The sequence below is a fragment of the Acidovorax sp. Root217 genome (assembly GCF_001428645.1).
GTDB lineage: Bacteria > Pseudomonadota > Gammaproteobacteria > Burkholderiales > Burkholderiaceae_C > Acidovorax.
Window position 1 is genome coordinate 462,196 of the sequence record NZ_LMIH01000006.1, and the last position, 57,671, is coordinate 519,866.

General features: G+C 68.5%; 44 protein-coding genes (2 of these 44 only partly in view). 22 read left to right on the top strand and 22 right to left on the bottom strand.

What is annotated here, in order from left to right; translation table 11 throughout:
* The 15 genes from ASE31_RS06150 to glnE form a co-directional block, all read right to left on the bottom strand.
* Positions 1 to 36, bottom strand: the 5' portion of a protein-coding gene (locus ASE31_RS06150) for a nuclear transport factor 2 family protein (protein ID WP_057200632.1). 420 nt of this gene lie to the left of the window's left edge; the window shows 36 of its 456 coding nt (coding positions 1-36); its start codon is at positions 34 to 36; the stop codon falls past the left edge of the window.
* A 5-nt stretch (positions 37 to 41) separates the two neighbouring features.
* Entirely contained in the window at positions 42 to 824 is a 783-nt protein-coding gene (locus ASE31_RS06155) for an SDR family oxidoreductase (protein WP_057200633.1), read from the bottom strand.
* Positions 821 to 1,366 (bottom strand): DUF3833 domain-containing protein, encoded by a 546-nt coding sequence (locus tag ASE31_RS06160; protein WP_057200634.1) that lies wholly within the window; start codon positions 1,364 to 1,366, stop codon positions 821 to 823. Before ASE31_RS06160 ends, ASE31_RS06155 begins: the two co-directional genes overlap by 4 nt.
* Positions 1,366 to 2,661 carry an MFS transporter gene (locus ASE31_RS06165; protein ID WP_057200635.1) on the bottom strand — a complete coding sequence of 432 codons (1,296 nt, stop codon included), beginning with the start codon at positions 2,659 to 2,661 and terminating at the stop codon, positions 1,366 to 1,368. The genes ASE31_RS06160 and ASE31_RS06165 overlap by 1 nt, the downstream gene beginning before the upstream one ends.
* A complete protein-coding gene (locus ASE31_RS06170) occupies positions 2,658 to 3,203 on the bottom strand; it encodes a chalcone isomerase family protein (protein ID WP_057200827.1) in 546 nt (181 codons plus the stop codon). Before ASE31_RS06170 ends, ASE31_RS06165 begins: the two co-directional genes overlap by 4 nt.
* A 9-nt stretch (positions 3,204 to 3,212) precedes the next feature.
* Positions 3,213 to 4,433 (bottom strand): cyclopropane-fatty-acyl-phospholipid synthase family protein, encoded by a 1,221-nt coding sequence (locus ASE31_RS06175; protein ID WP_057200636.1) that lies wholly within the window; start codon positions 4,431 to 4,433, stop codon positions 3,213 to 3,215.
* Positions 4,434 to 4,478: 45 nt separating this feature from the next.
* Entirely contained in the window at positions 4,479 to 5,258 is a 780-nt protein-coding gene (locus ASE31_RS06180; protein ID WP_057200637.1) for a DUF1365 domain-containing protein, read from the bottom strand.
* A complete protein-coding gene (locus tag ASE31_RS06185; protein WP_057200638.1) occupies positions 5,258 to 6,568 on the bottom strand; it encodes an NAD(P)/FAD-dependent oxidoreductase in 1,311 nt (436 codons plus the stop codon). The genes ASE31_RS06180 and ASE31_RS06185 overlap by 1 nt, the downstream gene beginning before the upstream one ends.
* A 244-nt stretch (positions 6,569 to 6,812) precedes the next feature.
* Positions 6,813 to 7,397 carry a glutathione peroxidase gene (locus tag ASE31_RS06190; RefSeq protein WP_082604041.1) on the bottom strand — a complete coding sequence of 195 codons (585 nt, stop codon included), beginning with the start codon at positions 7,395 to 7,397 and terminating at the stop codon, positions 6,813 to 6,815.
* A gap of 349 nt (positions 7,398 to 7,746) precedes the next feature.
* The gene (locus ASE31_RS06195; RefSeq protein WP_057200639.1) at positions 7,747 to 8,955 is read right to left on the bottom strand and encodes an HD-GYP domain-containing protein; all 1,209 of its coding nucleotides are present in this window, start codon (positions 8,953 to 8,955) and stop codon (positions 7,747 to 7,749) included.
* Positions 8,956 to 9,061: 106 nt separating this feature from the next.
* The gene (locus tag ASE31_RS06200) at positions 9,062 to 12,172 is read right to left on the bottom strand and encodes an efflux RND transporter permease subunit (protein ID WP_057200640.1); all 3,111 of its coding nucleotides are present in this window, start codon (positions 12,170 to 12,172) and stop codon (positions 9,062 to 9,064) included.
* A 15-nt stretch (positions 12,173 to 12,187) separates the two neighbouring features.
* Positions 12,188 to 13,378 (bottom strand): efflux RND transporter periplasmic adaptor subunit, encoded by a 1,191-nt coding sequence (locus tag ASE31_RS06205; RefSeq protein ID WP_057200641.1) that lies wholly within the window; start codon positions 13,376 to 13,378, stop codon positions 12,188 to 12,190.
* A gap of 49 nt (positions 13,379 to 13,427) precedes the next feature.
* On the bottom strand, positions 13,428 to 14,852 hold the full coding sequence (locus ASE31_RS06210) for an efflux transporter outer membrane subunit (protein ID WP_057200642.1): 1,425 nt from the start codon (positions 14,850 to 14,852) through the stop codon (positions 13,428 to 13,430).
* Positions 14,849 to 15,583, bottom strand: a complete 735-nt coding sequence (locus ASE31_RS06215; RefSeq protein WP_057200643.1) for a TetR/AcrR family transcriptional regulator — start codon at positions 15,581 to 15,583, stop codon at positions 14,849 to 14,851. Before ASE31_RS06215 ends, ASE31_RS06210 begins: the two co-directional genes overlap by 4 nt.
* An 88-nt stretch (positions 15,584 to 15,671) precedes the next feature.
* Complete coding sequence (gene glnE / locus ASE31_RS06220; protein ID WP_057200829.1) at positions 15,672 to 18,416, bottom strand: bifunctional [glutamate--ammonia ligase]-adenylyl-L-tyrosine phosphorylase/[glutamate--ammonia-ligase] adenylyltransferase; 2,745 nt, start codon at positions 18,414 to 18,416, stop codon at positions 15,672 to 15,674.
* Between the two features lie 140 nt (positions 18,417 to 18,556).
* On the opposite strand from glnE, the gene ASE31_RS06225 reads away from it, so the two are divergent.
* The 4 genes from ASE31_RS06225 to ASE31_RS06240 are packed head-to-tail and all read left to right on the top strand — an operon-like array spanning position 18,557 to position 26,176.
* A complete protein-coding gene (locus tag ASE31_RS06225; protein ID WP_057200644.1) occupies positions 18,557 to 22,699 on the top strand; it encodes a YhdP family protein in 4,143 nt (1,380 codons plus the stop codon).
* Positions 22,696 to 23,511 (top strand): carbon-nitrogen hydrolase family protein, encoded by an 816-nt coding sequence (locus tag ASE31_RS06230; protein WP_057200645.1) that lies wholly within the window; start codon positions 22,696 to 22,698, stop codon positions 23,509 to 23,511. The genes ASE31_RS06225 and ASE31_RS06230 overlap by 4 nt, the downstream gene beginning before the upstream one ends.
* Positions 23,508 to 25,547, top strand: coding sequence for a nitrogen regulation protein NR(II) (locus ASE31_RS06235; protein ID WP_057200646.1), 2,040 nt, complete (start codon positions 23,508 to 23,510; stop codon positions 25,545 to 25,547). The genes ASE31_RS06230 and ASE31_RS06235 overlap by 4 nt, the downstream gene beginning before the upstream one ends.
* On the top strand, positions 25,547 to 26,176 hold the full coding sequence (locus ASE31_RS06240) for a response regulator transcription factor (RefSeq protein ID WP_057200647.1): 630 nt from the start codon (positions 25,547 to 25,549) through the stop codon (positions 26,174 to 26,176). Before ASE31_RS06235 ends, ASE31_RS06240 begins: the two co-directional genes overlap by 1 nt.
* Positions 26,177 to 26,185: 9 nt before the next feature.
* On the opposite strand, the gene ASE31_RS32195 is transcribed toward ASE31_RS06240, so the two are convergent.
* On the bottom strand, positions 26,186 to 26,338 hold the full coding sequence (locus tag ASE31_RS32195; protein WP_164470713.1) for a hypothetical protein: 153 nt from the start codon (positions 26,336 to 26,338) through the stop codon (positions 26,186 to 26,188).
* Here ASE31_RS32195 and ASE31_RS06245 point away from each other — a divergent pair.
* Together ASE31_RS06245 and ASE31_RS06250 are read left to right on the top strand one after the other, a co-directional pair.
* Positions 26,271 to 27,497 (top strand): murein transglycosylase A, encoded by a 1,227-nt coding sequence (locus tag ASE31_RS06245; RefSeq protein WP_200961078.1) that lies wholly within the window; start codon positions 26,271 to 26,273, stop codon positions 27,495 to 27,497. The genes ASE31_RS32195 and ASE31_RS06245 overlap by 68 nt on opposite strands.
* A 46-nt stretch (positions 27,498 to 27,543) precedes the next feature.
* Entirely contained in the window at positions 27,544 to 29,553 is a 2,010-nt protein-coding gene (locus tag ASE31_RS06250) for a DUF2868 domain-containing protein (RefSeq protein WP_057200649.1), read from the top strand.
* 21 nt (positions 29,554 to 29,574) lie between these two features.
* On the opposite strand, the gene ASE31_RS06255 is transcribed toward ASE31_RS06250, so the two are convergent.
* The 4 genes from ASE31_RS06255 to ASE31_RS06270 form a co-directional block, all read right to left on the bottom strand.
* On the bottom strand, positions 29,575 to 31,278 hold the full coding sequence (locus ASE31_RS06255; protein ID WP_057200650.1) for an MFS transporter: 1,704 nt from the start codon (positions 31,276 to 31,278) through the stop codon (positions 29,575 to 29,577).
* An 88-nt stretch (positions 31,279 to 31,366) separates the two neighbouring features.
* Positions 31,367 to 32,842: a DUF3999 domain-containing protein gene (locus tag ASE31_RS06260; protein ID WP_057200651.1), complete on the bottom strand. Its 1,476-nt coding sequence runs from the start codon at positions 32,840 to 32,842 to the stop codon at positions 31,367 to 31,369.
* A complete protein-coding gene (locus ASE31_RS06265; RefSeq protein WP_057200652.1) occupies positions 32,839 to 35,748 on the bottom strand; it encodes a DUF2339 domain-containing protein in 2,910 nt (969 codons plus the stop codon). Before ASE31_RS06265 ends, ASE31_RS06260 begins: the two co-directional genes overlap by 4 nt.
* A gap of 356 nt (positions 35,749 to 36,104) precedes the next feature.
* Positions 36,105 to 36,587: an Lrp/AsnC family transcriptional regulator gene (locus ASE31_RS06270; RefSeq protein WP_057200653.1), complete on the bottom strand. Its 483-nt coding sequence runs from the start codon at positions 36,585 to 36,587 to the stop codon at positions 36,105 to 36,107.
* Positions 36,588 to 36,775: 188 nt separating this feature from the next.
* On the opposite strand from ASE31_RS06270, the gene ASE31_RS06275 reads away from it, so the two are divergent.
* The 5 genes from ASE31_RS06275 to ASE31_RS06295 all read left to right on the top strand — a co-directional run bounded on the left by ASE31_RS06275 (position 36,776) and on the right by ASE31_RS06295 (position 46,330).
* Positions 36,776 to 40,351, top strand: a complete 3,576-nt coding sequence (locus ASE31_RS06275) for an indolepyruvate ferredoxin oxidoreductase family protein (protein ID WP_057200654.1) — start codon at positions 36,776 to 36,778, stop codon at positions 40,349 to 40,351.
* A gap of 301 nt (positions 40,352 to 40,652) precedes the next feature.
* Complete coding sequence (gene yajC, locus ASE31_RS06280) at positions 40,653 to 40,988, top strand: preprotein translocase subunit YajC (RefSeq protein WP_057200655.1); 336 nt, start codon at positions 40,653 to 40,655, stop codon at positions 40,986 to 40,988.
* 84 nt (positions 40,989 to 41,072) lie between these two features.
* A complete protein-coding gene (gene secD, locus ASE31_RS06285; protein ID WP_057200656.1) occupies positions 41,073 to 42,959 on the top strand; it encodes a protein translocase subunit SecD in 1,887 nt (628 codons plus the stop codon).
* A gap of 12 nt (positions 42,960 to 42,971) precedes the next feature.
* Complete coding sequence (gene secF, locus ASE31_RS06290) at positions 42,972 to 43,925, top strand: protein translocase subunit SecF (protein WP_057200657.1); 954 nt, start codon at positions 42,972 to 42,974, stop codon at positions 43,923 to 43,925.
* A 17-nt stretch (positions 43,926 to 43,942) separates the two neighbouring features.
* Positions 43,943 to 46,330, top strand: a complete 2,388-nt coding sequence (locus tag ASE31_RS06295) for a DUF1631 domain-containing protein (protein WP_057200658.1) — start codon at positions 43,943 to 43,945, stop codon at positions 46,328 to 46,330.
* Positions 46,331 to 46,357: 27 nt separating this feature from the next.
* On the opposite strand, the gene dprA is transcribed toward ASE31_RS06295, so the two are convergent.
* The gene (gene dprA / locus ASE31_RS06300) at positions 46,358 to 47,527 is read right to left on the bottom strand and encodes a DNA-processing protein DprA (protein WP_057200830.1); all 1,170 of its coding nucleotides are present in this window, start codon (positions 47,525 to 47,527) and stop codon (positions 46,358 to 46,360) included.
* Between the two features lie 95 nt (positions 47,528 to 47,622).
* Complete coding sequence (locus ASE31_RS06305) at positions 47,623 to 48,849, bottom strand: LysM peptidoglycan-binding domain-containing protein (protein ID WP_057200659.1); 1,227 nt, start codon at positions 48,847 to 48,849, stop codon at positions 47,623 to 47,625.
* 200 nt (positions 48,850 to 49,049) lie between these two features.
* Between ASE31_RS06305 and def the strand changes: the two genes are divergently transcribed.
* The 11 genes from def to ASE31_RS06360 form a co-directional block, all read left to right on the top strand.
* Positions 49,050 to 49,556 (top strand): peptide deformylase, encoded by a 507-nt coding sequence (gene def / locus ASE31_RS06310; RefSeq protein ID WP_057200660.1) that lies wholly within the window; start codon positions 49,050 to 49,052, stop codon positions 49,554 to 49,556.
* Positions 49,556 to 50,050, top strand: coding sequence for a hypothetical protein (locus ASE31_RS06315; protein ID WP_057200661.1), 495 nt, complete (start codon positions 49,556 to 49,558; stop codon positions 50,048 to 50,050). Before def ends, ASE31_RS06315 begins: the two co-directional genes overlap by 1 nt.
* Before the next feature lie 24 nt (positions 50,051 to 50,074).
* A complete protein-coding gene (gene fmt / locus ASE31_RS06320) occupies positions 50,075 to 51,064 on the top strand; it encodes a methionyl-tRNA formyltransferase (RefSeq protein WP_057200662.1) in 990 nt (329 codons plus the stop codon).
* A gap of 65 nt (positions 51,065 to 51,129) precedes the next feature.
* A complete protein-coding gene (locus ASE31_RS06325; protein WP_235514324.1) occupies positions 51,130 to 51,894 on the top strand; it encodes an AzlC family ABC transporter permease in 765 nt (254 codons plus the stop codon).
* On the top strand, positions 51,891 to 52,226 hold the full coding sequence (locus ASE31_RS06330; protein ID WP_057200664.1) for an AzlD domain-containing protein: 336 nt from the start codon (positions 51,891 to 51,893) through the stop codon (positions 52,224 to 52,226). Before ASE31_RS06325 ends, ASE31_RS06330 begins: the two co-directional genes overlap by 4 nt.
* An 85-nt stretch (positions 52,227 to 52,311) precedes the next feature.
* Complete coding sequence (locus ASE31_RS06335) at positions 52,312 to 53,508, top strand: phosphoglycerate kinase (protein ID WP_057200665.1); 1,197 nt, start codon at positions 52,312 to 52,314, stop codon at positions 53,506 to 53,508.
* 136 nt (positions 53,509 to 53,644) lie between these two features.
* On the top strand, positions 53,645 to 54,469 hold the full coding sequence (gene pyrF / locus ASE31_RS06340; protein ID WP_057200666.1) for an orotidine-5'-phosphate decarboxylase: 825 nt from the start codon (positions 53,645 to 53,647) through the stop codon (positions 54,467 to 54,469).
* A gap of 64 nt (positions 54,470 to 54,533) precedes the next feature.
* Positions 54,534 to 55,430 carry a LysR family transcriptional regulator gene (locus ASE31_RS06345; protein ID WP_057200667.1) on the top strand — a complete coding sequence of 299 codons (897 nt, stop codon included), beginning with the start codon at positions 54,534 to 54,536 and terminating at the stop codon, positions 55,428 to 55,430.
* A 76-nt stretch (positions 55,431 to 55,506) separates the two neighbouring features.
* Positions 55,507 to 56,538, top strand: coding sequence for a Bug family tripartite tricarboxylate transporter substrate binding protein (locus tag ASE31_RS06350; RefSeq protein ID WP_369818179.1), 1,032 nt, complete (start codon positions 55,507 to 55,509; stop codon positions 56,536 to 56,538).
* Between the two features lie 5 nt (positions 56,539 to 56,543).
* A complete protein-coding gene (locus tag ASE31_RS06355) occupies positions 56,544 to 57,545 on the top strand; it encodes a succinylglutamate desuccinylase/aspartoacylase family protein (RefSeq protein ID WP_057200831.1) in 1,002 nt (333 codons plus the stop codon).
* Positions 57,546 to 57,663: 118 nt separating this feature from the next.
* A protein-coding gene (locus ASE31_RS06360) for a tyrosine-protein phosphatase (protein WP_057200669.1) crosses the window boundary here: on the top strand, positions 57,664 to 57,671 show its beginning. Its footprint extends 745 nt past the window's final position; 8 of the gene's 753 nt are visible here — the first part of the coding sequence; its start codon is at positions 57,664 to 57,666; its stop codon lies off the right edge, out of view.

Below are 57,671 nucleotides of genomic sequence, written 5' to 3' on the forward strand. Positions count from 1 at the left end.
TTCTTCGGTGGATGGGGTGGTGTCTGGCGGCGGCATGGGGCTCACAGTCCGGTGAACTTGCGAATGGCCGGAAAGTACCACCCATACGGCAGCACGCGCAGCATCTTCATCACGCGCGTGAAGCGCTTGGGGAAGTGGATGTCGAACGCGCCTTGCCCCCAGCCCTTGAGGATGGCCGTGGCCGCCTCTTCGGGCGTGATCAGCGCGGGCATGCGAAAGTCATTGCCCTCGGTGAGCGGCGTGGCCACGAAGCCGGGGTTGACCACGCTCACGCCCATGCCCAGGCCGTGCAGGTCCAGGTACAGTGCCTCGGCCAGGTTGATCAGCGCCGCCTTGGTCGGGCCGTAGGCCAGGCTCTTGGGCAGCCCGCGAAAGCCGGCCACGCTGCTGACCAGGCTCACATGCCCGGGGCGGCCCGACTGTGCGGCGGCCAGCATGTCTGGCAGCACGGCGGCCAGCAGGTGCAGCACGCCTGTGTAGTTCACCTGTTCGTGGCGCAGCATCACGGGCAGGTCGAACTCCGTGGCTCGCATGTGGTGGTAGGTGCCTGCGCAGTAGCACACCAGGTCCAGCGGTCCACCCGCCAGCACCTGGGCTGCGGCCGCCTTCACGGCCTCCGGTACGGCGGTGTCCAGCGGCAGGGCGACGCTGCCAGGGTGCTGCACGGCGAACGCGTTGAGCGCCGCTTCGCTGCGGGCCGAGACGATGACCTCGGCCCCGCGCGCATGCAGGGCCGATGCCGTGGCCCGGCCGATGCCGCTGGAGGCGCCCACCAGCCAGGCCCGGCGGCCCTGCCAGTCGCGCAGGCGGGGATTCAGGCTCATGGCGCCCGCCGGGTGAACGACAGCGTGATCTCGCCCAGCCGCACGCCGAACTTGCTCATGGTGGCGCGGTTGAGCATCACGCGCTCGTCCATGAGGTACATCCAGTCGTCCAGGTCCACGTGGTAGACCGTGCCATCCACGGGCAACGCCAGCGTGTAGTTCCAGCGGAAGGCGTTGCCGCGCACCTGCCCCACGGCCTGGCCGATCACGTCGCCGGCCGTGCCTGTGTAGCGGCCATCGGCCTCACGGGTGAGGCGCCAGATGCGCCGCTCCGTGCTGCCGTCCGAATAGGTGAAGGCCTCGTCCAGCACGCCCTGGTTGCCCGTCCACTGGCAGTTCATGACCACGGTGAAGCGTTTGACGATCTTTCCGCTGCGGTCCTGGAACATGCCGTGCGCGTCGATCACGCCATTGAAATACTGCGCCAGGTCGAGCACGGGCTTTTCGGCCGCGTAGTCGGCCAGGTTCTGGCCCGCGCAGCCCGACAGCGCCACGGGGGCGGCCACGGCGGCCGCCGAAAGGAGTAACAAGCGTCGCTGCATCATGGTTTGCCTTGGAGGGATGGAATGGCTGCGGCAAGGGGTGATTGCCGCAGGATCAGGAAGTACAGCGCTGCCGCGGCCACCAGCTTCAAGGCGCAGGGCAGCACGGCATAGGCCAGGCCCAGCGTCTGCAGACCCTCTGCGCTGCGCGTGCCGGGCGTGTAGCCCAGTGCGTCGAGCAGGGGCAGGGCCAGGCCTGCGGCGAGTGCCAGGTTGAGCTTGGTGGCAAAGTTCCACCAGCCGAAGTAGGCGCCCTCGTGCCGGCCGCTGTCGCCTTCGGCCGCCACCACCCCGGCCAGCAGGGCACCGGGCAAGGCGAGGTCGGTGCCCAGGGCCACGCCCGAAAGCGCGCACACGGCAAGGAAGGGCATGCTGTCGCCCATTCCGAGCCCAGCCGTCCAGCCAAACACGGCCACGGCCAGCAGCATGCCCCCCAGCCAGGTGCGGGCCAGCCCCCAGCGCGCCACGGCGCGCAGCCACAGCGGGATCGAGAGCGCTGCGCAGAGGAAGTACGCGGCCAGGAACATCGGCTCCTGGCCCGGCGGGGCCTGCAGCCGGTCCTGGATGAAGAACAGCACCAGTGTGGCCGGTACGGCGCTGGCAATGCCGTTGAGCACGAACACCGCCAGCAGGCGGCGAAAGGCGGGCCGCGTCCAGGGCCGCCAAAGGTCTGCACGGACTGTGGCGTGTGGCGCAACTGGCGCGGGCCGGGGTGCGCGCAGCCACGCCAGCCAGCCCAGCACCAGGGCGGCCGCAAACACGCCCAGCATCACCGGCAGGCCCAGCAGCGCGGGCAGTACCGAGGCGAGCACCACGCCCACCAGGGCCGCGCCCTCGCGCCAGGCGACGATGCGGCTGCGCTGCAGCTCGTCACCGCCCAGGCGCGCACCCCAGGACTGGTGCGCAATGCCGAGCTGGCTGTAGGCCAGGTAGGTGACCAGCAGGCAGACCAGCGCCCAGGCCGCGAGCGCGCCCTGGCCCTGCACCTTGGGGAAGAACAGCGCGGTGAGCCCGACGGCCAGCACCACGGCCGAGACCGCCCCCGTGGAGAGAACCGCCAGCGGCGAGCGCTCGAACAGCCGGTCGGCCCAGCGGCCGAGCAGCGGGTCCGAGACGGCATCGAACAGGCGCGCGGCCAGCAGCACACCGCCCAGCGTAGCCAGCGGCATGCCGAACTCACGCGCGTAGTGGTTGGGCAGCAGCACGTACAGCGGCAGCGCCACGAAGGCCAGCGGCAAGCCGAGCAGGCCATAGGCCAGCCCCTGGCGCCAGGGCAGCAGCGCGCCGGCGGTCACGGCGTCCCCGCAGCAGAGGGTGCAGCGATCAGCGCCTGGCGCAGCGCCGGCTCGGAGGTGCGCGGCGACAGCCAGATGCCGAAGAACAGGCGCGAGAACTCGGGGTCCTTGACCTCGCCCACGACCTGCCCGCCCATCTGGAACACGGCGCCCGCCCCGGGCTGGTAGATGCCGGTGAGCTGGTCGCCCGCCTTCACGTCGGGCAGGGCGGCCTGCAGGGCCTGTTGCCAGCGTGTGGCCTGGGCGGGGGTGAAGCGGCCCACGCGGCGCATTTCCTGGATGGAGCGCCCGGCAATCGCTTCGGCTGTGAAATCCCGCTGGTACGCCAGCTGGAGCACCAGGGGTTGGGCGGTGTAGTCGCTGGCGTCAAAGCCGGGGCTCACCCACAGCTGGGCGCTGTAGATTTCAAAGCCCAGGAAGCGCAGCGTGCCCTGGCCGGCCTGGCGCAGGCCGGCCAGCGGCGCTGCAGCCGGCGCCTGCGCCAGGGCCAGGCCCGGGCAGAGCAATGCCAGGACCAGGGTGAGCACGGCGGCTTGCGTCATGGCCATGGCTCAGTCTCGCACCAGGGTGTACTGCACGAGGTTGATGTTGGCCATGGCAAAGGCCGCTTCGCAATAGGCCAGGTAGAACTCCCAGATGTGCAGGAAGCGCTGGTCGAAGCCGAGCTGCAGGATCTGCGCACGCTGGGCCAGAAAGCGCTCGCGCCAGCGCCTGAGGGTCTCGGCATAGTCCTGGCCGAAGGCGAACTCATCCACCACGCGCAGGCCGGCGGCCTCGGCCTCGCGGCGGAACTCGCGCGGGCAGGGCAGGCAGCCGCCCGGAAAGATGTACTGCTGGATGAAATCGGTGGAGCTGATGTAGCGCTCGAACAGGCCGTCGTCGATCACGATGCTCTGGATGCAGGCCTTGCCGCCGGGCTTGAGCAGGCGCCGCACGGCCTGAAAATAGGTCGGCCAGTATTCGCGGCCCACAGCCTCGATCATCTCGATGGAGCAGACCGCGTCGTAGGGCCCGTCGGTGATGTCGCGGTAGTCCTGCAGGCGCAGATCGGCCTTTGCGGCCACGCCGCTCGCGTCCATGCGCTGGCGCGCAAACTCCAGCTGCTCGGTGGACAGCGTCACGCCGGTCAGCGAGGCGTCGAACTCGGTGGTGGCCATCTCGGCCAGCGCGCCCCAGCCGCAGCCGATCTCCAGCACCCGGTCGCCCGCTTGCACGCCCGCCATGCGCAGGGCGCGGCGCACCTTGGCATGCTGGGCGGCGCGCATGTCGCCACCGGCATCGCCCTCGAACCAGGCCGACGAGTAGTTCATCGTGTCGTCCAGCCACAGCGTGTAGAAGGCATTGCCCAGGTCGTAGTGGGCGTGGATGTTCTTCTGGCTGTTGGCGCGCGTGTTGCGGTTGAGCAGGTGCTTGATGCGGTACAGCAGCCGCCCGGCCCAGCTGCCATAGATCACACCCTCCACCTGCTGGCGGTTGGCGATGAACACGCGCAGCAGGTCCGTGAGGTTCGGCGTGGTCCAGTCGCCAGCGATGTAGCTCTCGGCAACGCCGATGTCGCCGGACTTGAGGGCTGCCTTGCAGACGTTCCAGTTCCTGAGCGTGATGGCCGCTGCCGGCCCGTCGCCATGGTGGTTGCCGAAATGCTGCAGCGTGCCGTCGGGCAGTTGCACCGTGAGGCTGCCGTGTTGCAGGCGCTGCATCAGGCGCAGGGCCGTGCGGGCGGCGGCAGGGGTGCCCCTTGGCAGGGCGGGTGCGAGGGTGGTGCTGTTCATGGCGGGCCGGATGGAAGAGGGGTTTCGGGACGGTGCGTGCCGGGCTCAGCGGGTCACGGCGGAGGCGGGGGCCGCGGGCTTGCGGTGAAAGCGCACCCGCTTGGCCCACAGACGGAGGGCCTGCCAGTGGATGCGGGCGATCACCGCCAGCGTCATCGCCGGGTAGCCCCACAGCGCCTGGCGCAGGGTCTCGCGGGTGATGGGCGAGAGCGTACCGCTCACGCTGGTCTGCAGCAGCGGGCCGCTGGCGTCGTCGTGGTCGATGCGCACCACGGTGCGCTCCTGCCCGCCCTGCACCGTGCGCAGGAAGCGGAAACGGTAGCCGCCGCTGATGTCGCAGAACGGCGAGACGTGGAACACCTTGCGCGCATGCTGCTCGGCGCCGTAGCGCGGCTGGTCCAGCAGATAGCAGTGGCGCTCGCCAAAGGTGTTGTTGACCTCGACCACGATGGCGCGCAGGCTGCCGTCCGGGCGGTGGCAGTACCAGAAGCTCACGGGCTTGAAGGTGTAGCCCAGCACGCGCGGGTAGCAGTGCAGCCAGACCTCACCCGTGGCGTCCGCGATGCCTTCGGAGCGCAGCAATTCGTCGATCCAGGCGAGTGCACCGCCCTGGGCGTCGCTGCGGCCGTCGCCATGGTCGGCATCGTGAAAGCTGATGGCGCCCCTGCGGTTCACGGCCAGCAGCCCGGCTGCCTGTGCGCGCAGTGAGCGCATGGGCAGCATCAGGAAGAAGGTGGGGTAGGCAAATGCATGCCGCTGGGGGCGCAGGCGCGTATGGCGCACCTGGCCAAAGCCCAGCAGCGGCTCGGCGGTGCGGGTGTCCATCAGGCGGCCTCCGCCAGCGGTGCCGGCTTGCGGGCCAGCAAGTGCTCGGCCACGGCCAGGCCCGACTTCAGCCCGTCTTCATGGAAGCCATAGCCCGTCCAGGCGCCGCAGAACCAGGTGCGTTCACGGCCCTGGAGCTGCGCGACGCCCTTTTGCGCACGGATGGCCGCCAAGTCGAAGACCGGGTGGGCATAGTCGTAGCTGCCGATCACCTGGTCGGGGGCGATCTCGCCCACCGGGTTGAGCGAGACAACGACCGGCTGCGCGAAGGGCACGGGCTGCAGCTGGTTGATGAGGTAGTGCAGGCACACGCGCGCCGACTCACGGCTGCGCTCGGGTGCGCGTTCGTAGTTCCACGCGGCCCAGGCGGCACGGCGTTCGGGCAGCACCGAGGTGTCGGTGTGCAGCACGGCGCGGTTGGCCTGGTAGCGGATGGCACCTAGCACCGCGCGCTCCTGCAGCGTGGGCTGGGCCAGCAGCGCCAGCGCCTGGTCCGAGTGGGTGGCCAGCACCACCTGGTCAAAGCGCTCGGTGTTGCCGGTAGTCACCACGCGCACGCCCGCAGCGTCGCGCTCGATGCGGCGCACGGGGGTGTCCAGGCGCTTGTCTTCGATGCCCGCCACGATCTTGTCCACATAGTGGCGCGCGCCACCGGCCACCGTCCACCACTGGGGCCGGTCGCTCACCTGGATCAGGCCGTGGTTGTGGCAGAAGCGGATCATCGTGGCCACCGGGAACTGCAGCATCTTGTCTGTGGGGCAGCTCCAGATGCAGCCCAGCATGGGCAGAAAGTACCAGTCGCGGAACGCATCGCCGAAGCGGTGCTCCTTGAGGAAGTCGGCCAGGGGCTGCATCAACGCGGCGTCGGCCTGGGCTTCGGCCAAGCGCGTGCACAGACGGTTGAAGCGCAGCAGGTCGCGCAGCATGCCCAGGAAACGCGGGTTCATGAGGTTGCCGCGCTGGGCGAATACGGTGGACAGGTTCGTGCCGCTCCACTCCAGCGTACGCCCGCCGCCCAGGGCCTGCGGCACTTGCACCGAGAACGACATGTCGGATTTGGCGGTTTCCACCCCCAGGTCGGCCAGCAGGCGGATCAGGTTCGGGTAGGTGCGCTCGTTGAAGACCAGGAAACCCGTGTCGACGCCGCAGTGCATGGCGTCGCCCTCGGGGCCCGGCAGGGTCACGTCCACCGTGTGGGTGTGGCCGCCGAAATAGCTGCCCGCTTCGTAGAGGGTGATGTCGGCCTGGCCGCGCAGCCGGTGGGCCACGGCCAACCCGGAAATGCCGGAGCCGACGATGGCGATCTTCATGGCCGGCGCCCTCTGGCCGGCAGGCTGAATAAAAAAGTTGCGAAGCGTCCCGAAACGAATAAGAGAGGGAGGGAGGAGAAGCGCTCCAGGAGAACAGTCGGAACCCGTGGGACCGAAAGGCTTCGCAACGTTAAAACGGGGGGACGCTCAACACGTCCTTGCTGTGGATAGAGTAAGGGCGTTCTGCAGAAGTTCCAGAGCTTCTCCTGCATTTTTTTGAAGAAATGTAAAGAAAACATTACGTTCACCGAGTTGGTGCAGTGGCCAGCTGTTGTTCGATGGCGCGGACCAGTCCCTTGCTGTCCGGCGCGGTGAGGCTGGTGTAGCTGTCCACCAGCTTGCCGTCGCGGCCCAGCAGGTACTTGTGGAAGTTCCAGCGCGGCGGGCCGGACATCTGGGCCAACTGGCGAAACAGCGGCGAGGCGTCGGCACCGGTCACCACGCTCTTGGCGAACATCGGAAACTTCACGCCGAAGGTGTTTTCACAGAAATCCGCAATCTGCTGGTTGTTGCCGCTTTCCTGCGAGAAGTCGTTGCTGGGAAAGCCCAGCACCACCAGGCCCTTGTCCTTGTAGCGGGCATAGAGGTCTTCGAGGCCCTTGTACTGCCCCGTGAAACCACAGAAGCTGGCCGTGTTGACCACCAAGACAACCTTGCCGCTGTACTGGCACAGCGACTGCGGCTTTTCGTCCTGCAACCGGGGGAAGGTGTGCTGCAGCGTGGCTGGGCAGGATTCGGGCGGGGCCGCGAAGGCGGAGGGAGCGAAGCCGAAAAACAGCAGGGCACCCGTGGCATGGGCCAGGGCCAGAAAGCGCGGGAATTGGGTCATGGGGACACCTGCCTAGTTGGATAGGGCCAATTTAACCAATGAATCATATTTTGTCCACATAAGTTTTTATTTGTACTGATTGGTATTTGCGTGGAATTGCCGGTCGATGCCTCGGCCCGACCGGCGCGGGGGACCCAACCCACAGCGCTGCGATTGCCGCCTGCCTGCACAGTAGTACGCGCCCCGGGACCTTTCGGATGCGCGCGCCTCCCCAGCGGCCAGGCAGGCAGCCGCGCAAAGGGGTGGAAGGTGACCGCCATGGTGGACCTGGGCAGAGGTGCCGTCCAGCAATGGATGGTGTGGCGCAGTGGCCGTGCAGGCCCTGCGGGTGCCGGCCTGCGCCGCAGGCTCAGACGAGGGGGAGCAGCCGGTTGAGCGACAGCTGGACGCGCACGTCCTTGTGCGCGACCACGCCAACGATCTTCCACTGGGGCTGGGAGGTGTCACGGGGGATCAGCTCACCGGTGGGCATGCCCAGCCGGTTGGTGACCACGGCCACGCGCGGCGTGGTGCCGCTGGCGCCACGGCGCAGCACCACGGCGACTTCCTGGCTGGCGAGCTTCACGAAGGCCCCCGGCGGGTAGATGCCCAGGGCCTTGACCAGGGCGGCGCCGGCCTCGTCGACCTTTTGTTCCTCGTCGTAGTAGCTGGCCTGCATGGCGGCGGTCACCGGCATGGGCGAGCGCGCAGCGCGCGGCGCCAGCCGGGCACCGAAGACGTCGGCCCGCTGGATCAGCCGGGCCATCTGCAGGCCGGGGCTCTTTTGGCCGAACGCACCCGGGGTGCGGTGGTGGTGGTGGCGCACGGCCTCCAGCCACAACTCGCTGTGCACGCCCAGGTCGCGCAGCAGTGCTTCGGAGCGGGCCGCGTGGTCCTCCACGGCGGTGATCTGGGCCGAGGTCAGGGGCTGGGTCTGCTGGGCCAATTGGTCCTGCAGCTCGGTCATGGCGATGTTCATGGAGAGGGCTGCCTGCCCCACCACCTGCACCTGGGCCGGGGGCCAGCGCAGCATTTCCTTGGCCACCACCATGCAGACGCAGGCCACCAGCATGGCGTGGGTGCCGCTGTACATGCGCGTCTCCTGCGCCGACAGGTAGATCAGCGCCAGCAGCGTGGCATCGGGCGACTGTTCGCAGTTGCGCGCCAGTTCGGCATGCAGGGGCTGGAAGCGGTCCGGAAAATCGGCGGCATGCGGGCTGCGCAGCAGCCGGGTCGCGCGGTCCTGCAGGGCGGGCCAGTCCACCACATAGGGCGGGGCATCGCGCTCGCGCGGGGCGGCCTGGGCACCGGCAGTCATCTTGATGGACGCCAGTTGCCCGAGGTTGGTGTCCTGCCGCAGCATGCGCTGCAGCTGGGCGACGTAGGCGCGGTAGCTCTCGCCGGACTCTTCCACGTCCACGCACAGCTGCCGGCCCCGGGCCAGCATGGTGCCCAGTTCATCCTGCGACTGCACCACGAAGCCCTTCTGGGCCAGCAGCGCGCCGTCGGAACCCCGCAACGCGAATGGCAGGGGGTGGCCGAGCTGGATGGAATCGACGTTGATGGTGACGAGGTTCATAGCGGTACGCCATTATCCCGCCGTGCCGGCACTGTTAAAGGGCGCAAACCCGGGTGGTTGGCGCCCTTTTTGCACGGATTCGGGGCCCGCGTACGGGCCCCCGTCGTCAGGGAATCGCCGGCGCCTCCTGCGGCCTGGATGCGGGGGCCTTGGGCGGCAGGCCGCGCAGGCGCCGCAACATGCGGCCGAACCACTGGCCCACGTCGTCCACGCCCGTGAACACGGCCGGGATCACCAGCAGGCTCAGGAAGGTCGAGGTGATCAGCCCGCCGATCACTGCCACCGCCATCGGTGAGCGGAAGCTGGCATCCGCCGCGCCGAAGCCCACGGCAATGGGCAGCATGCCCGCGCCCATGGCCAGGGTGGTCATGATGATCGGGCGCGCGCGCTTGTGGCAGGCGTCGATCAGCGCCTCGAAGCGCGTCATGCCATGCTCGCGCCGTGCCAGGATGGCGTACTCCACCAGCAGGATGGAGTTCTTGGTGGCAATGCCCATGAGCATGATGAGCCCGATCAGCGAGGGCATCGAGAAGCTCTTCTGTGCGATCAGCAGGCCCACGAAGGCCCCGCCCAGCGATAGCGGCAGCGCTGCCAGGATGGTCACCGGGTGCAGGAAGTCCTTGAACAGCAGCACCAGCACGATGTAGATGCACAGCACGCCGGTGAGCATGGCCAGCCCGAAGCTGGCGAACAGCTCGCCCATGACCTCGGCGTCGCCGATGGTGATCTGGCGCACGCCGGGCGGCAGGTTCTTGATGGACGGCAGCAGGTCCACGGCCTTGGTCACGTCGCCCAGGGGCAGGCCCGAGAGTTCGATCTCGAAGTTCACGTTGCGCGCGCGGTCGTAGCGGTCCACCACGGCCGGGCCGCCGCTGAACTCCAGCGTGGCCACCTGGCCGAGCATCACCGGGCCTTTGGCGCCGGGCACGGCCAGGCGTTCGAGCAGCGACAGGTCCTTGCGTGCATCGTCCTGCAGCTTGACGACGATGGGCACCTGGCGCGAGGCCAGGTTCAGCTTGGGCAGCGACACGTCGTAGTCGCCCACGGTGGCGATGCGCAGGGTCTCGGCGATGGCGCTGCTGGTCACGCCCAGGTCGGCGGCGCGCGCAAAGTCGGGGCGCACGGCGATCTCCGAGCGGATCAGGCTGGCGGTGGATGACACGCTGCCCAGGCCGGGGATGGTGCGCAGGTCCTTCTCGACGGCCAGGGCCGCCGTCTGCAGCGCCTGCGGGTCGTCGCCCGTGAGCACCAGCACGTACTTCTCACCCGAACCCCCCAGGCCCACCTTGCTGCGCACGCCGGGCAGGCTCTCCAGCGCGGCGCGGATCTGGTTCTCGATGCCCTGCTTGCGCGGCCGGTCCCCCCTGTCGGCCAGCAGGATGGTGAGCGTGGCCTTGCGCGTCTCGGCGTTGGCGCTGCCCATGAAGGGGTCGGAGCCCGCCGAGCCGCCACCGATGGTGGTGTACACGCTCTTGACGTGGTTCACCGCCGCCACGCGCTGGCGCGCATCCTCGGCCACCGTGCGGGTCTGCGCCAGCGTGGCGCCGGGCGGCAGCTCCAGGTAGACCTGGGTCTGCGAGTTGTCGTCCGGCGGGATGAAGCCCGTGGGCAGCAGCGGGATCAGCGCCAGCGAGCCGATGAAGAAGGCACCCGTGGCAATAAAGGTGATCCATCGGTGCTTGATGCACCATGCCGCCCAGCGCAGGTACACGCCCATCCAGCGCGGGTCCTTGTGCTCGCCCACGATGGGCTTCAGGATATAGGCCGCCATCATGGGCGTGAGCACCCGCGCCACCACCAGGCTGGCGAACACCGCCAGCGCCGCCGTCCAGCCGAACTGCTTGAAGAACTTGCCGGCGATGCCGCTCATGAAGGCGGTGGGCAGGAACACGGCGATCAGCGTGAACGTGGTGGCCACCACGGCCAGCCCGATCTCGTCGGCCGCTTCCATGGCCGCCTGGTAGGGCGTCTTGCCCATGCGCAGGTGGCGCACGATGTTCTCCACCTCCACGATGGCATCGTCCACCAGGATGCCGACCACCAGCGACAGCGCCAGCAGCGTGATCACGTTGATCGAGAAGCCCAGCAGGTACATGCCGATGAAGGCCGGGATCACCGACAGCGGCAGCGCCACGGCCGAGACAAAGGTCGCGCGCCAGTCGCGCAGGAACAGCCACACCACCAGCACCGCCAGCAGCGCGCCTTCGTACAAGAGGTGCATGGAGCCGTCGTATTCCTCCTGCACGGGGGTCACGAAGTTGAAGGCCTCGGTGATCTCCAAGTCCGGGTGCTGGGCGCGCATCTCGGCCAAGGCCGCCTGCACCGCGCCGCCCACTTCGACCTCGCTCGCGCCCTTGCTGCGGGCCACCTCGAAGCCCACCACGGGCTTGCCATTGAGCAGGGCCATGGCGCGCGGATCGGCAAAGGTGTCGGAGACGGTGGCCACTTGGTCCAGCCGCACATGGCGGCCGTCGGACAGGGACAGCGTGAGGCCCGCGAGTTCCTGGGCCGACTGCACGGTGGCCAGGGTGCGCACGGGCTGCTCGCTGCCGCCCAGGTCGGTGCGGCCGCCCGCACTCTCGGTCTGCACCAGGCGCAGCTGGCGCGAGACGTCGGCCGCCGTGGCGCCCAGCGCCTGCAACTTGATGGGATCGAGCGCCACGTGCACCTGGCGGTCGACGCCGCCCACGCGGTTCACGGCACCCACTCCGCGCACGGCAAGCAGCTTCTTGGCGATGTCGTTGTCGACGAACCAGGACAGGGCCTCGTCGTCCATGCGGCGCGAGGCGATGGTGAAGGCCAGCACCGGCTGGGCCGCCAGGTCCATCTTGGTCACGATGGGGTCGCGCACGTCGCCGGGCAGGTCGCCGCGCACGCGCGCCACGGCCGAGCGCACGTCATCGAGCGCTTCCTGCGTGGGCTTTTCCAGCCGGAATTCGGCGGTGATGGTGGCGCCGCCGTCCTGCACCTTGGTGTAGATGTGCTTCAGGCCCTGCAGCGTGGCGATCGCGCTTTCGACCTTGCGCGCCACGTCGTTTTCGAGCTGTGCGGGCGAGGCTCCGGGCAGCGACACGGTCACCGAAATGGTGGGCAGGTCGATGTCTGGAAAATTCTGTACCTTCATGCCATTGAACGACAGCAGGCCGCCGAAGGTCAGCAGCACGAACAGCATCAGTGCCGGTATGGGGTTCTTGATCGACCAGGTAGACACATTCATGGTGAATGCTCCTTCTTACTTGGTGGCCGAGGCCGGTGCGGCCGGGGCGCCGGCAGCGGCGGGCGCAGCGTTGGACACGCGCACCAGATCGCCATCGTTCAGGAAACCGGCACCGCGCACGGCAATAGCGGTCGATGCCTCCAGGCCCGACAGCACTTCCACCCGGTCGGCCACGCGCCGACCGGTCTGGATCTTGCGCTGCTGCACGCGCTGGTCGCTGCCCAGCGCGAACACGTACGAAAAGCCGTCGCGCACTACCACCGCTTCCTGCGCAATGGTCAGGGCATCGCTGCTGCCCAGTGCGAACTCGCCGCGCGCAAACATGCCGGGCAGGATGGCCGAGAGCGAGGTCTTGGCATCCGTGGGCGTGTCCATCGCCGTGGCGGGCAGGTCCACGTAGACCAGGGCGTTGCGGGTCTGGGGGTCCACCGTCGGGCCGACCATGCGCACGGTGCCCTGCACGGTGGTGCCGCTGGCCGCCGTCACGCTGACCTTGGAGCCGGGCTGGATGCGCGCGATCTCGGTCGATGTGACTTCGGCGCGCCACTCCAGGCGGCCCTTGCGCACCATGCGGAACAGCTCGGTGCCGGCGCCCACCACAGCGCCCACCGTGGCGTTGCGGGCCGAGATGATGCCGCTGTCGGGCGCCACCACCTGGGTGTATTTGAGCCGCAGCTGCTGCGCGTTGAGCTGGGCCTGGGCCGCTTCCACGCGCGCCTGGGCGGTCTTCTCGGCGGTGGTGTACTGCTGGATCTGCTGCTGGCTCAATGCGCCCGAGGCCTGCAGCGAGCGCGCGCGTTCGGCATTGGCGGCGGCCTCGGCGGCCGTGGCCTGGGCTTCGAGCACGCTGGCGCGGCCCTGGGCCACTTCGGCCTGTGTGGTCTCGGCCGAGAAGGTGGCCAGCACCTGGCCGCGCTTGACCACGTCGCCCACATTCACGCGCACGTCGGTCAGGCGCAGGCCATTGCTTTCGGCACCGATGATGGCCTCCTGCCAAGCCGCGACATTGCCGTTGGCGGCCAGGCGCAGGGGCACGGCGATGCGCTGGGGCTGGGCCGTGGTCACCGTCAATGCCGGACGGGGCTGGTTGGCCTTGGGCTCGTCGGCCGCGCGCGAAGCGCCCGAGAACACCAGGGCGCCGGTGGCAGCCAGGACGCAGGCAGCAACGACGGCCAGCGTGGAAGCGGAGAGTTTGAACTGGTTCATGAAAGCGGTCCGTTCATGCGGAAGGTGTCAGGAAAATAAGGGGCCGGGGTCAGCGGGTGCCGGCCTGGGCGGTTTCTGCCATGTCGGGGGCCGTGCTGTCCCAGCCGCCGCCGGCGGCGCGGTACAGCGCGATCCAGGCGGACTGGCGTTCGTGCTGCAGGGCCAGCAGCGCGTTCTGCGCGGCCAGCGCCGTGCGGCGCGCATCCTCCAGCTCGACCAAGCTGGCCAGGCCGCCGCGCCAGCGCGCGTCGGTGGCGTCGAACGAGATGCGGTAGCCCTCGGCCGCGGCGCGGGCGCTGGCATTGCGCTCGGTCGTGCTCTGCAGCCGCACCAGGGCCTGCTCCACCTCGCTCACGGCCTGGCGGATGCGGGCGCGGTAGAGCGCCACCGACTCCTCGTAGCGCGCCCGGGATGCATCGACCTGCGCGGCGCGGCGACCACCATCGAACAGCGGCAGGCTCAAGGCCAGAGGGCCCAGGGTCCAGGCGTCCACATCGGTCGTGGTGCCACCCGTGCGGACCCAGGCCCTGCCGATATTGCCGCTGAGCGACAGGCGCGGGTAGCGCTGGGCCTGGGCGTTGCCCACTTCGGCACTGGCGGCGGCGACTTCGCGCTCGGCGTTGTAGACGTCGGGGCGCTGGGAGATCACCTGCGCTGGCAGGGCGGCAATGGCGAACAGGCTGTCGGGCGCCGGGACCACGGGCGTGGCCGTGATCAGCTGGCGCAGCGCGGCCTCGTCCTGTCCGGTCAAGGCCACCAGGGTCTTGAACTCCACGTCGCACTGCATGCGCTGCTGCGAGGCGCGGGCCGTGGCCTCGGCAGCGCTGGCGCGTGCCAGGGCGGCGGTGGCCGGGGCGGTGAAGCCGGCGCGCTCGCTCAGGCCCGACAGGCGCGAGGTCTCGGAGCGCGAGCGCGCATCGCGCTCGGCCACGTCCAGCTGCTGCAGGCAGGTGCGCAGGCTGCTGGTCTGCAGTGCCACCTCGGCGGCCACGCTCACGCGCGCCTCGTGCCACAGGGCCTGGGCACCGGCCAGCCGCTCGCTGGCCGCATCGCGCGTAGCGGCGGCGCCGCCGAACAGGTCCACTTCCCAGGCGGCCTGCAGGCCGGCCTGGCTGGTGGTGGCCAGGCCACCGATCTGCGCGTTGGCGCCACGGCTGCTTGTCGCCTGGGCATCGAGCGTGGGCAGCAGGGCTGCCCGGGCTGTGGTCTGCGTGGCGCGGGCCTGCAGCAGGCGCGAACGGGCCTGGGCCACGCTGGGGCTGATGCCCTGCGCGGCCTCGATCAGCGGCACCAGGGCCGGGTCATTCCATTGGCGCCACCACTGGGCCAGGTCGGCCATCTGTCCGCCATGCGGCAGGGGCGCTGCCCAGCCCGCAGGCGCCTGCACCGGGACCGCCTGGGGCGGCCGCGCGGTGCTGCAGGCGCCCAGCAGCAGCACGCTGCACACGCCCAGGGTTCGAACAAACCATGTCATTCCTCTTCCTCCTTGTTGTTGTGTCCGCGCTGTTCGCGCAGTGCCTGGCGGCGTGCCACTTCGCCCTGGATCATGGACATGGCATAGCCGGTCAGGCGCTCGGCCCAGGCGTCCGCGGTGGCGGGGCCTGCGAGTTGGGGGGCGATGGCCTCAATGGCGTCGCGCTGGGTCCACAGCAGCATGACCAGCCCGCCGATCGAGAACGCCAGGCGGTGCATGTCATCGTCGATCTCGGGCACATCCATGTGCCCGCACAGCAGGCGTGCCAGCGCCATGTGCGGGGCCTTGCATTCGCGCTCGATCAGCTCGGGCCAGACGTGGGTGGGTTCGAGCAGCTCACGCACATGCAGGCGCGTGGCTTGCCGCACCAGGTCGTCGTGTTTGAGTGGCTCCAGCAGCCCAGTGAAGTAGTGCTGCAGGGCCTGCTGCAGGCTGAGCCCGGGCGCAGCAAACACCTCGATGAGGTCGCTGCCGCTGCCAAAGGGCTCGTAGAACGTGGCCGTGTACAGCTGTGCCTTGTCGCCGAAATGGTAGCCAATGGCGGCCACGTTGGTGCCAGCCGCGACGGCGATGGCACGCACCGAGGTGCGGGCGAAGCCGTTCTCGGAAAACAAGCGCAGTGCGGCCTGCAGCAGGCGTGCGCGCGTGTCGTCGCCATCGCTGCGCGCGGCACGGGCGGGGCGCGCTGCGCGCTTGGCGGCAGGCTGGGAAACGGGCGGGGTGGAGCGCATGGCGGTGGATTAAACCACCATAATTCAAACAAGTGTTTAAATTAGCGTGACAATCGGCAACAGGCTACCGCCCGCCAGGAACGGGGGCTCAATGGCCGTTGCCGAACACTGCCGTCCACAGCGCCAGCACCGCGTCGCGCTCGGCCTGCAGGGCCGGGGGCGTGACCTGGGTCGGGGCTTCGTCCAGGCGTGCGCGGTGCTGCACACGGCGCAGCTCGCGGTAGGCGTCGGCCGCCGCGTGGCCCACGCCGGCCGGCAGCAGGCCGACCTGCTCTGCGCGCTGCAGCAAGGCAATGTTGCCCACGTTGGCCACCAGCTCGGGGTGCGCCGCCGATTGCGAAAGCACCAGGCACTGCACGGCGAATTCCGCATCGACCATGCCGCCCCGGCTGTGCTTGACGTCGAACTGCCCGTCGCGCGTGGGGTGGGCCTGGCGCACCTTCTCGCGCATGGCGACGATCTCGCCCCGCAGCAGCGCCGGGTCGCGCGCCGAGGTGATCACGGCGGTGCGCACCGCGTCGAAGCGCGCTTCCAGCTCGGGCGTGCCCATCACGAAGCGCGCGCGCGTCATGGCCTGGTGCTCCCAGGTCCAGGCGGTGTTGCTGCCCCGGCGCTCTTGGTAGTTGGCATAGGCCTCGAAGCGCGTCACCAGCAGGCCCGAGCTGCCGTTGGGGCGCAGCGCGGTGTCGATCTCGTAGAGGTCGCCCTCGCCGGTCTTCACCGTGAGCCAGTTGATCAGCTTGCGCACGAAGGCGGCATACACCTCGGGGGCGCGCTCGTCGTCGTCGTCGAAGACGAACACGATATCGAGGTCGCTGCCGTAGCCCAGCTCCTTGCCGCCCAGCTTGCCGTAGCCGATCACCGCAAATTGCGGCACCTCGCGGTGGCGGGTCTTCAGGCGGTTCCAGCACCACTGGGTCGTCACGCGCAACACGCTGTCGGCCAGGGCGCTCAGGTCGTCGGCCACCTGCTCGACCGTGATGCGGTGCTCCACGTCGCGCGCCAGCGTGCGGAAGGTCTCGGCATGCTGCGCCCGGCGCAGCAGGTTGAGCAGGGTTTCGTCGTCGTCTTCCCCGGTGGAGGTGATCGAGGCCAGGCGCATGGCCAGCTCGCGCTCGAAATCCGCCACCGAGAAGCGCTCGGCCAGCAGAGCATCGCCCACCAGCTCGTCGATCACACCGGGGTGCTGCAGCAGGTAGCGCGCGGGCCAGCGCGCGGCGCCCAGCAGGTGCAGCATCTGCTCGTGCACGGAGGGGCGTTCCAGCAGCAGGGCCAGGTAGCTGTCGCGGCGCAGCAGGGGTTCGAGCCAGTTGGCCATGCGCACGGCGGCCTCTTCGGTCACCCGGCCTTCGGTGAGCCACTGGGCGGTGCGCTGCACCAGGCGGAACAGGCGCGCACGCGTCTCGTCGCGCAGCCCCTGTACGCGCGGGTGGTTGCGCCACTCGGCCACGCGCTCGCGGAAACCGGGGGGCAACTGCTCCAGCAAGGCTTCCAGTTCGGGTGGCGGGGGCGCGGCCGCGCGCGGGCCGCCGCAGCCGCCCTTGCTGCACTGCTTCTTGCCGTTGCCGCCCAGCAGGGTGTCGAACTCCTGCGCCACCAGCTCGCGGTGCGCGTCGAGCTCGTGCAGGAAGGCGCAGCAGTCGGGGTAGCCCATGGTGCGGGCGATCCAGGCCAGGTCGTCGTCGCGCGTGGGCAGCACATGGGTCTGCTGATCATCCAGGTACTGGATGCGGTGCTCCACGCGGCGCAGGAAGACATAGGCCCGCGCCAGGGCATCGGCCGTCGGCTGTGGCATCAGGCCGGCCTGGGCCAGGCGCTGCAGGGCGTCGAGCGTGGGGCGCCGGCGCAGCTCGGGGAACTGGCCGCCGCGCACCACCTGCAACAGCTGCACGGTGAATTCAATCTCGCGGATGCCACCGCGCGAGAGCTTGACGTCGTTGGCGCGTTCGGGATGGCCTGCGCTGCGCTTGGCGGCGTGGTCGCGGATCTGGCTGTGCAGCAGGCGCAGCGCATCGAACACGCTGTAGTCCAGGTAGCGGCGGAACACGAAGGGCAGCACCACGCCGCGCAGTGCCTGCACCTCGGTGCTGGCAATGCAGTCGCGCGGCGCCACCACCCGGCTCTTGAGCCAGGCAAAGCGTTCCCATTCACGGCCCTGCACCTGCAGGTATTCCTCCAACGCTGCCAGCGAGACCGCTGCAGGGCCGGAGTTGCCGTTGGGCCTGAGGGCCAGGTCGACACGGAACACGAAACCGTGCTCGGTGGTGTCGCCCACCAGGCTGTAGATGGCCTTGACCGCGCGGGCAAAGTATTCGTGGTTGGAGATCTTGCCCCGGCCGTCGGGCGTGCCGGCGGTGTCGCCGTCATGCTCGTAGACGTAGATCAGGTCGATGTCGCTCGATACATTGAGCTCGCGCGCGCCGAGCTTGCCCATGCCGATGATCCACAGCTGCACGGCCTGGCCCTCGGGGCCCTGGGGCGCACCGTGGCGCGTGTCGAGTTCCTGGCGGGCATGCCGGCAGGCGCGGTCCAGCGCCAGTTCGGCCAGCTCGGTAACGGCGCAGGTGATGTCGGACAGCGGCGCCTGGCCATCGCAGTCGAGCTGGATCAGGCGTTCCATGACCAGCTGGCGCAGCACGCGCAGGGCGGTGCCAGTGTCGTTGCCGCGTGCCAGCAGGGCGTCGCAGACCGCATCCATCGCCGCGCGCCGGGGTGCCCCGGCGGGGAGCAGGGTCAAATCACTGCCGTAGCGCCGGTGCAGGCGCTGCAGGAAGCGGGAATGCCCGGCCAGCGGTTCGCCGTCCTGGAAGGGGTCGTTACAGGGCAGGGGCATGGTGACGGACATGGGTGTGGCGGGTGCCGCAGTGGGCCTCGGGCACGGGGCCAAGGGCTGCTGCACACACAAGGACACTGGTTCTCATTGAACCCACAAGGAAACCGCGGGTCATAATTCCTGCCACATTCAATCCCACCATGATCGATCCCACCCCGCACCCCTCACGCCTGCTCAAGACAGTGGCAGGCTTTGCGCGGTGGTCACTGGGGTTGCTGCTGGCCTTCTGGCTGCTGCTGACCATCGCCTGGGGGGCCCTTCATGGCTGGATTGTGCCGCGAATCGGCGAGTTCCGCCCGCAGCTGGAAGCGCATGCCGCACGGGCGCTAGGGGTTCCCGTGCGCATCGGGGCCATCAGCGCCCGCTCGGAGGGGCTGATCCCTTCCGTGGAGCTGGTGAATGTGGCGCTGCTGGACAGCGCCGGCCGCGAGGCACTGCGCCTGCCGCGCGTGGTCGTGGCCCTGTCGCCGCGCTCGCTGCTGAACTTCGGCTTCGAGCAGCTCTATATAGAGAAGCCGGACCTGGACATCCGCCGCGCCAGCGACGGCCGCATCACCGTGGCGGGCCTGGCCATGAAGGACAGCGGCAGCGACAGCAGCAGCGCGGCGGACTGGTTCTTCTCGCAGGGCGAGGTGCTCATCAAGGGCGGCACCCTGCGCTGGACCGACGAGATGCGCAACGCACCGCAGCTGGCGCTCACCGATGTGGATCTGCTGGTGCGCAACGGCAACTGGAGCCACCGCATGCGCGTGGACGCCACGCCGCCGCCCGACTGGGGCGACCGCTTCACCCTGGTCGGCCTGTTCCGCGCGCCGCTGCTGCGCGCGCGCGACGGCAACTGGCAGCACTGGAACGGCCAGGTCTACGCCGACTTCGCGCGGGTGGACGTATCCCGGCTGCGCCACCATGCGGACCTGGGAGTGGATGTGGCCCAGGGCCGTGGCGCCTTGCGGGCCTGGGCCGACGTGAAGAGCGGCCAGATCGTGGGCGGCACGGCCGACCTGGCACTGGCGGACGTGAACGCCACCCTGGGCCTGGGACTGGAGCCCCTGGTGCTGCCTTCCATCGCCGGGCGTCTGGGGGGCCGCCAGCTCAAGGGCGGCTTCGAGTTCTCCACGCAGGGCCTGCAGTTCACCACCGATGACGGCCTGCGCTGGCCCGGGGGCAACGTGAAGCTGGTGTACACCGATGCCACAGCCAACGTGCCCGCGCAGGGCGATTTCCGTGCCGACCGGCTGGAGCTGGCAGCCCTGGCGCAGATCGCCAGTCGCCTGCCCCTGGGCAGCACCGCCCACGACGCCTTGCGCCAGTACGCACCCAAGGGCCTGGTGAACGAGATCCAGGCCAACTGGAAGGGCCCGCTCGATGCGCTGCAGCAGTACCAGCTGCGCGGCCGCATCCAGGGCCTGGCGCTGGCGGGGGAGTTGAACAACGGGGCCGCCCAGAGCCTGGGGCTGCGCGGTGCCACGGTGGACCTGGACATGACGCAGGGCGGCGGCAAGGCCCAGCTCGCCATCGAATCCGGTGCCCTATTGCTGCCCGGTGTGTTCGAAGACCCCCTGCTGCCGCTGGACCGCCTGAGCGCCGAGGTGCGCTGGCAACTGGAGGGCGAGCGCATCGCGGTGCAGGTCAATGACGTGAAGTTCGCCAATGCCGATGCCCAGGGCGAGGCGCGGGCCACTTGGCATACCGCCGATGCGACGAAGCCACCGCACCGCTCGCGATTTCCGGGGGTGCTGGACCTGTCGGGCAAGCTCACGCGCGCCGACGGCACGCGCGTGCACCGCTACCTGCCACTGTCCATCCCCGAGGATGCCCGCCACTACGTGCGCGACGGCGTGGTGGCCGGTACGGCCAGCGGGGTCGATTTCAAGGTCAAGGGCGACCTGCACGACCTGCCCTTCAACGACCCGCGCCTGGGCGAATTCCGCATTGCCGCGCGCGTCAAGGACGTGACCTATGCTTTCGTGCCCCCCCAATTGCACCCGAACGATCCGCTGCGCTGGCCGGCGCTCACGCAACTGCAGGGTGAGCTGATTTTCGAGCGCTCGTCCATGCAGGTGCGCGGCGCCAGCGGCAGCTTTGCAGGCACGTCCGGCGTGCGCGTGTCGCGGGTGGAGGCCTCCATCCCCGATCTGTCGCACACCGTGGTCGGTGTCAATGCCGATGCGCGCGGTCCGCTGTCCGAACTGCTCAGCGTGGTGAACACCTCGCCGCTCTCGCGCCTGACGGGCAATGCCCTGGCGCAGGCCAGCGGCACCGGCCTGGCCGACCTCCAGCTCAAGCTGACCCTGCCCATCAGCAACATCGACAAATCCCGGGTGCAGGGCGGTATTACCCTGGCCGGCAACGACGTGCGCATCACCCCCGACACGCCGATGCTCGGCCGTGCGCGCGGCGCGGTGCAGTTCAGCGAGACGGGGTTTTCGCTGGTCGGCGTGCAGGCCCGGGCGCTGGGCGGCGATGTGCGGCTGGAAGGGGGCATGCGCGCCCTGGCTGTCAATGCCCCGGCCACGGAGGCGGCCATCCAGCTGCGTGCGCAGGGCACGGCCACGGCCGAGGGGCTGCAGCAGGCGCCGCAGATGGGGCTGCTGTCGCAACTGGCCAGCCGGGCCACGGGCAGCGCGCCCTACACGCTGGCACTGGCCTTTCGCCGTGGGGTGCCCGAGGTGCAGGTGACGACCAGCCTGCAGGGCATGGCGCTGGCGTTGCCGGCGCCGCTGGGCAAGACGGCCGAGGCCAGCCTGCCGCTGCGCTACGACAACTCGCTGGCGCGCGAGTCGCTGACCGGCACGGTGACTGCCGCGGGCACGCCGCCCCCGCTGCGCGACCAGATCATGCTGGACCTGGGGGCTCTGGGCTCGGCCACCTACCACCGCGACCTGGGCGGCACCCAGCCGCGTGTGCTGCGCGGGGCCATTGGTGTGGGGCTGGCGCCCGGGGAGTCTGCGCCCATGCCCAGCGAAGGGGTGACGGCCAACATCCAACTGGCCAAACTGGACATCGACGCCTGGGAGGACCTGCTCAGCCCGCCGCGCCCGGCAGGCAGTGCAGCGCGCACCCCAGGCACCCCCTCCACCCTGACCAGCACCACGCTGGACTACCTGCCCACCACCGTGGCGCTGCGCGCCAAGGAGCTGTCGGCGCAAGGGCGCACCTTGCACAACGTGGTGGCGGGCGGGCAGCGCGACGGCCCGGTCTGGAAGGGCAACATCGACGCCAGCGAGCTCAGCGGCTTCGTGGAGTTCCGCGAAGGCGGTGGCGGCGACTCGGGCAACGGGCGGCTGTTCGCCCGCCTGTCGCGCCTGAACATGCCGCAGAGCGATGCCAACCAGGTCGAGGCGTTGCTGGAGGAGCAGCCGGGGTCGCTGCCCGCGCTGGACATCGTGGTCGACGACTTCGAACTGCGTGGCCGCAAGCTCGGCCGGGTGGAGATCGAGGCGCAGAACCGGGGCAGCGACACCACGCCGCGCGAGTGGCGCCTGTCCAAGTTCAACATCACCTCGCCCGAAGGCAGCCTGACGGCCAGCGGCAACTGGGCCCTGCTCAACCAGGCGCGGATGGCGGGGGGCGGGGCCGGCGAGCGGCGCACGGTGCTCAATTTCCGGCTCGACATCCGCGATTCGGGCGACCTGCTGGCCCGCTTTGCCATGCCGGGCGTGCTGCGGCGCGGCAAGGGCCGCATGGAAGGCCAGGTGGCCTGGGTGGGCGCACCCTTCAGCCCCGACTACCGCTCGATGACGGGTCTGGTCAACGTGAACATCGAGGCCGGCCAGTTCCTCAAGGCCGATCCCGGCCTGGCCAAGCTGCTCAGCGTGCTCAGCCTGCAGTCGCTGCCGCGGCGCCTGACGCTCGACTTCCGCGATGTCTTCAGCGAAGGCTTTGCCTTCGACTTTGTGCGCGGCGACCTGCGCATCGAGCAGGGCGTGGCCACCACCAACAACCTGCAGATGAAGGGCGTGAACGCCGCCGTGCTGATGGAGGGCAGTGCCGACATCGACCGCGAAACGCAGGACCTGCGCGTGGTGGTGGTGCCCGAGATCAATGCCATGACGGCCTCGCTGGTGGCGACCGCCATCAACCCGGTGATCGGCCTGGGCAGCTTCCTGGCCCAGGTGTTCCTGCGCGGCCCTCTCATCGAGGCGGCGACCCAGGAGTTCCGCATCGATGGCTCCTGGTCCGACCCGCGCGTGGTGCGCGTGCCCCGGCGCACCCGCGTGTCGGGCACGACGGCGGACACCGGGCCGCCACCTCCCGCCCCCCGAACCGGAGAACCCTCATGAAAGTCGCCGCCCTGCAGATGGTTTCCGGCACCCACCTCGACGACAACCTGGCTGCGGCGCGGGCCCTGCTGGAGCAGGCAGCGCGCGAGGGAGCCGAGCTGGCCGTGCTGCCCGAATACTTCTGCATCATGGGCCGGAAGGACACGGACAAGCTGGCGCTGCAGGAGTCGCCCGGCGAGGGGCCGATCCAGGACTTTCTCGCACGGGCGGCGCGCGAGCTCGGCCTGTGGGTGGTGGGGGGAACCCTGCCGCTGCGCGGCAACGACCCCGTGCGCGTGCGCAACACCACGCTGGCCTTCAACCCCGAGGGGGCCTGCGTTGCGCGCTACGACAAGATCCACCTGTTCCACTTCGACAATGGCCAGGACCAGTTCCACGAGAGCCGGGTGATCGAGCCCGGGGACGAGGTGGTGCAGTTCGAGCTGCGCTCGCGCGAGGGCGAGCTCTGGCACGTGGGCCTGAGCGTCTGCTACGACCTGCGGTTTCCCGAACTCTACCGGGCCCATGCCCATGCCGGGGCCGACCTGCTGCTGGTGCCCAGCGCCTTCACCCACACCACGGGCAAGGCGCACTGGGAGGTGCTGCTGCGTGCCCGCGCCATCGAGAACCTGGCCTACGTGCTGGCACCGGCCCAGGGCGGCGTGCACGAAAACGGCCGGCGCACCTGGGGCCACAGCATGCTGGTCGACCCCTGGGGCGAGATCGCAGCGCTGCACGCAGAGGGCGCCGGCATCGCCCTGGGCACGCTGGCCAGGGCGCGCCTGCGCGAGGTGCGCAGCCAGCTGCCTGCCTTGGGCCACCGCGTGCTGTGAGCAAGCCGCGCCGAACCCTGTGGCAGCGCTGGCGTGGTGCCTGGCGGCGCTGGTCGCTGTGGACGCTGCTGGTGGCCCTGGTGGTGGCCATGCTGGTCACCGTGGTCTGGCTGGCCGGGCGCTACGAAGCCAGCCAGGTGCAAAGCCGGCTCGAACGCGACACGTCAGACGCCGTCTCGGACGTGCGCGTGGCCCTCACGCGCAACCTGCAGAGCCTGCAGGCCCTGCATGCCGATGACCCGGGTATCCTGGCCTGGGAGGTGAATGCCTCCGAGCTGCTGCGCGGCCACCGCGAACTGGTGCGCCTGGAGTGGCGCGACACCGGCATGCGGCTGCGCTCGCAGGTGCAGACACCGTACCGCCCCGTGTACTGGGACCGGGGCACGCGCGAGAGCGCCCACTCCGATGCCTCGCTGGCTTGTGCCAATGCGCGCCGGCTGAGCGGGCCGGCGTATTCCAGCAGCTACTTCCAGCCGCATGGCGACGGCCTGGGCTCGGAGATGATGGAGCTGTGCCTGCCCATCACGTCGGGCGGGCGCAGCACCGGCTTCCTGGTGGCCACCTATGCGCTCAACGCCATGCTCGAAGACCTGGTGGGGCACAGCCTCACGCGCAGCCAGGAGGCTTCCTTCACCGAGGCCGACGGCACGCGCCTGGCGGTGCTGGGCGCGGCGCGGCGCGGCTCGCGCATGTTCACGGCCACGCACCTGCTGGACCTGCCCGGCGCCACCCTGGTGCTGCGCATGGACACCTGGCACAGCGCCCCGAGCCTGTTCCCCAACGTGCTCACGGCGCTGGTCACGGCCATGTCCATCGCGCTGGTCACGGTGATGGTGGTGCTGGTGCGCGACAACCGCCGGCGCCTGCGCGCCGAGCGCGACCTGGGGGACGCGCTGGCGTTTCGCAAGGCCATGGAGGATTCGCTGGTCACGGGCCTGCGTGCGCGCGACCTGGAGGGCCGCATCACCTACGTCAACCCGGCGTTCTGCGACATGGTGGGCTTTGCGCCGCAGGAGCTGCTGGGCCTGAGCGTATCGGCCCCCTACTGGCCGCCCGAGCGCGTGGAGGAATACCAGCAGCGCCAGGCCATCCGCTTTGCCGGCTACATGCCGCCGCGCGAAGGCTTCGAGTCGGAGTTCATGCGCAAGGATGGCACGCGCTTTCCGGTGCTCATCATCGAGGCGCCGCTGATCAATGCCCAGGGGCTGCACACCGGCTGGATGAGCGCCTTTCTCGACATCAGCGAGCAGCGCCGCATCGAGGAACTCTCGCGCGCCTCGCAGGAGCGCCTGCAGGCCACGGCGCGCCTGGCCACCGTGGGCGAGATGGCTTCGCTGCTCAGCCACGAGCTGAACCAGCCGCTGGCGGCCATATCGAGCTACGCCACGGGCTCCATGAACCTGCTGCAGGCACCCGCTGGCGCGGGTGAGGTGCCGCCACCCGAAAGCCTGCAGGACGTGCGCATGGCCATGCAGCAGATTGCGCGCCAGGCCGAGCGTGCGGGCAAGGTGATCAAGAGCGTGCACGACTTCGTGCGCCGCCGCGACCAGGCGCGCGAGGCCGTCACGGCGCAGCAATTGCTCGACGCCATCATGCCGCTGGTGAGCCTGCAGGCGCGCAAGATCGGCGTGCGGGTCCACACCGTGATGGAGCCGGAGCTGCCCGCTGCGCTGTGCGACCGCACCATGGTCGAGCAGGTGCTGCTCAACCTGGCGCGCAACGCCATGCAGGCCATGGACGTGCCGGGCATCTCCAAGCGGGTGCTGGAGATCCGGGCGCGCCGCGCCGCATCGAACGCGCACCAGGCCTGGATCGAGTTCTCCGTGGCCGACCTGGGTGCCGGCATCGAACCCGACGTGGCCGAACGCCTGTTCACCCCCTTCTTCACCACGCGCGCCGAGGGCATGGGGCTGGGCCTGAGCCTGTGCCGCACCGTCATCGAGCAGCATGGCGGTTTTCTCGGTTTTGCCGCCAACGAACCGCGTGGTACGGTATTCACCTTCACGCTGCCCGTCTACCAACCTGCACCCTCCTGATGGAACCCGTCTCCAATGCCACCGTGTACATCGTCGACGACGATGCGGGCGTGCGCGAAGCGCTGGCCTGGCTGCTGCGCTCGCGCCGCCTGCCCAGCGAGTCCTTCGACAGCGCCGAAGCCTTCGATGCCGCGCTGCAGTCGCGCCCGGCGCAGCGCCAGCCCTGCTGCCTGCTGCTGGACGTGCGCATGCCGGGCATGAGCGGCCTGGCGCTGTTCGACCTGCTGATCGTGCGCGGCGACCTGGCGACCATGCCGGTGATCTTTCTCACCGGCCATGCCGATGTGCCTACCGCCGTGGATGCGGTCAAGCGCGGCGCCTTCGACTTCTGCGAAAAGCCGTTTTCCGACAACGCGCTGGTGGACCGCATCGAGCAGGCGCTGGCGCAATCAGCCGCCCACCTGGCCGCGCTGCGCGAGCGCAGCGACCTGCAGGTGCGTCTGGCGGACCTGACCGAGCGCGAACGCGACGTGATGGACCTGGTGGTGGCGGGCCTGCCCAACAAGCTCATCGCGGACCAGCTCGACATCAGCGTGCGCACGGTGGAAGTGCACCGCGCGCGCGTGTTCGACAAGATGCAGGTGAAATCAGCCGTGGAGCTGGCCAACCTGCTGCGCCTGGGGCATTGATACCCGCGTTCAGTCCTTGGGTGTCGGCGCGCTGGCGTCCTTGCCTTCCTCAGGTTCCGGGGCCTTGAGTTCGCCGCTGCGGCGCCCCGAAAACATGGTCCACCAGACAATGGCCACCAGCACCACCAGCGCCAGCAGCGCTTCAAGCAAAATCAGACCCATGAAATTGACACTCCTGCGCCTTGTGATGACGGCGCTGATTGTAGGAACGCTGGCCGCCTGTGCCTCCCGGCCTGCCCCCACAAGCCCCTCTTCGCCTGGGGCCATCTTTCCCGCACCCGTGCCCGGCGCCGTGTTCGTTCCGGGAGACAACGGTCCCCTGCCGCCCGCCATGGCACAGCCCAAGAGCCGCTGGATCCCGGTGCGCTGGGCCGAGTTGCCGGGCTTTGCCAACGATGCGCTGCACGAGGCCTGGAACGCCTGGATCAAGAGCTGCGAGCGCCCCGCGCCGCAGTTCACGCTGCTGTGCGGCGAGGTACGCCAGCTGAGCATTGCCACGCCCGAGGAGCAGCGCGCCTGGATGGTGGCGCGGCTGCAGCCCTACCGCGTGGAGTCGGCCGAGGGCAACCCCGAGGGCCTGCTCACCGCCTACTACGAGCCCATGATCGACGCCGCGCGCCAGCCCGGCAACGGCTTCACCGTACCGGTGTACCGCCTGCCGGCGGGGCATGGTGCGCGCAAGCCCTGGTACACGCGCCAGCAGATCGACACGCTGCCCGAGGCGCAAGCCGCGCTGCAGGGCCGTGCCATCGCCTGGCTGCGCGACCCGGTCGAATCGATGGTGCTGCACATCCAGGGCTCGGGCCGCCTGCGCGTGGCCGAGCCCGATGGCTCGGTGACCCTGGTGCGCGTGGCCTACGCCGGCACCAACGACCAGCCCTACCAGAGCGTGGGCCGCTGGCTGCTGGACCAGGGCGCCACGCGCGACGCCACCTGGCCCGGCATCCGCGCCTGGCTGGCGCAGAACCCGCAGCGCACCAATGAGCTGCTCTGGGCCAACCCGCGCTACGTGTTCTTCCGCGAAGAAACGCTCGACGGCATGGAAGCCGGCTTCGGTCCCAAGGGCGCTCAGGGTGTGGCGCTCACGCCGGGCCGCTCCATCGCGGTGGACCGCCAGAGCATTCCCTACGGCACGCCCGTGTGGCTGGCCTCCACGGGGCCGCAGGTGCAACTGAACCGGCTGGTGCTGGCGCAGGACACGGGCAGCGCCATCCTGGGCGCCGTGCGGGCCGACTACTTCACGGGCTGGGGGCAGGAGGCCGGCGACATCGCCGGCCGGCTCAAGCAGGGGCTGCGGCTGTGGGTGCTCTGGCCCAAATAGGCATCTCCATGCCTTGCCCCGCTCCAACCAAGGGGGGTAAAGCGGCATGCGCGTGACCGAGCAGCAACTGCGCACGGTGGTGCTGGCCCAGGCGATCGAGCATGTCGACACCGAGCGCACGCTCATCGGCCAGGCCGAGATCGACGATGCCACACGCAGCGCCATCGCTGCGGCCCGCGAGCGCGGCGTGCAGCGCGTGGACGTGGGCGACATTGTGCTCGACCGGACTGCCGCCATCGTCGCGCGTGCCAGTGGCAGGGACGCCGCCATTGCGGCGCTGGAGCGGCCCAGTGTGCGCCTGCAGTGGTTGGCCCGCGCCCTGCCCCTGGCCGCCCTGCTGCTGGGGCTGGCCATCGACCGCATCGCCAACGCGCACCGCGTGGACCTGCTCTCGGCCCCGCTGCTGCTGGTGCTTGCCTGGAACCTGGCCCTGTATTGCTTGCTCGCCTACCGTGCCGCGCGTCCACCGACCGGTGGCGAGCGGGTGATGCGGGCGATGCCGGCGTTGTGCCACTGGGTATGCGCGCCCAGCGCACGCGCGGGGCGGCGGAGCCTGACGGCCCGCATCGCGGCGCAATTCCATCAGCGATGGTTCGCCCACACCGCAGGACTCTTCGCGCAGCGCACTTCAGGCGTGTTGCACCTGTGTGCGGCGGCCTGGGCAGCGGGGATCGCGTCCTCGCTGCTGCTGCGGGGTCTGGTCGTTCGCTACCAGTTCGGCTGGGAAAGCACCTTCCTCGATGCCGGGCATGTGCACGCCATCGTCACGGTGCTTTTCTGGCCGCTCACCGCCTTGGTCGGCCTAGCCCCGTTCTCGCTGCAGGACATCGCCGCCACCCAGGACTTTGCGGGCGAAGGCGTCGCAGGCAGCCGCTGGGTGTGGATGTACGTGGGTTTGCTGGCCCTCGTCGTGGTGCTGCCTCGGCTGGCCCTGGTGGCCTGGGCGCGCTGGCAACAGGCCCGGCTGACCCGGTCATTGCGCATCGACCCGCAGGACAGTGCCTTCGACACGGTGCGCCAGGGGATGCCGAGCGACATCCTTGTCGGGCTGCAGTCCTCGGACGCCGCGCAAGCCACCGCCCTGCACGGCATTGTGGCCTGGCACGCGCAGCAGGGGGTGGTGCACAGTGCGCAGGGTGATCGCCTTCGCTTCGTTGACGCCGCCGGAACCGCCGACAGCCAGCCGGTCGATGCGGTACTGGCCTGGGGCAGCGTGCCGGGTGGCGCACCTGTTCCCCCTGCCTGGCAGGCAGCGCCCTTGCTGGAACTGCGCTGGCAGGAGTTCGCCGAGAGCTGGGTGCTGGAGCCGGCGCTGTTCGACCGCCTGGGCGCCTTGCTGCCCCGGCACCAGCCGGCGCTGGGGAGGCTGCGCCAGGCCTGGGTGGCGCGCAATGAAGAGCGCTTTGAAACATCGCTGCAGGCCCTGGCGCAGCACCTGCGCGCTGTTGCCAGCCTCAGCGCGGGTGGGGGCGCGAATGACCATGCCGCGCGCTATGCGCAGCAGGTGCAGGCGCTTGATGCCGTGCTGTGGTCGCTCCATGGGCATGGTGCCGTGCCACAAGGGCCGGCGCCTTCTGGCCCCCATGGGGTGCCAGCGCGCAAGGCGGATGGAACGGCGATGGTCCTTGGCACATCCGCCGGCGCCGCCGCAGGCGCTGCGGCGGGTGCCAAGGTTGGAGCGCTGATCGACATAGGCTCTGGCGGCATGACGCTGGGGGCCGGCACGGCCCTGGGGGCGCTGCTCGGCGGCACCACCGCCTGGGTGTTGCGCAGTTTCCAAAAGAAGGGCGCGGCCGAGGAGGTGTTGCGGCATATTGCCGAAGCGGCCTGCACCCGCTACCTGGTCATCGCGCACCAGGCCCGCGTGCCGGTGCAGGAGTCTGCTCGGCTCGCAGAACGCTGGTGTGCCGAGGTGACGGCGACCGTGGCCGTGCACGGCACCGCCCTGGATGGGGCGCTCAAAGCCGGGCCTGCCCCGGCCGACCCCTTGCTGCCGCTGCTGCGCTCCATGCTGCTGGGGGTTCTGCGGCGCAGCTTTGCGCAGAGCGGGGCATAGCGCCGCAAGCAGACCGAGAGATCAGCGCTCCACCACAAAGCGCGAGACCACAGGTGGGGCGTCGCCCAGGTGGAAGGCCAGCTTGCGTTCACGCAGCGCCACGTCGGAGGCGGTGACGCGGTCGAAGCGGCGCAGGTGCTCGGTCCATGATTCGTCCTCGATCTGCTCCACGTAGCGCGCCGGGTCGGCGATGTCGTGCTGCAGCTGCCACGAGAGCGCGCCCTGGCGCAGGCGGCTGCGGCGGCTCTCCTGCATCAGCGCGCGGAAGTCGGTGGCGCGCGCCGGGTCGATGAAGTATTCGATGGTCACCACCACATGCCCGCGCTCGGGCGGGGTGGGCGCCACAGGGGCCTTGAAGGCCTGCGAGGGGCTCAGGTCCTCCTCGATGCTGCGGTCGGCCACCAGGCGCTGCACGACCACCATGGCAATGGTGCCCGTGACGGCGGCCAGCCCGAGGCTGGCGTGTACGCTGGTGACCGTGGCCACCTGGCCCCACACGGCAGCCCCCAGGGCGGTCGATCCCATGATGGCCATCTGGTAGATGGACATGCCGCGTGCCCGCACCCAGTTGGGCAGCGCCAGCTGGGCCGACACGCTGAGCGAGTTGGCCGTGGTGATCCAGGCCATACCACCCACGAGCATCGCGGGCACGGCCACGTAGACATTGGGCGCCACGGCCATCACGCCAGTGGCTGCCGCCTGCAGCAGGGTGCCGCGCAGCACCAGCACGTCGCGCGGCATGGCCTGGCGTAGGCGCGGCAGGAACATGGCGGCCACGATGGCCCCCGCCCCCATGGATGCCAGAAGCAGCGTGAAGGTGCCCGCGCCGCCGCCCTCCAGGCCCTTGGCCAGCAGGGGCAGCATGGCCAGCAGGGCGGTGGCGTGCAGGAAGAAGATGGAGATGCGCCAGAGCACGGCGCGCATGCGCGGCGACTGGCGCACAAACTGCAGGCCCACGCGCATGGCACTGGGCAGCCGCTCGCGTCCCAGGGGGCTTGGCACGTGGTCGCGCTTCCAGCGCATGATCACCAGGCCCGAGCCCACCGACAGCACCGCGTTGAGCACGAAGACCCAGGCGCTGCCGGCGCTGGCGATGATGGCGCCGGCCACCAGCGGGCCGATGATGCGCGAGGCGTTCATGGCGATGCCATTGAGGGCCAGGGCCGCAGGCAGGTGGGCGCGGCTGACCAGCTCGGGCACGATGGCGGAGAACACCGGCCAGCGCATGGCCAGCCCGATGCCGTTGGCAAAGGTCAGCCCCAGCAGCAGTGGCGCCGTCATGCCGCCGACCAGCACGGCCGCGCACAGCACCAGCGCCACGGCGGCCACCCAGAACTGCGTGGCCATGAAGTAGCGCCGCCGGTCCAGGATGTCGGCCAGCGCGCCGCTGGGCAGGCCCAGCAGGAACACCGGCAGGGTGGAGGCCGACTGCACCAGCGCCACCAGGATCGGTGAGGTGGTGAGCGAGGTCATGAGCCAGGCGGCCGCCACGTCGTTCATCCACATGCAGGTATTGGCCGCCACCCAAGTCAGCCAGAGCATGCGGAACACGGGCACCGAGAGTGGTGCCAGGGTGGACAGCGAGGCCCGCTGCTCGGCGGTCGGACCGGGCTGGGCGGCTGTGGCTTCTTCTGTGGTTCCCTGCGCAGTGCCGGCCCTCACGTTGGTGGGGGCGGGTTCGGGTGCGACGCTGCGCGTGCTTTCGTGGGACGGCAATGGTGGCATGCCCCCCTATTGTGCGACGGTTGGAGTGGCCGTGCTGGGTCAGCGCCAAATAGCCGACTGCAGGCCTGTCTCCTCCCCCAGCACATCTTCACACCGCATCGGTGGGCTCAGCCAGTGCGTGGTTGCCCGCCCGCCTGGTCTGCCGCAGCAGCAGCCAGGCCATGAGCGCCAGCGCCCCCACGCCTGCCAGCAGCACGCCCCACAGCACGGCACTTCGCGTGGAGATGCCGCTGCTGGCGGCTGCAGCAGACACCAGCGCGCTGTCTTTGGGCTTGCCCCCGGTGATGTCGGCCCGCGCTACATCGGCCAGTGCCATGGGCAACTGGTTCTCCTGAGCGGGCTGGTAGCCCGGCACCAGGCTGGCCAGGGGCAGGAAGGCACTGGCCGCCGCGCTGGCGCCGGGCAGCCCAGCCGCCAGTGTGAAGGGCCCTTGCCCGCTGGCCAGGAACACCAGCTGCGCGGGCTCGAACTGCAGCGCCATCTCGGGCGCGGCGGCAAAGCCGGGGGTCTTGGGGTCGGCTTCGATCTTGATCTCGCGCACCGAGGCGCCGCCCAGCTCGATGGGGCCGCTGGCCTGCTCCTTGCCTGCCATGGTCATCCTGTAGACCACCGCGCTCGCCAGCGGCGACCAGGGCTGCTCGCGGTGGTTGCGGCCCAGCACGCGCACAGGGATCAGCACATTGTTGCCGGGCGGCTTGATCTGGAGCGCGGCGACTGGCGTAGCAAACGGCAGCGCAAACACCAGTTCACGCGGATTGGTGCCCAGTGGCGGCACCGCCATGCTGGCGCTGACGCGCTCGCGCGGGCCCGTTTTGGTCGAGGTAGCCAGCTTGACGCCGCGCAAGGTCACGGCAGCGTCGCCCCAGGTCACGCGCAGGTAGTGGTCCTTGAGGTCGGCGCGCTGCAGGTCGATCTGCTCGCTGCCCAGACGGCCTGGTGCCGTGGGTGCCACCGCAGCGTCGGCGCGGTACAGCACGGTCTCGGCCAGTGGGTGCCAGTGCTTGAGGTCCTTGCTGGCCTGCACCTGGAACGTCACGGGTTGGCCTGCTGGCAGATCCGCGTCCAGGGCCATGCGGTTCGCGGGCAGCTGCACATCGCGCGCGTCGAGCAACGCGCCCCGCACGGTTTGTGTGGCTGCAGGACCTGCTGTGCCGGCGCTGTCGATCTGCACCACGCGCTGGCCCTGGCGCTCCTCGATGCGCAGCGACAGGCCTTCCAGCCCTGCCGTCCCCGCGCTGGCAGCGCCCAGGATGGGATAAGCGGGCAAGGTCACTGACTCCTCGGGGGCGCTGGCCGCTGCCACACCGGCCAGTGCCATGGGCACGGGCTGGCCCGGGCCGTTGAAAAGGCGCAGGTCGCCGTAGCCCGGGCTTTGCAGGCGCACCAGTACCTCGGCGGGCAGCAGCATGCGCTGCAGCGGCGCATCGGCCGCGAGCGTTACGGGAATGCGGATGGCGTAGGCCGCAGGGTTGTTGGCATCGGTCACCGCGTGGGCCGCACTGGCACACAGGGACAGGGCGGCAGCGGCCAGTGCCAGGGGCAGGTTCAGAGCGACAGGCTTCATGGGAGTAGTGCTTCTTGTTGCGATGGCGCCAGCGGTGGCGCAGCAGGCTCCGCGCGGGCATCCGCCTTGGGCGGCAACGGCGCGAAGTAGCCCACCACCAGCATGAGCGCGCCCACGGCGATGAAGGCAATGATGCGTTCGGCACCGCCGGCATTGGACAAATCGATCAGCAGCAGCTTGACCACCACCCCGCCCAGCAGGCCCGCGCCCACCAGCCACAGTGAACGCTGCACGCGCCGGTGCGCCAGCACCATCATGCTGAGCGCCAGCAGCGTCCACAGGATGGCGTAACCGGTCTGCACCACGAAGCTGTCGAACAGCGCCGACGCACCCCAGGGCACGCCGAAGAAGTGGTGGGCCACACGCAACCACACGGTGTTGATCACGATGAACGCCAGCAGCGCCAACGCCTGCAGCGCATGGCGCCCGGTGACCCAGCCCGAGCGGGCCGGGAGCGGCAGCGCCGACAGCAGTACCCGCCGCCAAAACACCAGGCCGCCCAGCGCGAGCGCGAGCGTCAGGTCGGTGGGGTTGAACAGTGGAATGTAGGGCAGCGGCGCGGTGTGGCCCGACGAATGCACTGCCGCTAACAGCGCGCCCCAGAACACCATCACCGCCAGGGGCAGGGCCGCCAGCCAGTAGTAGGCCTCGGCATGTGGGTTGAGCGGCCATGGCAGTGCTGCACGCGCTGCCAGCCGGTTGCCACGACCCGCCCACAGCGCCAGCAGCATCAACACCGCAATGGCGCTGACCAGCAGGACCACACCGGCCCAAGAGGTACGCCACAGCTCAGCCTTGCCGATGCCGGACCACAGGCAGTCGGCCAGCAGCAAAGTCACCAGCCACGCTGTGGCGGCATGGAACCAGCCAACGAGCGAGGTGGGCGCACCTGGCTTGCCATCCACATCGGCCGTCACCTGCAGGCGGTCCGTCTGCCGCAGCATCCACACATGCAGCGCCAGCACGATGGGCCACACGGCGCAGGCGGGGGTGGCGAGCACGCGGTAGCCGTCGGCCACCTGCACGACCAACCCCAGCGCCAGCACGGCAACGGTGCCGCGCGCCGGCCAGGTAGCCACTGCCCAGCGCGTGCGAAGGCCCAGCACCATCGACAGCGCGGCGCTGAGCACGACGGCCAGCATGGCCAACAGTCCGGTCACCTGTTCGGAGAACACCGATATGGGCCACTGGCCGGCTTCCAGGCCGGGCACACGCCGCGTGATTTCCATGAGCCAGGCCAGGCACCAGAACACAAAGCCGTAGAGATAGGCCGGGTTGGACAGCCGCGCCTCAAGACCCGCATAACCCCGGGCCCAGGCCGAGCCGCTGTGCGGCAGCGGCTGGCGCAGCCACCAGGCCAGCAGCAGCGAGGGCAGCGCGATCAGCAACGCGCCCAGGAAGGCAGGGTTGACCAGCGGCAGCGGCGAGATGCTGGAGGTGCTGCCCAGGAAAGCCAGCATGGCCACGACCTGCAGCACAAGCCCGAATGCGCGCGGCATCCAGCGGGCCTGGCGCATGCCCACCCAGAAAGCGCCTGCGCCTTCGAGCGCCCAGACCGCAGACGTCCATTGAGCGTCCAGCGCCAGCGGCACGGCCAGTGTGGCAAAGCCCACGCCAACGGCAATGAAACATTCGACGAGCAGGCGCCAGCTGTCCAGCGCGCGGCGCGCCAACACTGTCGCTGTCACCAGGTACAGCGCGGCAAAGGCCATTGAGGAGAAGGCGGCGCCCAGCTCGAAAGGCTGTACCAGCCCGGCCTGCAGACCAAAACCCACCAGCGGCGTACCGAAGACCAGCATGGTGTCGACGGCATTGCCCAGCTTGGTGGGTGTGTTGCGGGCATAGAGGATGGCAGCACAAAGGTAGATCAGCACAAAGCCCGCAAGGAAGGGCTGCGTGCTGGCGTAGTTCTCGGGCTGGTACTTGAGCGCACCCCATGCCGAGGCGACGCCAAAGGTGGCGACAAAGCCCACCACGTTGAGCATGCGCCAGGAGCGCTTGTGCGCAATGAAGAGAATGGCCAGGTTCAGCAGGGTGTAGTAGCTGAACAGGCCCACATGACTGCCCTGACCCGTGGACAGCAGGATGGGTGCGGCAAAGCCACCGGCAAACGCAGCCACGGCAAGTGCGCGCGAGTCCTGCAGCAACGCCAGCGCGCAGCTAGCCGCGCAGACCGCGATCATCAGACCGAAGGCATAGAGCGGTGGCAGCAGCCCGTAGAGCCGGAAGGCGGCGAACACGGTGAGGTACATGACCGCCACGCCACCGCCCTGCAGGGCCAGCGCAAAAGCGGGCTTGTCAGCGCGCTTGCGAAAGCCCACCACCAGCAGCGAAATGCCCACAGCTGCGACCGCAGCCAGGCGGAATTCGACCGGCAACAGCCCGGCCGAAGCGGCATACCGTGCAAGGAAGGACAGGCCAATGAACAAAATCACCAGGCCTACCCGCACGATGGTGTTGCCGCCCAGCAGCCAGTTCCTGGCTGCAAGCACGGCCTGCTCCAAGGGGTTGGGTGGGGCGGGCTGGCGAAGTGCATCGGGCCGTGCAGGCACCGGAGCCAAGGTGGAGGCCGAGGTCGGGACGAGCGGCAGGCCGTGCGGCGTGAGTTCGCCCGTCCAGAACGGATCGTCCGTGTCCGGGCGTTCGTCCAGGGTCGCCGGCGGGGGGGGCGGTGAGGGCGAGGCCACTTGTGCCCGGTCTTCGGCCGTGGGCGCCGCCGCAGCCGGCGGTGCGACAGCCTTCGGAGCCTGCGCCTGCAACTCGGTACGAATGGCGGAGCGCACCGCCCAGCGCAACGACAGCCCGGCAAAAAAGCCCAGGATGGCGCCGACGAACGGTCCGAAGTCGCCATGGCCGCCAAACCACGAACTCAGCACCGCGCCCCAAAAAATGCCCCAGATGATCATGCCGCTCGCTCCCTCTTTGGGACTTCCTTCGACAGGCCGCCGGCCGGTACCAAAGAAGCCATCGTATTTTTAGCCCCATCGGCCAACGCGCAACCCCTGAGCATTGCGGCAAAGCGCACCGGTCGTGGAGGGGGTGCGCGCGGCAGCTGGGTGGTTCCGCGGTGGTTGTGCCGTGGCGTCGCTGGCTTATACAGCACACCCTGTGGTGAGTCCACGCCCGAACGCCTTGTTACCTTGCAGGGCGTCGGGCAGCGTACCAGCCCTGTGCGCAGCGGCATGTCAGCGCCGATATCCGGCAAAAATAGACCCTGGCGCATGTCCATCCAATGCAATTTGCTACAAAATCAGTAGCGTCATCATTTCGTCCGGGCCAGGTGCGTGAGCGGCAGCGCCCCGCTGGCCTTGACTTCGCCCAGGGAGAAGCTGGTGTGCATGTCTTTCACATTCGGCAGGTTGAGCAGCACGTTGCGCGCGAACTGCGAAAAGCTCTCCAGATCGCGCGCCACCACCTGCAGCTCGAAGGTGCCGGTGCCGCTGATGTAGTGGCAGGCCACGACCTCGGGGATCAGGGCGATCGCGTCTTCCATCTCGCGCGTGAGGTTGCCCGTGCTGCGGTCGGCGTCCAGGCGCACGAAGGCCAGCACCCCGAGGCCGATCTTGTTGCGGTCGATCTCGGCGCGGTAGCCCTTGATGAAGCCTTCTTCCTCCAGCGCACGCACGCGGCGCCAGCATGGCGCGGCCGACAGGCCCACGCGCTGGGCCAGCTCGGCATTGGTCAGCCGGGCATCGGTCTGCAGCTCGTTGAGGATGGCGATGTCGAATTTGTCGAGAGTGTTCACAAAATGACCAATTTAAGAAAGATCCTTTCTCAGAATAGCGCAAATGCGGCACACAACGCAAAGACTTATCAGCGGAGCAGGCATACACTTATCTCACATTGGAGGCGCTGCACTAAACGTGTGGCGCGGCCGTGAACCCCGCCCTCACAAGGGGCGTACCCCACAAAAAAGCCATTGGAGACATAGCCATGAACGCACCACTGCCCGAGCACATCCGCAAGGCCCTAGAAACTGTCACTCTGGATGACAAATACGCCTTGGACAGTGGCCGGGCCTTCATGAGCGGGGTGCAGGCCCTCGTTCGCTTGCCCATGCTGCAGCGCCAGCGCGATGCGATGGAGGGGCTCAACACGGCCGGCTTCATCAGCGGCTATCGCGGCTCCCCCCTGGGTACCTACGACCAATCCCTGTGGGCCGCCAAGAAGCACCTGGCGGCGAACAACATCGTCTTCCAGCCCGGGGTGAACGAGGAACTCGGCGCGACGGCCGTGTGGGGCACGCAGCAGCTGGACCTGTACCCGCAGAGCAGGAAGTTCGACGGCGTCTTCGGCATCTGGTACGGCAAGGGCCCGGGCGTGGACCGCTGCTCGGACGTGTTCAAGCACGCCAACATGGCCGGCACCGCCAAGCATGGCGGGGTGATCGCCATTGCCGGCGACGACCACATCAGCAAGAGCAGCACGGCCGCGCACCAGAGCGATCACATCTTCAAGGCCTGCGGCACGCCGGTGTTCTTTCCGAGCAGCGTTCAGGAAATCCTGGACATGGGTCTGCACGCCTTTGCCATGAGCCGTTTTTCGGGCGTGTGGTCGGGCATGAAGACCATCCAGGAAGTGGTCGAATCGTCGAGCAGCATCTCGGTGGACCCGGATCGCGTGAAGATCGTGATGCCCGAGGACTTCGTGATGCCGCCCGGCGGCCTGCACATCCGCTGGCCCGACGCGCCGCTGGAGCAGGAGGCGCGCCTCATGGACTACAAGTGGTACGCAGCCCTGGCCTATGTGCGCGCCAACAAGCTCAACTACAACGTGATCCAGGGGCCCAACGACCGCTTCGGCATCATCGCCAGCGGCAAGGCCTACAACGACACGCGCCAGGCCCTGGTGGACCTGGGCCTCGATGACGACACCTGCCGCCAGCTCGGCATCCGCGTGCACAAGGTCAACGTGGTCTGGCCGCTCGAGGCCACCATCACGCGCGATTTTGCCCAGGGCCTGCAGGAGATCCTGGTGGTCGAGGAAAAGCGCCAGGTCATCGAATACCAGCTCAAGGAAGAGCTGTACAACTGGCGCTCGGACGTGCGCCCCCATGTGCTGGGCAAGTTCGACGAGCCCGAGGGCGATGCCACCGGCGGCGAATGGTCCATGCCCAACCCCAGCCAGAACTGGCTGTTGCGCGCCAAGGCCGACCTGACGCCCGCCATCATCGCCAAGGCGATCGCCAAGCGCCTCAAGAAGCTCGGTGTGTCGAGCGACATCATCGCGCGCATGGATTCGCGCATCGCCGTCATCGAGGCCAGCGAGCGCGCGATGGCCGAGCTCAAGGTGGACACGGGCGAGCGCGCCCCCTGGTTCTGCAGCGGCTGCCCGCACAACACCAGCACCCGCGTCCCCGAGGGCTCGCGCGCCGTGGCCGGCATTGGCTGCCACTACATGGCCAACTGGATGCCCGACCGCAACACCTCCACCTTCACGCAGATGGGTGGCGAGGGCGTGACCTGGGTGGGCCAGGCACCGTTCACCACCGACCAGCATGTGTTTGCCAACCTGGGCGACGGCACCTACTTCCACAGCGGGCTGCTGGCCATCCGCCAGAGCATCGCCGCAGGCACCACCATCACCTACAAGGTGCTCTACAACGACGCCGTGGCCATGACCGGCGGCCAGCAGGTGGGCGAGCGGCCCGAGGGCCATTCGGTGCTGCAGATCATGAACAGCCTGAAGTCCGAGGGCGTGGTCAAGCTCATCATCGTGACCGATGAACCGCAGAAGTACGACGGCGTGGCGCTGGCCGAAGGCGTGACGGTGCACCACCGCGACGAACTCGACACGCTGCAGCGCCAGTTCCGCGAGATCAAGGGCTGCACGGTCATCATCTACGACCAGACCTGCGCCACCGAAAAGCGCCGCCGCAGGAAGCGCGGCACCCTGGCGACGCCGGACAAGACCGTGGTCATCAACGACCTGGTGTGCGAGGGCTGCGGCGATTGCTCCACCAAGTCGAACTGCCTGAGCGTGGAGCCGGTGGAGACGGAATTCGGCCGCAAGCGCCGCATCAACCAGAGCACCTGCAACAAGGACTACTCCTGCGTGAACGGCTTCTGCCCGAGCTTCGTCACGGTGGAAGGCGGCAAGCTCAAGAAGCCCAAGAAGGAAAAGAAGGGCGACCTGGCCAGCCTGCCGGCCATCCCGGACCCGGTACTGCCGGTGGCCGAGACGGCCTGGGGCATCGTGGTCGGCGGCGTGGGCGGCACGGGCGTGATCACCATCGGCTCTTTGCTGGGCATGGCCGCGCACCTGGATGGCAAGGGCGTCATCACCCAGGACGCCGGTGGCCTGGCCCAGAAGGGCGGCGCCACCTGGAGCCACATCCAGATCGCCAACCGCCCCGAGGCCATCTACACCACCAAGGTCGATACCGCCAAGGCCGACCTGGTGATCGGCTGCGATTCCATCGTCGCCGCGCACAAGTACACCCTGGCCGTGATGCAGCCGGGCCGCACCTTCGTGGCCCTCAACACGCATGGCACGCCCACGGCGGCCTTCGTGACCAACCCGAACTGGCAGTTCCCCGGTGCCAACTGCGACAGCGCCATCGAGGCGGCCGTGGGGGCCGGTGGCGTGGGCAGCTTCGATGCCGAGCAGGTTGCCACCCAACTGCTGGGCGACAGCATCTACACCAACCCGCTGATGCTGGGCTACGCATGGCAGAAAGGCCGCGTGCCGCTGACGTTCGCTTCGCTGATGCGCGCCATGGAACTCAATGGCGTGCAGGTGGACAACAACAAGGCAGCGTTCGAATGGGGCCGCCGCTGCGCCCATGACCTCAAGGCCGTGCAGTCGCTGTTCCAGGCCGCGCAGGTGATCGAGTTCGTCAAGAAGCCTTCGCTGACCGAGATGCTGTCCAAGCGTGTGGACTTCCTCACGGGTTACCAGAACGCCGCCTACGCCTCCGAGTACACGGCCTTCGTGGAAAAGGTGCGGGCCGCCGAGGGCAAGCTGGGCGCCGGCACCCGCCTGTCGGAGGCGGTGGCCCGCTATCTGTTCAAGCTCATGGCCTACAAGGACGAGTACGAGGTGGCGCGCCTGCACACCGACAAGGCCTTCACGGACAAAATCGCGAACATGTTCGAAGGCGATTACAAGCTGGTGCACCACCTGGCACCGCCCATGACGGCCAAGAAGAACGACCGTGGCGAGTTGGTCAAGCAGCCATTCGGCCCGTGGATGCGCAGCGCCTTCGGCGTGCTGGCCAAGCTCAAGGGCCTCCGCGGCACCGCGTTCGACGTGTTTGGCCGCACCGAGGAGCGCCGCATGGAGCGCGCGCTGATCGTGGAGTACCGCGCCTCGATCGACGAGTTGCTGCAGGGCCTGACGGCCGACAACCTGGGGCTGGCCGTCGACATCGCGCGCATTCCCGAAGACATTCGCGGCTACGGCCATGTGAAGGAGCGCCACCTGGCCACGGCCCGCCCCAAGTGGGACGGCCTGATGGCCCAATGGCGCCAGGGCGGTGCCGTGCGGGCCGAGCGCAAGGCCGCTTGAAGTTGGGCGGCGTGGCCGCACCTTTCTCGCAGAGCCCGCGCTTGCGCGGGCTTTTTGCTATCAGGAGTGTAGCGTCACCTCCTTTGCTGGTTTGCCCTGGGCGGCATTGTGTAGCGGGGCGTGGCGGTGGCGCCCGGCAGGCCGGTGGCAGGCAACAAACACCCGCCGCCGGCTTGGGTCATACCCCTTGGGGGCGTGGCAAGGGCCCGCATACAATGTCCTGTTGCGCCCAGCGCGCGCCTTGGCGCTCGCTGCAGGCGGTTTTCAGTGTGTTTTGACCATCCGTTGTGGAGTTTCGTCCGTGTTTATTTCTTCTGCTTTTGCCCAGACTGCTCCCGCCGCCGCTGCGGGCGGTGGTGACATGATGTCCTCGCTCACCGGCATGCTGCCCCTGGTGCTCATGTTCGTGGTGCTGTACTTCGTCATGATCCGCCCCCAGATGAAGAAACAGAAGGAGCACCGCGCCATGATCGACGCCATTGCCAAGGGCGATGAAGTGGCGACGGCTGGCGGCATCGTGGGCAAGGTCACGCGCCTGTCCGAAGGTTTCCTGCACATCGAGATCGCCAGCGGCGTTGAAGTTCAGCTGCAGCGCAGCGCCGTGGTGCAGGTCCTGCCCAAGGGCTCGGTCAAGTAAGGCCTTCCAGCCCCCTGTATCCGGGGCGTTCCGGCCTGCAAGGGCGGCGCCCCCTGAAGCTTTCCAAGAGGCAAGAGCGCGATCATGAACCGATATCCGGTGTGGAAGTACGCGATCCTGGTGATCGTGCTGCTGGTGGGGACCCTGTACACCCTGCCCAATTTCTTCGGCGAGGCGCCTGCCGTGCAGGTGTCGTCCGCCAAACCCTCTGCCGTGAAGGTGGACACCTCCGTACTGCAGCGCGTGGAAGAGGCGCTCAAGGCGGCCAACATCACGCCGGTGTCGGTGAGCCTGGAAGGCAATTCCGTGCGGGCGCAGCTCGATTCGGTGGAGACCCAGGGCAAGGCCAAGGACGCAATCCAGAAGGTCCTGGTTCCCAACGAGTCCGACGTCTCCTACGTGGTGGCGCTGAACATGTTCTCGCTGTCCCCCAAGTGGCTGACCTCGATCCACGCCATGCCCATGTACCTGGGCCTGGACCTGCGCGGTGGCGTGCACTTCATGCTCCAGGTGGACATGCAGGCCGCACTGACCAAGAAGGCCGAGTCGTATGCCGGCGATCTGCGCACCCTGCTGCGCGACAAGAGCATCCGCCATGGCGGCATCAGCCGCGATGGCCAGACCGTCGAAGTGCGCCTGCGCGACGAAGCCACGCTCACGGCGGCGCGCAACCTCATCAGCGACCAGTTCCCCGACCTGGTGAGCACCAGCGTGCCGGACGGCAGCGAATTCAAGCTGCGCGCCAGCATCAAGCCCGAGGCCACGCGCCGCGTGCAGGAGCAGGCGCTCAAGCAGAACATGGTCACGCTGCACAACCGGATCAACGAACTGGGCGTGGCCGAACCCGTGATCCAGCAGCAGGGGCTGGACCGCATCGTGGTGCAACTGCCCGGCGTGCAGGACACGGCCAAGGCCAAAGACATTCTGGGCCGCACCGCCACGCTCGAAGTGCGCATGGTCGATGAGGGCACTGAAGCCCGCGCCGCCGAATCGGGCCGCGGCCCGGTGCCGTTCGGCTCCGAGCGCTACCCCGAGCGCAACGGCCAGCCCGTGGTGGTCAAGAAGCAGGTCATCCTGACCGGCGAAAACCTGACCGACGCCCAGCCCGGCTTCGACGGCCAGACCCAGGAGCCCACCGTGAACCTCACGCTGGACGCCAAGGGCTCGCGCATCTTCCGCGACATCACACGCGAGAACATCGGCAAGCGCATGGCCATCGTGCTCTTCGAAAAGGGCAAGGGCGAAGTGGTGACGGCCCCCGTGATCCGCAGCGAAATCGGCGGCGGCCGGGTGCAGATCTCGGGCCGCATGACCACGGCCGAAGCCAACGACACGGCCCTGCTGCTGCGCGCCGGTTCGCTGGCTGCGCCCATGGAGATCATCGAGGAATACACCATCGGCCCGAGCCTGGGTGCCGACAACATCGAGCGCGGCATCCACAGCGTGGTCTGGGGCCTGGCGGCCATCGCGGCCTTCATGTGCTTCTACTACATGCTGTTCGGCGTGTTTTCCAGCATCGCGCTGGGGGTCAACGTGCTGCTGCTGATGGCCGTGCTGTCCATGTTGCAGGCCACGCTCACGCTGCCGGGCATTGCGGCCATGGCGCTCGCCATCGGCGTGGCCATCGACTCCAACGTGCTGATCAACGAGCGCATCCGCGAGGAACTGCGCGCGGGCATGTCGCCACAGGCGGCTATCAATACAGGTTACGAGCGCGCCTGGGCGACCATCCTGGACTCCAACGTGACCACACTGATCGCCGGCCTGGCGCTGCTCGCCTTCGGCTCCGGCCCGGTGCGCGGCTTTGCCGTGGTGCACTGCATCGGCATCCTGACCAGCATGTTCTCGGCCGTGTTCTTCTCGCGCGGCCTGGTGAACCTGTGGTACGGACGCCAGAAGAAGCTCAAGAGCGTATCGATCGGCCAGGTCTGGAAGCCGGACGCCGATACCGCTGTGGCCAAAACGAACTAAGGGGCAACGGCCATGGAATTCTTCCGCATCAAAAAAGACATCCCCTTCATGAAGCACGCGTTGATCTTCAACGCGATCTCCTTCATCACCTTTGCGCTGGCCGTGTTCTTCCTGCTCACGCGCGGGCTGCATCTGTCGGTGGAGTTCACGGGCGGCACGGTCATGGAAGTGGCCTACAGCCAGCCGGCCGAGCTGTCCAAGGTGCGCGAGACGGTATCGGCGCTGGGCTACCCGGACGTGCAGGTGCAGACCTTCGGCTCCGCACGGGATGTGATGATCCGCCTGCCCGTGCAAAAGGGCGTGACCTCCGCGCAGCAGAGCGAGGGCGTTCTGAAGGCCCTCAAGGCTGCGGACGCAGAGGTGACGCTGCGCCGTACCGAGTTCGTCGGTCCGCAGGTCGGCGAGGAGCTCGTGCACGGCGGCCTGATGGCGCTCGGGATGGTGGTGGTGGGCATCATGATCTACCTGGCCTTCCGCTTCGAGTGGAAGTTCGGGGTGGCGGCCATCATCGCCAACCTGCACGACGTTGTGATCATCCTCGGATTCTTCGCGTTCTTCCAGTGGGAGTTCTCGCTCTCGGTGCTGGCCGCCGTGCTGGCCGTGCTGGGGTATTCGGTCAACGAGTCGGTCGTGATCTTCGACCGGATCCGTGAGGCCTTCCGCAAGTACCGCAAGATGACGACGCACGAGGTGATCGACCACGCCATCACCAGCACCATGAGCCGCACCATCATCACCCACGCCTCCACCGAGGCGATGGTGCTGTCGATGTTCTTCTTCGGTGGCCCGAGCCTTCATTACTTTGCACTCGCGCTGACCATTGGTATCCTGTTCGGCATCTACTCGTCGGTGTTCGTGGCTGCGGCAATCGCCATGTGGCTGGGCGTGAAGCGCGAAGACCTGATCAAGACCACCACCAAAAAGGACGGCGATCCCAACGATCCCAACGCCGGGGCCACCGTCTGAACCGCTAATATTGGCGCATGCAAAACTCCCCTGCTCCCTCACCGCAGCGCCGCCTGGCACGCCTGGCACGCCAGCGGTTCGTCGAGGGGATGGGTGCAGGGATGGCGGAGCTGGACAAGACCGTCGCTGATTTCCTGGGCGCCCTGATCGCGCAGACCGGTACCGCGCGCGAGATGCAGTCCCGGCGCGACACCTGGATGCTGTACCAGCAACTGCATGCCAAATGGGTGTCTGCCACCACCCACGCCTGGCAGGAGGCGCTGGCGCCCCATGCCAGCGCGCGGCCTGGCCTGACGGCTTCGGCTGGCAGCAACAACAACCTGTCGTTCGAGCTGCTCAGCGACGACGTGGTGGAAAACAAGATCGTCGCCTCGCGCATGGCGCTGACCGTGGCCGAACAGGCGGGAGCGCAGTTCGATGCGCTGCGCCAGCGCACCCAGTCGCTGGAAGGCCAGGAGATCGACAGTAATGACATTCTGCGCCCCGAAACCATCTGCCTGCTGCTGGTGCAGCAGTGGGTGGATGCGGGGCTGCCGCGCACCGACCTGCTCATCGTGGTCGACCCCCTGCAGCGCGAGCTGGCGAATGTGCTGCAAAAGCAGTACCAGGCCGTGAATGCCTTCTACGTGGAGCAGGGCGTGGCCGTGCCCTCGGACCTGCGCTCGCGTGTCAAGCGCACGGTAGGTGGCGCTACGGGCGCAGGTGGTGGCATGGGCGGCGATTCCGGTGCCGGTGGCCTGGCGTCGCAGGCGCTGGCCCAGTCGCGCGAGGCGATGGCTGCAGGCCGCCAGGCGGCGGCAGGCATGTACCCGCAACAGATGCACCCCCAGCACATGCAGGCGCGCATGCACCAAGGCCAGGGTTACCCCATGCCCCCTGGTGGCATGGGCTTTGCAACCGGCATGACGCCGCTGATCCGGGCGCGCCAGCGGGCGCAGGGCGTCATGGGCCAGCTGCGCCGGTTGCTCACGCAGCCTGCCACGGGCTTCGACATGATCAAGGCGCCGCCGGCTTCGGCCGCCCTGGCGCATGCACTGTCGGCGCAGCGCGTGCAAGCAGACACCTACTACAGCGGCATCGCCACGCTGATGGAGGACTACAGCCCGGCGGCCGTGGTGCAGCTGGCCGGGGCCGTGCGCGAGCGCTCCACCGAGTTCAAGAACAAGGCCTCCACCGCCGGTGAAAAAGCCATCATCGAGGTGGTGGCCCTGATGTTCCAGAGCATCCTGGCCGAAGACCGCATCCCGCCCGCCGTGCGCGTGTGGTTCGCGCGCCTGCAGGTACCGGTGCTGCGCGTGGCGCTGGCCGAGCCCGAGTTCTTCAGCAACCTGGACCATCCCGCGCGCCAGCTGATCGACCGCATGGGCGCCTGCGTGATGGGCTTTGACTCCACCAGCATCAACGGCAGCGCCCTGGAGGCCGAGATCCGTCGGGTGGTGCAGGTGATCGAGCAGTACCCGGAAACCGGCCGCCGCGTGTTCCAGCTGGTCTACGACGAGTTCGAGAAATTCCTCTCCAAGTTCCTTACCGAAAAGCAGGCCACTTCGCGCCTGGTCTCCGTGGCCCAGCAGGTCGAGCAGAAGGAAACCCTGGCCATCCAGTACACCATCGAGCTGCGCACCATGCTCAAGGACATGCCGGTGCGCGACGAGATCCGCGAATTCCTGTTCAAGACCTGGGCCGAGGTGCTGGCCCTGTCGGCAGTGCGCGATGGCGCCCAGCATGCCGACACCATCACCCTGAAGCGCACCGCCGCCGACCTGGTCTGGGCCGCCAGTGCCAAGCCCAACCGCAGCGACCGGGCGCAGGTCATCCAGAACCTGCCCGGCTTGCTGCAGCGCCTGCGCCAGGGTCTGGCGCTGATGGGCATCCACGATGCGCCGCAGGACGCGCTGATCAAGACGCTGACCGACACGCTGGCCGATGCCTTCCTGTCCAAGACCGCGTCGATCCCGCAGGCGCACATCGACGCCATGGCCAAGCGCCTGGCCAATCTCGAGGATTTCATCAACGACGCCACGCTGGGAGACATGCCCCTCAATGCCGACAACATCGAGATGATGCTGGGCATCGATGCCTCGTCCATCCACGTGGTGGCCGACAACGGGGCCCCCGTGGACGAGGGCATGGTCGTCTGGGCCCAGGAACTCAAGCCCGGCACCTGGTACACGCTCGACCACAACGGCTCTTCGGCCCAGGTGCAGTACGCCTGGCAGAGCCAGCGCAAGCAACTGCACCTGTTCGCCGCGGTGGACGGCAGCAGCTACCTGATCCAGCTGCGGCGCCTGGCCGCCTATCTGCAGGCAGGCCTGCTCGTGGCGCAGGACGAGGAAGGTATCACCACCCGCGCCACGCGCGATGCGCTGGCCAAGCTGGACGCCAACCCGGAACGCCTGCTGGGCTGAAATGTCCAGCCGCTTCGGCGGTTGGGGTCACGCCATGCCGACGCGCTGGAACAAGCCGCCCGGCAGGCGCGCGACGTTGCCCGCCAACTCCAGCTCCAGCAGTTGCACCTGCAGCCCTGCGGCATCCATGCCGGTGCGGGCGAGCAGTGTATCCAGGCCCATGGGGTCATATCCCAGGGCCTGCAGCAAGGGGCTGTCCTGCCGCGAATGCTCGCGGCCAAGGCCTTGCGGGCCAGAGGCGGCGGCCGAGGAGGTGGCCGCAGCAGGCAGGCTCAATTCCTCCAGCACGTCCTGGGCGGACTCCACCAGCTTGGCGCCCTGGCGGATGAGCGCGTGGCATCCCCGGGACTGGGGTGAGTGGATGGAGCCCGGGATGGCGAACACCTCGCGGCCCTGCTCCGCCGCCAGCCGGGCCGTGATCAGCGAGCCCGAGGCGAGGGCTGCCTCGACCACCAGCGTGCCCTGCGAAAGCCCGGAAATGATGCGGTTGCGCTTGGGGAAGTTGGGTGCCAGCGGTGGTGTGCCCAGTGGGTACTCGCTCACCAGCAGTCCCTGCCGGGCGATGCGGTGTGCCAGCGCCCGGTTGGCTGCCGGGTAGACCCGGTCCAGGCCCGTTCCCACCACGGCGATGGTCGCGGGGTGGTCTTCCTCCAGGTCTGCGCTCTCCAGTGCGCCCTCATGGGCGGCAGCGTCCACCCCCAGCGCCAGGCCGGAGACGATGGTGAGGCCGGCACCGTGCAAGGCCCTGGCGAACTGCCGGGCATGTTCCGCGCCCTGGGCCGTCGGATTGCGGCTGCCCACCACGGCCAGGCAAGGGCGTTCGCCCAGCGGCTGCTCGGATGACAGGCGTGCCGCAGGACCCATCAGGTACAGCAGCAACGGGGGATCATCGGTGTTCAGGAGGATACGGGGATAGCCGACATCACCCAGGGTGAGCAGCGTCCGGGCGGCAGCCCCGGGCTCAGGTGCATCCTGCAGCCATTCCCAGGTGGTTTCCACCAGGTCGGCCAGGGTGGGCGGAATGGCACGCAAGGCCTTGGCCTGGGCAGGGGTCACGCACTCCAGCAAAGCGGCTTCCGACTGGTCAAAAATGGCTTGCGGCAGACCGAACCGGGCCAGCAGAAGGCGCGCGGCGGCATTGCCCACGCCGCGCGACAGCGTCAGCCTGAGCCAGGCCTGCAACTCATCGTGATCCATGGGCATGGCGTTGCCTGGATGGCTTCAGGGAGAGGGTTGGCGCCATCCTCCCGTGCACCTGGGCGATAGCACCCAGGTGGGGGAGGGATGGCAGTTCACTCCTGCGGGCTGACCAGCCGGTCGCCCACGCGCACGCCGGTGCGGATCTCCAGGATCAGCGCGTACGAGACCCGGTCGAAGGTGCGGAACACCATGGCCAGGCCATTGATCTCGCTGGGCAGCTTGACCATGGGGAGCTTGGGATCGGTCTTGTCCTTGATGGTGTCGCCCTTGGTCATCAGGCGCATCACATGGCCGACTTCCATGCCGTTGCGCGTGCCCAGGTTGATGGCCACCACCTGGTTCTGGCCCGCCGAGCCAGCCGAGGCCCCGGAGGCGGAGCTGCCGTAGATGGACACCACGCGGGCCTCGACACCGTCCTGGGGTGCACGGGGCACATAGCTGATGAATTCGCGTGCGGGCGCGGGCAGCAGCCGGTCACCGGCACGGATTTCTTCCTTGGCACCCGTCAGGTCCACGGTGGCGGGGACGTAGTCGGTCTGGATGCCGCCCTTGCCGTTGGAGGACTTCTCGAAGCTCTCGCCGCGCACCAGTTCGGCCTTGCCCAGGTACTGCGCCTCATACCCCAGGACCTCGCCGGTCTGGGGGTCCTTGAGGGCGACTGCATCACGGAACACGCGGAACTGGCGCGGCTCGCCCGGCTCCATCGTCAGCGGCGTGGCCGCGTCTCCGCGCACATAGGCGCGGTCGCCGCTGGCCATCAGCACGCGCTCTTCCACGGTCGCAATCACGCGCGGGGCGCGTTGCAGTACGCTCGCGTCCACCACCATCGGCTCCACGAGGAAAGGCTCGATCAGGTGCGGCTTGAGCGTCGGCAATGCCGTGCTGGACAGGCTGTCGCTGCGGGTGCTAGGGGATACGCGCACGGTGTCCGAGGATCCGCTGCCGCCCGGTGCCGTGGTGCGCAGGCGGGCAAAGCCACCGTCCTTGTCCAGGTACAGCGTCTGGCCGGGGAAGATCAGGTGCGGGTTGGGCAGGGCCTGCATGTTCATGCCCCACAGTTCGGGCCAGCGCCAGGCGCTCTTGAGGTACAGGCCGGAAATGCCCCACAGGGTGTCACCGCGCTTGACCACGTACACGTCGGGCGCATTGGGCGCCAGATCGGCCACGGGAATGCCGCGCTGCGACACCTCCTGCGCCTTGGCACGCTGCTGGCCGGAAACGGGGTGATTTTGCGCCTGGACCGGTGCGACGAGCAAAGCGCCTGCGGCCACGGTCAGGGCGCCCAGGGCGGTAAGCCGCGCGCTGGTGAATGCCGTCATGTTGTTCCTTTTCTGATGCATTGTGAAACGCCCCCTCACTGGCGTCCGCGCTGCACAGCACATGCAGGCAGCCGGACAAATACGTTACAAACCATCTGAGATTCTCTGCTCAAGCCCTTGATTCGGCAACGATTATTGAGTTGAGTATCTGCAGCATGGGGCAAAAGTGGCGAAAATAGCGACATCTATTACCCGATTCCATGGCAATTCTCCCCATTCTCTGTTATCCGGACCCCCGGCTTCACAAGGTCGCACGACCGATCGAAGCCGTGGATGCGCGCCTGAAGACCCTGGTGGCCGACATGCTGGCCACCATGTATGACGCCAATGGCATCGGCCTGGCGGCCACCCAGGTGGACGTGCACGAGCGCCTCGTGGTCATCGACGTCTCCGAAGGGCGCAACGAGCCCCTGGTGCTGATCAACCCCGAAATCGTCTGGGCCAGTGCCGAAAAGCACGTCAATGACGAGGGCTGCCTCTCGGTGCCCGGCATCTACGACGGGGTCGAGCGCCACGATGCGGTGCATGTGAAGGCGCTGGACGCCGAGGGCCAGTCGCGCACCATCGAGGCCGAGGGCCTGCTGGCGGTCTGCATCCAGCACGAGATGGACCACCTGCTGGGCAAGGTCTTCGTCGAATACCTATCGCCATTGAAGCGCAACCGCATCAAGACCAAGATGGTCAAGCAGCAGCGGGAGACCCGCTGATGCGTCCGCCCCGCCTCCTGCGCGGCGCCGCAGCGCTGGCGCTGGTGGCGGGCTTGGCCGCGTGCGCCGTGCCCTCGCGCGAGCCCCTGGGCACCCCGCGCGCCCAGGTCGTGGCGCACCTGGGGCCACCCACTGCGGTCCACGCCCTGCCGCAGGGCGAGCGCCTGCTGTATTCGCAGTTGCCCGCCGGCACCGAGGTGTACAACCTGGATTTCGACGTCACTGGCCGCCTGGTGCGCACCGAGCAGGTCCTGACCCAGGCCCGGCTCGAAAGCATCCCGCTGGACCAATGGACCCTGGCCGACCTGCAGCGCACCTTCGGCCCGCCGCTGCGCGTGGAGCGGGTGGCCCGCTGGGACGGTGACATCTGGACCTACCGCTTCAAGCAGGGGGCCGATCCGCGTTTTGCCCATGTCCATCTGGACCCTGCCGGCACAGTGCGCCGCATCGGCTTCACCGACGACATTCCCAATACCGACAAAGGACGAGACTGATCGTCTTTGTTGCAGAAAAGCCCCATGAACGTCATTTTTGCCGGCACGCCCGAGTTCGCCCGCGTGGCCTTGGAGCGCTTGCTGAAGGCCGGCTTCACCGTCCCTCTGGTTCTGACCCAGCCTGACCGCCCTGCCGGCCGGGGCATGAAACTGCAGGCCTCCCCCGTCAAACAGTGCGCCCTGGACCACGGCATCGCCGTGGCGCAGCCCAGGAGCCTGCGGCTGGACGGCAAGTACCCCGAGGATGCCGCCGCCGCGCGCGAGGCCCTGCTGGCCGCCCGGGCCGACACCATGGTGGTGGCCGCCTATGGCCTGATCCTGCCCCAATGGGTGCTGGACCTGCCGCGCCTGGGTTGCCTGAACATCCACGCCAGCCTGCTGCCGCGCTGGCGTGGTGCGGCGCCCATCCACCGCGCCATCGAGGCCGGGGATGCCGAGACCGGCGTCACCATCATGCAGATGGATGCCGGGCTGGACACGGGTGACATGCTGTTGACCGAACGCACGGCCATTTCCGTCACCGACACCACCGCTGCGCTGCATGACCGGCTCGCGGACCTGGGTGGACGGATGATCGTGGAAGCGTTGGAGATGGCCGCCTGCGGTGGCCTTGCCCCTGTGGTGCAGCCTGCCGAGGGGGTGACCTATGCGCACAAGATCGAAAAAGCCGAGAGCAGCGTCGACTGGTCGCTGCCGGCCCAGGCCATAGACCAGCGCATCCGCGCCTTCGATCCCTTCCCCGGTGCCAGCACCCGTCTGGGGGCTGAAACGATCAAGCTGTGGGGTGCATCGCCCGAGGCGATGGACGCACCCGCAGGTGCCGTGCCCGGGCAGGTCCTGGCCGCCGATGCTTCCGGTGTCATTGTGGCCTGCGGCATAGGCTGCCTGCGCCTGACCACCCTGCAGCGCGCGGGCGGCAAGCGCCTGGCGGCCGCCGATTTCCTGCGCGGTTTCGACGAGCTGCAGCCCGGCGCCGTGCTGGGCAGTGCCTCTGACGCCAGCGGCACGCCATGAGCACGCTGGCGCAGAAGGTCTCCCGCACGGTCCGCGATCCCCATTTCCGCCTGGCTGCCGTGGACATGGCGGGCACCTCCCTGGGCATTGCCGCCTGGGGCCTGGTGACCGGCGTGGCCATGGTCAAGAGCGGCATGTCCGTGTCGCTGGCGCTGTTCATGTCGCTGGTGGTCTATGCGGGCAGCGCCCAACTGGCCGTGATCCCGCTGCTTACCGTGGGAGCGCCGCTGTGGGTGATCTGGCTCACGGCCTCGTGCGTGAACCTGCGCTTCGTCATTTTCAGCAGCATGTGGCGCAGCTACTTTGCCCATCGGCCCCTGCGCGAGCGCTTGGCCATTGGCTACTTCAGCGGTGACGTGATCTATGTGGCCTTCATGAAGCGCTTTCCTGAGCCCAGGCCCCAGCCCGAGCAGATGCCTTACTTCTGGGGGGCGGCCACCACCAACTGGATCGCCTGGCAGGTGCCGTCCATCGCCGGCATCCTGCTGGCCAATGCCGTGCCGCTGTCCTGGGGCCTGGGCTTTGCGGGTGTGCTGGCGCTGCTGGGCGTGCTGCTGTCGCTGCTGTTCGACCGGGCCACCTGGCTGGCCACCGGCGTGGCGGCCACGGCCGCCGTGGCCGCCTTTGCATTGCCGCTCAAGCTCAACATCCTGGTGGCCATTGCGGCTGCCGTGGCGGTGGGGCTGATGATCGAGGCGGTGGACCGGCGCCGCAAGAACCGCCACCCCGAAATGTTGCTGGTGCCCGCCAACAGCGTCATGCCGCCCGAGGAGCGCCAGCACATGAAGGATGGCGACGTGGTGCCCCTGCGCGAGGAGCGCCACCCATGAGCGGCCACTGGATCGAGACCACCATCGCCATCCTTGGCCTGGCCATCATCACAGTGGTGTCGCGCGCCTTCTTCATGATCCCCGAGCGCGAGCTGCCCCTGCCCGACTGGCTCAAGCGCGGCCTCAAGTACGCACCGCTGGCCGCGCTCACGGCCGTGATCGCGCCCGAAATCCTCATGACCCAGGGCGAACTGCTCGACACCTTCAAGGACGCGCGCCTGCCGGCCGTGCTGCTGGCGAGCGCCTACTACTTCTGGAAGCGCGGCATCCTGGGCACCATCGTCGTGGGGATGGTGGTGTACCTGCCGCTGCACATCGGCTGGGGCTGGTAGGCCAGGGAGGCGGCAGGGGCGGGCGGGACGCCCGCCTAAAATGGGTGCCCTGATCTCAGTGCCCCCATCCAGGAATCCTTTTCGCATGAACATCCTCCGCTTTTCCGATCTGTGCGCCCAGGGCAAGGCCCAAGGCCAGCGCGTCTTCATCCGTGCCGACCTGAACGTGCCGCAGGACGACCGTGGCGCCATCACCGAGGACACGCGCATCCGCGCCTCCATCCCCTGCATCCAGATGGCGCTGGACGCCGGCGCCGCCGTCATGGTCACCAGCCACCTGGGCCGCCCCACCGAAGGCGAGTTCAAGCCCGAGGACACCCTGGCCCCTGTGGCCGCGCGCCTGGGCGAACTGCTGGGCCGCGAGGTGCCCCTGGTCTCCAACTGGGTCGACGGCGTCAGCGTGGCCCCCGGCCAGATCGTGCTGCTGGAGAACTGCCGCCTCAACGTGGGCGAGAAGAAGAACAAGGAAGAGCTGGCGCGCAAGATGGCCGCACTGTGCGATATCTTCGTGAACGACGCCTTTGGCACGGCCCACCGTGCCGAGGGCACGACCTACGGCATCGCCCAGTTCGCGCCCATCGCCTGCGCCGGCCCGCTGCTGTCGGCCGAGATCGACGCGCTGACCAAGGCCCTGGCCCAGCCCCAGCGCCCGCTGGTGGCCATCGTGGCCGGCTCCAAGGTGTCGAGCAAGCTCACCATCCTCAAGGCCCTGGCCGACAAGGTGGACCAGCTCATCGTGGGCGGCGGCATCGCCAATACCTTCATGCTGGCCGCCGGCCTGCCCATCGGCAAGAGCCTGGCCGAACCCGACCTGGTGGAAGAAGCCCGCGCCGTCATGGCTGCGATGAAGGCCCGTGGCGCCGACGTGCCGATCCCCACCGATGTGGTCACGGCCACGGCCTTCTCCGCCGATGCTCCCTCCACGGTCAAGGCGGCCGCCGACGTCGGTGCCGACGACCTGATCCTGGACATCGGACCCGAAACGGCCGCCCGCCTGGCCGAAAAACTCAAGTCGGCCGGCACCATCGTCTGGAACGGACCGGTGGGGGTGTTCGAGTTCGCTGCCTTCGAAAATGGCACGCGCGCGATTGCCGCTGCCATTGCCGAATCGCCTGCATTCAGCATCGCCGGGGGGGGAGATACTCTGGCCGCCATCGCCAAATACGGGATCGAGAAACAGGTGGGCTATATCTCTACCGGCGGGGGGGCGTTTCTGGAGGTGCTGGAAGGCAAAACGCTGCCGGCTTTCGAGATATTGGAAAAACGCGCAGTTACAAATTAATGAATTTGGTTGCACTTATCGCGCGCTGATAAAGGCCGTTTCGACGGCCTTTTTTGCGGCCGTGCGAGGGGTTCGCAGGGATGAAGGCACCACCGCCAGCCCTTTCCCGGGCCGGGCCCGCCTAAAATCGGGCCCCATGACCTTTCTAGACATGCTGCGCGACGCGTCCGCACAGAACAACTCCATGCTGTGCGTGGGCCTGGACCCCGAGCCCACCCGTTTTCCCGCCGCGCTCAAGGGCGATCCCCGCAAGATCTACGATTTCTGCGCTGCCATCGTCGATGCCACGGCCGACCTGGCCTGTGCCTTCAAGCCCCAGATCGCCTACTTTGCCGCCCACGGGGCAGAAGACCAGCTCGAACGCCTGATGCAGCACATGCGTGCCAACGCGCCGCATGTTCCGGTCATTCTGGACGCCAAGCGCGGCGACATCGGCTCCACCGCCGAGCAGTACGCCAAGGAGGCGTTCGAGCGCTACGGTGCCGACGCGGTCACGCTGTCGCCCTTCATGGGCTTCGATTCCATCGAACCCTACCTGGCCTACCACGGCAAGGGTGCCTTCCTGCTGTGCCGCACCTCCAACCCCGGGGGGGACGACCTGCAGATCCAGCGCCTGGCCAGCGTGGAAGGCCAGCCCCTGCTGTACGAGCACGTGGCGCGCCTGGCCCAGGGCCCGTGGAACCGCAACGGCCAGCTCGGCCTGGTGGTGGGTGCCACCTACCCGCAGGAGATCGAGCGCGTGCGCGCCATCGCGCCCACGCTGCCGCTGCTGATCCCGGGCGTCGGTGCCCAGGGTGGCGACGCGGTGGCCACCGTGCGCGCCGGCCTGCGCGAGGGCGGGCCGATCATCGTCAACTCGTCGCGTTCCATCCTCTATGCCTCGGGTGGCGAGGACTTTGCCGCCGCGGCGCGCACCGAAGCCGAGCGCACCCGGGCGGTGCTGGAAGCGGCCCGCGGCTGATGACCCCCGGCGCGCGGCAGGCCCGTGCGTCCACGCGCGCAGCGTTCACGGCAAGGATCCCTCGATGCAACTGAAGTGGCTGGAGGATTTCATCGTGCTCGCTCAGGAGCGCAGCTTCACGCGCGCGGCCGAGTTGCGGCATGTCACCCACCCGGCCTTCGGGCGGCGCATCCGGGCGCTGGAGGAATGGGCTGGCACGCCCCTGGTGGAAAAGGGCGGTGGCCCGGTGACGCTGACGGCCGCCGGCAAGCGCTTCCTGGAGACGGCCGGGCAGATGGCCCGCAGCCTGGCCCAGTCGCACGAAGAAATGCAGAGCATGGCCGGGCGCACCGCCCGCACCGTGACCATCGTCACGGGCCGCACGCTGGCGCGCACCCTGCTGGCCGACTGGCTGGTGCGGCTGCCGCGCGCACTGCACGCCAGCGAGCTGTGCATCCGCACCGGCTCCCTGGCCGAGACGGTGGCTCAGCTCGAGCGCAGCGAGGCCGACTTCTCCCTGGTCTACCACCACACCGCCCTGGCCGTGCGGCTCGATGCCCGGCAGTTCAGCCACGTGACGGTGGCCAGTGACCGGATGGTGCCTGTGTCGCGCGCGACCACCCAGGGCCTACCGCAACACCGTTTTGAGCCCGGAGGTCCCGCCACGGCCTACCTGGCCTATGCGCCACAGCTTGCCCTGGGCCGGCTGGTGGAGGACCACCTGGCCAACCACCCCCATGCGCCCCGACTGCAGCGCGTGGTGGAATGCGACTCGCCCGATGCCCTGTACGAATACACCTTGCGCGGGGTCGGTGTGGCCTGGCTGCCGTGGTCCCTGGTGCATGCCGACTGCAAGGCCCAGCGCCTGGCGCTGGCAGGCGATGCGCGCATGGAGGTGCGCTTCGATGTGCGCCTGTACCGCCCCAAGCGCCGATTGATGCCGCTGGCCGAGGCGTTCTGGCAGGCGTTCGCGCAACGCTGAGCGCAACTGCAGTCGAGCCAAGACGGCACGGATCGGTGCCATTTCGGCACCATGATGGCATGGCTACTTTCTCACAATGGCTTACATACCAAGCCCCAAACCCCACCCGATCAGGAGTCCCATTGTGAAAAACCCGACCCATTTCGCTCGCCGCACCGCACTGTTGTGTGCCCTGGCCTCCTGCTTCGCCGTGGCCCCGGCTCTGGCGCAGGACGCTTTCCCCTCCAAGCCGATCACCATCGTCGTGGGCTATCCGCCGGGCGGCAGTACCGACCTCACAGGGCGTGCGGTGGCGCAGGAACTGGGCGCCAAGCTGGGCGTGCCGGTGGTGATCGAGAACATCGGCGGAGCCGGCGGCTCCATTGGTGCCCAGAAGGTGGCCAGCGCCGCACCCGATGGCTACACGCTGCTGGTCGGTGCCAGCAACGAGATTGCCATCAACAAGCTGGTGACCAAGAAGGTCAAGTACGACGTCAAGGATTTCACGGCCATCGGTCTCGTGGCCTCCCAGCCGTTGGTGCTGGTGGCATCCACCGGTGCAGGCGTGAAAAACGTCGCCGAATTCACGCAGAAGGTGGCCAAGAGCCCTGGCAAGTACAGCTACGGCAGCTCGGGCGTGGGCACCTCGCTGCACCTGGCCGGTGAAATGGTCAAGGAGCAGGGCAAGCTTTTCATGGCCCACATCCCCTACCGGGGCGTAGCGCCGCTGACCAACGACCTGCTGGGCAACAACCTCGAGTACGGCGTGTTCGTGCTCTCCAGCGGCCTGCCCCACATCAAGAGTGGCAAGGTGATCGCGCTTGGCACCACCGAGGCCAAGCGGTCCGCTGCGACCCCGGATATCCCTGCCCTGGCCGAATCGCCCCAGTTCAAGAGTGTGGACATCGGCGTGTGGTTCGCCCTGCTCGGCCCGGCCAACCTGCCCAAGCCGGTGTTCGACAAGATCAAGAAGGCGCTCAACGAGACGCTGCAATCGCCCGACTTCCGTAAGAAGATGGAGGCCAGCGGCTCCACCGTGGCGGCCACGAATGTGAACCTGGACCAGTACTTGGCGGCCGAGGTGGCCAAGTACAAGAAAATCGTCGAGTTCGCCAAGATCGAGGAATGATGGGCATGACTGCAGTGACGACATCCCCGCAGCCCCTGGTCTTCGAACTGCCCGCGCCCGACATCAGCGCCTGGCGCGCGGGCAATACCGGCACCGAAGGCGTCTGGCACTTCGATTCGGGCCTGGGCGGCCGCCACGTGATGATCAGCGCCCTGGTGCATGGCAACGAGCTGTGCGGTGCCTGGGCCCTCAAGGGCCTGCTGGAAGCCGGGCTGCGCCCCGCACGCGGAAAGCTCACGCTGGCGTTCTGCAACATCGAAGCCTTCGACCGGTTCGACCCGCTGAGCCACGATGCTTCGCGCTTCACCGACGAAGACCTCAACCGCCAATGGCTCGACGAGCGCATTGACGCTGGCGACACCATCGAGCGCCGCCGTGCCGCAGCCCTGCGCCCCTTCGTGGCCCAGGCCGACTGGCTGCTGGACATCCACTCCATGCACGAGCCCTCGGCGCCGCTCCTGCTCACCGGCATACAGCCGCGCAACCTGCAACTGGCGCGTGCCATGCGCTCGCCCGAGCACATCGTGGTCGATGCCGGTCACAAGGACGGCGTGCGCATGCGCGACTACGGGCGCTTCGGTCTGGGTGACGGGGATGGCGTGGGCCAGGGTGGGGACACCCGCTCCCTGCTCATCGAATGCGGCTTCCATGGAGACCCGGCGAGCCGCGCCGTGGCGCAGGACCAGTGCGTGCGTTTCATCGAACAGTCGGGTGTGCTCGATGCCGATGCGCTGGCCCGGCAGTTTCCCGGCTGGCGCCTGCCCGATGCGCCGCGCCAGTGGGCGCTCGAAGTCACCGGGCCGGTGGTGGCCACCAGCAGCGCCTTCCGCTTCGTGGAGCCCTACACGGGCCTGGAAGTGATCGCCAAGGCCGGTACCGTGATTGGCGACAACGACAGTGTGCCCGTCACCACGCCCTACGACGACTGCGTGCTGGTGATGCCCTCGGTGCGACAGGCGCGTGCGGGCGTGACGGTGGTGCGCTACGCGAGCCGCCGCGCACTTTAAAGGCCGCCCTCTCAGGCCGTGGTCCTGAGCCGCAGGGCTACTGCCTGCGCGACAGGCAGGGGGCCTGGGTGTCGTATAAGCTCAGGCACCCTCCCCAGCCCTTCCTGTCCGAACTGCCATGCAACA

Excerpts from the sequence above, each read along its gene's own strand:
- ASE31_RS06155 (WP_057200633.1), bottom strand. The coding sequence starts at position 824 with ATGAGCCTGAATCCCCGCCTGCGCGACTGGCAGGGCCGCCGGGCCTGG.
- ASE31_RS06160 (WP_057200634.1), bottom strand. The coding sequence starts at position 1,366 with ATGCAGCGACGCTTGTTACTCCTTTCGGCGGCCGCCGTGGCCGCCCCC.
- ASE31_RS06170 (WP_057200827.1), bottom strand. The coding sequence starts at position 3,203 with ATGACGCAAGCCGCCGTGCTCACCCTGGTCCTGGCATTGCTCTGCCCG.
- ASE31_RS06175 (WP_057200636.1), bottom strand. The coding sequence starts at position 4,433 with ATGAACAGCACCACCCTCGCACCCGCCCTGCCAAGGGGCACCCCTGCC.
- ASE31_RS06180 (WP_057200637.1), bottom strand. The coding sequence starts at position 5,258 with ATGGACACCCGCACCGCCGAGCCGCTGCTGGGCTTTGGCCAGGTGCGC.
- ASE31_RS06185 (WP_057200638.1), bottom strand. The coding sequence starts at position 6,568 with ATGAAGATCGCCATCGTCGGCTCCGGCATTTCCGGGTTGGCCGTGGCC.
- ASE31_RS06190 (WP_082604041.1), bottom strand. The coding sequence starts at position 7,397 with ATGACCCAATTCCCGCGCTTTCTGGCCCTGGCCCATGCCACGGGTGCC.
- ASE31_RS06195 (WP_057200639.1), bottom strand. The coding sequence starts at position 8,955 with ATGAACCTCGTCACCATCAACGTCGATTCCATCCAGCTCGGCCACCCC.
- ASE31_RS06200 (WP_057200640.1), bottom strand. The coding sequence starts at position 12,172 with ATGAATGTGTCTACCTGGTCGATCAAGAACCCCATACCGGCACTGATG.
- ASE31_RS06205 (WP_057200641.1), bottom strand. The coding sequence starts at position 13,378 with ATGAACCAGTTCAAACTCTCCGCTTCCACGCTGGCCGTCGTTGCTGCC.
- ASE31_RS06210 (WP_057200642.1), bottom strand. The coding sequence starts at position 14,852 with ATGACATGGTTTGTTCGAACCCTGGGCGTGTGCAGCGTGCTGCTGCTG.
- ASE31_RS06215 (WP_057200643.1), bottom strand. The coding sequence starts at position 15,583 with ATGCGCTCCACCCCGCCCGTTTCCCAGCCTGCCGCCAAGCGCGCAGCG.
- glnE (WP_057200829.1), bottom strand. The coding sequence starts at position 18,416 with ATGCCCCTGCCCTGTAACGACCCCTTCCAGGACGGCGAACCGCTGGCC.
- ASE31_RS06225 (WP_057200644.1), top strand. The coding sequence starts at position 18,557 with ATGATCGATCCCACCCCGCACCCCTCACGCCTGCTCAAGACAGTGGCA.
- ASE31_RS06230 (WP_057200645.1), top strand. The coding sequence starts at position 22,696 with ATGAAAGTCGCCGCCCTGCAGATGGTTTCCGGCACCCACCTCGACGAC.
- ASE31_RS06240 (WP_057200647.1), top strand. The coding sequence starts at position 25,547 with ATGGAACCCGTCTCCAATGCCACCGTGTACATCGTCGACGACGATGCG.
- ASE31_RS06245 (WP_200961078.1), top strand. The coding sequence starts at position 26,271 with ATGGTCCACCAGACAATGGCCACCAGCACCACCAGCGCCAGCAGCGCT.
- ASE31_RS32195 (WP_164470713.1), bottom strand. The coding sequence starts at position 26,338 with ATGGGTCTGATTTTGCTTGAAGCGCTGCTGGCGCTGGTGGTGCTGGTG.
- ASE31_RS06250 (WP_057200649.1), top strand. The coding sequence starts at position 27,544 with ATGCGCGTGACCGAGCAGCAACTGCGCACGGTGGTGCTGGCCCAGGCG.
- ASE31_RS06255 (WP_057200650.1), bottom strand. The coding sequence starts at position 31,278 with ATGCCACCATTGCCGTCCCACGAAAGCACGCGCAGCGTCGCACCCGAA.
- ASE31_RS06260 (WP_057200651.1), bottom strand. The coding sequence starts at position 32,842 with ATGAAGCCTGTCGCTCTGAACCTGCCCCTGGCACTGGCCGCTGCCGCC.
- ASE31_RS06265 (WP_057200652.1), bottom strand. The coding sequence starts at position 35,748 with ATGATCATCTGGGGCATTTTTTGGGGCGCGGTGCTGAGTTCGTGGTTT.
- ASE31_RS06275 (WP_057200654.1), top strand. The coding sequence starts at position 36,776 with ATGAACGCACCACTGCCCGAGCACATCCGCAAGGCCCTAGAAACTGTC.
- secD (WP_057200656.1), top strand. The coding sequence starts at position 41,073 with ATGAACCGATATCCGGTGTGGAAGTACGCGATCCTGGTGATCGTGCTG.
- secF (WP_057200657.1), top strand. The coding sequence starts at position 42,972 with ATGGAATTCTTCCGCATCAAAAAAGACATCCCCTTCATGAAGCACGCG.
- ASE31_RS06295 (WP_057200658.1), top strand. The coding sequence starts at position 43,943 with ATGCAAAACTCCCCTGCTCCCTCACCGCAGCGCCGCCTGGCACGCCTG.
- dprA (WP_057200830.1), bottom strand. The coding sequence starts at position 47,527 with ATGGATCACGATGAGTTGCAGGCCTGGCTCAGGCTGACGCTGTCGCGC.
- ASE31_RS06305 (WP_057200659.1), bottom strand. The coding sequence starts at position 48,849 with ATGACGGCATTCACCAGCGCGCGGCTTACCGCCCTGGGCGCCCTGACC.
- def (WP_057200660.1), top strand. The coding sequence starts at position 49,050 with ATGGCAATTCTCCCCATTCTCTGTTATCCGGACCCCCGGCTTCACAAG.
- ASE31_RS06315 (WP_057200661.1), top strand. The coding sequence starts at position 49,556 with ATGCGTCCGCCCCGCCTCCTGCGCGGCGCCGCAGCGCTGGCGCTGGTG.
- fmt (WP_057200662.1), top strand. The coding sequence starts at position 50,075 with ATGAACGTCATTTTTGCCGGCACGCCCGAGTTCGCCCGCGTGGCCTTG.
- ASE31_RS06325 (WP_235514324.1), top strand. The coding sequence starts at position 51,130 with ATGGCGGGCACCTCCCTGGGCATTGCCGCCTGGGGCCTGGTGACCGGC.
- ASE31_RS06330 (WP_057200664.1), top strand. The coding sequence starts at position 51,891 with ATGAGCGGCCACTGGATCGAGACCACCATCGCCATCCTTGGCCTGGCC.
- ASE31_RS06335 (WP_057200665.1), top strand. The coding sequence starts at position 52,312 with ATGAACATCCTCCGCTTTTCCGATCTGTGCGCCCAGGGCAAGGCCCAA.
- pyrF (WP_057200666.1), top strand. The coding sequence starts at position 53,645 with ATGACCTTTCTAGACATGCTGCGCGACGCGTCCGCACAGAACAACTCC.
- ASE31_RS06345 (WP_057200667.1), top strand. The coding sequence starts at position 54,534 with ATGCAACTGAAGTGGCTGGAGGATTTCATCGTGCTCGCTCAGGAGCGC.
- ASE31_RS06350 (WP_369818179.1), top strand. The coding sequence starts at position 55,507 with ATGGCTTACATACCAAGCCCCAAACCCCACCCGATCAGGAGTCCCATT.
- ASE31_RS06355 (WP_057200831.1), top strand. The coding sequence starts at position 56,544 with ATGACTGCAGTGACGACATCCCCGCAGCCCCTGGTCTTCGAACTGCCC.